The sequence below is a fragment of the Microbulbifer epialgicus genome (assembly GCF_041447265.1).
GTDB classification, from domain to species: Bacteria; Pseudomonadota; Gammaproteobacteria; order Pseudomonadales; family Cellvibrionaceae; genus Microbulbifer; species Microbulbifer epialgicus.
This window is the reverse complement of sequence record NZ_JBGMEK010000039.1, coordinates 1-47,370: the sequence shown is the minus strand read 5'-3', so window position 1 is coordinate 47,370 and position 47,370 is coordinate 1. Positions and strand designations below refer to the sequence as shown.

The window sequence follows — 47,370 nt, the reverse complement described above, 5'->3', positions numbered from 1 at the left end:
CTTGTGTTTGATGATGCGATCATTAGTATGGATCATGGGGTTTATCCTTGGTTTTGCTTTTAGATTTAGGCACCTTCATCAAAACTGGTAAACCCCTCTTTTTCAAGAGGATGTGTCAGATTTGGTCTGAACTAATCCATTTAAGAAACTTTAGCTGCTGCTATTGATTATTTTTCTGACTTGGAAAGAAAGCCGATGTCCTCCCTAATCCAGGCGTTAAACCTAAAGCACAGCAGAGATACCTTTATTGCTGCAACTATTGCCAGTGCCGCCGCCTTTACTTGCCTTGCAACAAATTTACCTCCGTGGGCAATGTTTGTCGGCTGGATTGTCTTTTTCACCAGGCCCACCTCTATATCCAACACATTAACCAGTAGTATTTGTGTCACTTTGGGAATTTTACTCGGCGTAATTGCTTCTGTAATAAACAGTGTGTTACTGCCTGTAATAGGTAAAGCTGCCTTCGTTGCGACAGTATTTATTGTAGCTTTTATCGTGGTTTCCCTCAGAGGAAAGCCAATTATCGGCAATATTGCCGCTTGGTTTCTGGGGTTAATTACCTTTTTTGCTGCACATGCCGAGACCACTTATATAGGAATAGCCTCACTGATCGCCCCTGTTCTCCTGGGAATATCCTCAGGCCATTTATGTACCTATCTACAATCCCTACCAGGAAAAAATAAAGCGGATTAATCTGCTTCCAATTCTCTTAGGCGCTGGCGAATAATTTCAACCAGCCTTCTTGCTCCTGGGCCTGTAGTCTCGCGATCGGCAAATATCAGGTACATAGACACCTGCCTTTCATTGCCACCGCGTAAGGGCAGTGGCTTTAAGGTGCCCTCTTCCAGCTCCTGTCTAATTTTCTCCTCCGGCAGCCAGGCAAAACCATAGCCACGGCAGGCCGCACCAATGGAGGTGGCCATATTGCTGACAGTCCAGCGTTGGGCCACATCTACCGTATGGGTCCGACTGGTTCTCTGTGAGCCTGTATCCCGCACCACCAGGTGGCGATGATTGCGTAAGTCTCGCAAGGTCAGCTCTCGCCCCAATTGGTGTAAAGGATGATCCGGGTGGGCAACGGGAATGATTCGTACCGGGCTGTAGAGCAGCTCACCATTGAAGCCTTTGGGAATATGTGGGCTGATAGCGAAGTCGATCTTGCCCTGCTGCAGTGCTTCAGGCCCACCGCCGATAACGGTTTCATAAACTTCAATACGGGTCTGCGGGCTTTCCTCGCCAAACTGGTCAAGGCACTCCAATAACAACCAAGTGGGAAAAAAGACCTCTATGCCGATAGCAATTTCTGACTCCCAGCCAGCAGAAGCCTTACAGGCTGCAGCCTCTAAAGATGCGGCATCCTCCAGCAGCTGCCGTGCATGGCGGTACAGCATATCGCCCGCTTTTGTCAGCACTGCTTTACGGCCACTGATAGTGAATGCGGCCACACCCAGCACAGACTCCAGTTTTTGCACCGCATAGCTTACGGAGGACTGGCTCTTATGCAGGCGTTCCGCCGCCTGGGCGTATCCTCCGCCCTCAACAACCGCTACCAAACACCGCCATTGCTCGAGCGTAATCTTCGGGTTTGAGGATGATCTGGCAAACTGATTAGTCATAAATCGGATATTTCGATAGATTTCAGTGAAATTTTCTAATTTTTAATCGAATTAACCAATGTTTCAATAGTGTTCAAGCTAATTGATTCACTAGGAACCAGTCATGACAAAGTTGCTCAATATCCAATCCAGCATGTTCCAAGCCGGAGGACAGACCTCCCAGCTGGCTGCAAAGTATATCGAGAGCTGGAAAACGAATAATCCGGATGGCGAACTAATTCAGCGTGATCTGGTGGCAGAGCCGGTGCCCCACCTGTCTCTGGAGCGCTTCCAGGCCTTCACTACCCCGGCTGAGCAGCGCACCGCAGATCAGCAAGCTATTGTTGATTTTTCGGACAAACTTATTGAAGAGATTACTTCGGCAGATGTGCTGGTACTGGGTGTACCTATGTACAATTTCACAATCCCCTCCACCCTGCACACCTACTTCGACCATATCGCCCGAGCCGGCGTCACCTTCCGCTACACAGCGAATGGTCCTGAAGGATTGCTAAAGAACAAGAAAGCAATCGTCTTTGTCGCTCGAGGTGGTTATCACGGTGACGATCATGCGCAGAGTGCCTTTCTACGTCAGTTCCTCGGCTTTGTAGGTATCACCAATGTTGAGCTTGTTTACACGGAGGGGCTTGCGACCGGTGAAGAGGCAAAAGAAAAAGCCGTCGTAGCTGCAAATAAACGCATTGCTGAGCTTGCTTAAACCTGCAATTGCTACAGCATTCATTGGAAACAAAAAAGCCAGGTCCTATTATCCGACCTGGCTTTTTCAGATATAAATTTATACAGCTTCTACAGCCTCAGTCTCATTGCGTTCAGGAGCATCAGCCTGAGATGACTCTTTATTATTAGCCTTTCTCCCAAACAGCCTCTGCACCACTACAAAGAACAAAGGAATAAAGAAGATTCCCAGCAGCGTGCCCACAACCATTCCCCCCAGTACCCCGGTTCCAATTGCGCGTTGCGCGCCGGAACCTGCACCAGTGGCTATCGCCAGTGGAAGAACTCCCAAACCAAAAGCCAAAGAAGTCATCAGGATAGGACGCAGGCGATCGCGTACTGCACGCATAGTTGCCTGCACCAGCTCCATACCATCCTCTAAGTTTTGCTTGGCAAACTCCACAATCAAAATGGCGTTCTTACTGGTCAAGCCCACAGTGGTCAACATGGCCACCTGGAAATAGATGTCCCTTTCCATACCCCGCAAGCTATTCGCCAGCACCGCGCCGAGAATACCTAAAGGCGCCATTAACAATACGGCTGTTGGTACTGTCCAGCTCTCGTAAAGTGCGGCAAGGCACAGGAAAACAATCAGTAATGACAGGGTATAAAGCAAAGGGGTTTGTGCTCCGGCGGCACGCTCCTGATAAGAAAGGCCACTCCACTCAATACCAACCCCCGACGGCAACTGAGCTACCAGCCTCTCCACTTCCTCCATGGCTTCTCCAGAGCTGACTCCCGGAGCTGCCTGGCCATTGATTTGCATGGATGGCACGCCGTTGTAGCGCTCCAGGCGAGGAGATCCGTACTCCCAGGAGAAGCTGGCAAATGAAGATAAAGGCACCATATCGCCTTTATCATTGCGCACAGACCAGAGCTGAAAGTCTTCCGGCACCATCCGGTATGGCGCATCCGCCTGCATATAAACCCGCTTCACCCGGCCGCGGTCGATAAAGTCATCGATGTACGAGCCCCCCCAAGCGGTACTTAATGCGCTGTTAATATCGGCAATAGACAAACCTAGGGCCGCAGCCTTGGCGTTGTCGATTTTCACCCGGAACTGCGGCGTATCCTCCTGGCCATTGGGTCGCACGTTGGACAGTAATTTGCTCTGTCCAGCCATCCCCAGGAACTGGTTGCGCGCAGCGGTAAGCGCTTCGTGCCCCAAGTTGCCATTATCCTTCAGGTAGAAGTTAAAGCCACCGGATGAGCCCAGCTCTGGTAGGGGCGGCGGTGCAAAGGCGAAAGCCATGGCATCTTTGATTTGCATCAGCGCACCCATTGCGCGCATGGCTACCGCTCCTGCACTTTGCGATTCCTCTTCCCGGTCGGACCAGTCTTCCATATTTACAAAGGCGATACCGGTATTCTGGCCACTGCCAGCAAAGCTAAAGCCCTGTACCGAAAATACTGACTTCACGATACCCTGCTCGTTGTCCAGAAATTGATCTTCCACTTTGCGGATAGATGCCATGGTGCGTTCCTGGGTCGCACCTACAGGTGCCTGCACCATGGAGAAGAGTACCCCTTGATCTTCATCCGGCAAAAAGGAACTGGGTAGGCGCAGAAACAGGAAGGCCATAACGGCCGAAAGGGCCACAAACAACAGCATAAAACGGCCGCTGCGTTTTAGGATGCCTTGCACTCCGCCTTGGTAACGCTGGCTGCCGCGCTCAAAGTTCCGATTGAACCAACCGGAGAAGCCTTTCTCTCCATGGCTTTCGCCTTCTGAAAGCGGCTTAAGCAACGTGGCACAAAGTGCAGGTGTCAGGATAATTGCCACTAGTACAGACAGCGTCATTGCAGCAACAATAGTGGCTGAGAACTGGCGATAAATTACACCGGTAGCGCCATCCATAAATGCCATAGGCACAAACACCGCTGACAGTACCACGCCGATACCTATCAGTGCCGCAGTAATCTGCTTCATGGATTTTTTTGTCGCTTCCTTTGGTGACAACCCCTCTTCGCGCATCACCCTCTCTACGTTCTCCACAACCACAATGGCATCATCCACTAGCAGGCCGATGGCCAATACCATGGCGAACATAGTGAGCATATTGACCGAGAACCCTAATGCCGCAAGAACTGCAAAGGTACCCAGCAACACTACCGGCACTGCAATCGTGGGAATCAAGGTCGCACGGAAATTCTGCAGGAACAGATACATCACCAGGAAGACCAGCACAATCGCCTCAATCAAAGTACTGATCACGCCTTTAATGGAGACCTCGACGAAGGGCGTGGTGTCAAAAGGAACGACTGACGTAAGCCCTCGCGGGAAGAAATGTTCCAACTCCTTGAGTTTCGCTTTAACTCCCTCAGCGGTATCTAGCGCGTTGGCACCGGTAGCCAGGTTAATGGCAATACCGGTCGCCGGTTGGCGGTTGTAGCGGGAGATAAACTCATAGTTCTCTGCCCCCAGTTCTACCCGGGCAATATCGCCAAGCCGCAGCAGGGAGCCATCATCATTGGCACGGACCACAATTTCCCGGAATTGCTCCGGGGTTTGCAGGCGTCCCTGCGAGGTAATGGAGGCATTGAGTTGCTGCCCCGGCACTGCTGGTGCACCGCCAAGACTGCCCACAGCTACTTGGGCATTCTGTGCCCGCACTGCCGTAGCGACATCGTTAGGTGTTAGGTCATAGGTGGTCAGCTTATTGGGATCGAGCCAAATACGCAGTGCGTACTTGGAACCGAACACCTGCACATTACCAACACCGGGCACCCGGCTAATCGGGTCTACAATGGCTGAATTAATATAATCGGCAATATCGTTGCGATTCATACTGCCGTCTTCAGATACAAAGCCCGCAACCATCAGGAAACCGCCACGGGACTTGCTGACGTTCACCCCTTGCAGCTGCACCTCTTGAGGTAACAGTGGCATTGCCAGCTGCACCTTGTTTTGTACCTGCACCTGCGCGGTATCCGGGTCGGTACCATTCTCAAATGTCAGAGAAATGGAAACACCGCCATTGGACTGACTGGTGGCGGACATATACAGCAGGCCATCCAGACCTTTCATATTCCGTTCCAGAATCTGCGTTACCGAGTCCTCTACCACCTTGGCAGAGGCGCCGGGGTAGTTCGCCTCAATATTGACAGAGGGTGGCGCAATATTCGGATAACGCTCCACCGCCAGCTTGCTGATGGACAAGGCACCCGCCAGCATAGTAATAATTGCCAGGACCCAGGCAAAGATGGGCCGATTGATAAAAAAGCTCGCCATAACCCCTACCCTCAGGAACCCTGCTCCGCCGTTGCTTTCTCATCGCCGGCTGTCGCAGGTGGCTGTTCATCCTCACTTTCACTGGGCTCCACTGGGGCGCCGGGGCGAATTTTTTGCAATCCAGCCACAACTACCCGGTCGCCAGGCTCCAGTCCCTCTTCCACCAGCCAGCGGTTGCCGACGGTGCGGCTTACCCGCACGGAACGCTGGGCAACAATATTCTCTTCATTGACCACCATGGCTGACGTATTGCCTTTCGGGTCCCGCGCAATACCTTGCTGAGGCACCAGAATGGCGTTATCGCGTAGGCCACTTCCCACTATTGCGCGCACGTACATGCCCGGCAGCAACATATTATCCGGGTTTGGTACTACAACCCGCAGTAAGACACTGCCGGTTGAGGGATCGACACTAGCTTCGGCAAATTCGAGTTTGCCCTGGTGTTCAAACTCACTGCCATCTTCCAGCAATATCTTAACCGGCAGATGAGTGGCATCTGCAAGTGTGCCGGCCTGCAGAGCCCGACGCAGGCTTACCAACTCTGCGGCCGACTGGGTGACATCGACATAGATCGGGTCCAGCTGTTGCACTGTGGCCAAAGTTCCGGCCTGATTGGCCGTCACTAAAGCACCCTGGGTCACCGAAGATTTGCCGATACGTCCCGTAATCGGAGAAGTAATCTGGGCGTAATCCAGCTGGATCTCGGCCTGATGCAGCTCCGCCTTGGCCTCAGCTACATCTGCACGAGCCTCCTGCAATTCCGCCTCTGCAGCATCATTTTCCTGCTTACTAACTGCGCCATTGCTTATCAGGCCTTTGGTTCGCACCGCCTTCAATCGCGCGATATTCATGGTTGCATTGGCGCGCTGTAACTTTGCGTGAGCACTATCCACATCCGCTCGATAAATGGCATCATCCAGCTGGTAGAGCGGCTGATTTGCATCGACACGGCCACCTTCACGGAACAATTGCTGTTTTATGATGCCATTAACTTGCGGGCGAACCTCCGCCACCTTGAAAGGCGAAGTGCGTCCCGGCAACTCCCTTGTGAGGGTCACAGGCTCAGAATTCAGCGTGACAACTGTTACCTGAGGCGCCATCATCGGCGGTGTAGCGGCCTTCTCGTCGCAGGCCACAAGAATAGAGGATGCGACCAGAAGACTGATTAGCGCTTTTTTATTGAACATGGTTACCTCGATAAGGGCTGACTACCTGGGTATTGCGGCTCAGTTACGGGGAAACATATAAAAAGAGACAGGAAAGTCTAGTTTCAATTACTTGGTATTTTATGTGCACGCATGAAATTCGATCAACTGTTCATCGGCACCTGATAATCGCCTAAGATGCACTTTCACCCAGTGTTTTCAAGGGCTTGCACGAACATCTCATTTAGCTCCCGTGCGACAAAATGTCGTGAATATGCGGTCAGATGAGGCGAAAATGGTTATAAAAGAAGCTTCAGCCCCTATGACGAAAAGCAGAAAAGAGCAAACAGCGGCAACTCGCGAGCGCATCCTGGACGCCGCGATGAATGTTTTTCATGAATTAGGAGTCTCCCATGCCTCCCTTGCTGAGGTAGCTGATCTAGCCGGGGTAACTCGGGGATCTATCTATGACCACTTTCGCAGTAAAGCTGGGCTGCTTAATGCCCTGACTGAACGTATGGAGCTACCCGGTGAGAAACTCTGCGAGGCCGCTGGTGATCAACTGAAAGACGATCCGCTGGGCACTCTACGCACCCGCTGGGTTTGGCTGTTCCATGAAATTGCCTGCAATGAACAGTGGCAACGGGTCCTGGAGATTATCTTCTTGCCATGTGAAGCTGTTAGTGAGGTTTGCGAATCAACTCGCCGTATTAAACAAGGCCGCACTGAGGGACTGGAGCGTATGGCACAATTGATGAATATGGCGGTTGCCGCTGGGCAATTACCTGCAGACCTGGATATAGATCTAGCCCAGCAAATGCTACACGGCGGTCTCTTTGGAGTACTGGAGGACTGGCTGCAATCCCCGCGAATTGAGGATTTAGGTGAGTTGGGCGAACGTTATATTGACGCTCTGCTGGATATGATTCGCTTCTCTCCCGCCATGCGTCTAGAAAGTTACCAGGTCCGCACCCTCCACTGAACCTGCACACTCTCCAATAATCTGTAGAAAGAACAATGCCGGTTGGCCTATTGGGACAAGTTGCTTTATAGCATTTGTCCCAATGAAAACGTAACAGTGGCGGCTATCCCAGTTTACTCTTCGAGTCCGTCATTTGGGTACCCTTTGAATCGCGCACCGCGTAATTAAAACCGGGGTGAATACAGTGGGCACCATAATTACCGGCTTTATCTAGAGCTAAAAAACCAACCTGGAACTTCTTGTAGTCTCCAAGCTTACGTGCAATACGCTCCACCGCCTCACGGCAAGCTTCCTCTGGTGTATAGCCATGACGCATCAACTCTACAACCTGGTGGCAACCGACAGTTTTAATCATCAGTTCACCCATGCCTGTGGCAGTGGCCGCACCCACTTCATTGTCAACGTAGAGCCCGGCACCAATAATGGGGGAATCCCCTACCCGTCCATGCATCTTAAAAGCAGCTCCGCTGGTAGTGCAGGCACCTGAAAGATTGCCATCCTGATCCAAGGCTAAAATGCCGATAGTATCGTGGTTCTCGATATTGATCACCGGCTGGTAGTGGGATTCTCGCTTCCACTCACGCCAGGCTGCTTCGGCTTTAGGCGTTAGCAGGTTTTCAATTTCAAAGCCCTGCTCCACCGCAAAACGCTGCGCTCCCTCACCCACCAACATCACATGCGGGGTTTCCTCCATCACCTTGCGCGCAACCGAAATGGGGTGCTTAATACCCTGTAAAAACGCTACTGAGCCACAATTTTGCTTTTCATCCATGATGCAGGCATCCAGTGTGACCACACCATCCCGATCAGGTAAACCGCCGTAGCCCACACTGGTCACTTGTGGGTCCGCCTCCGGTACCCGCGCACCGGCCTCAACCGCATCCAAGGCTCTGCCACCCTCCGCGAGAACCTGCCAAGCTGCCTCATTTGCGGGACCACCGTGATTCCAGGTTGAAACCACAATGGGCTTGTTTCCCCTCTTCGTATGATGTCTAGCCATGGCAGTCACTGGTGGCGCAGCCAAAGCGGTAGCGGTGCCCAGGAAAGAGTACTTCAGGAATTTTCTTTTACTGATCACGATAGGTTTTCTCTGAGTCTGGGACACGCAGATACATCAGTCTGTCCGCGTACAAGAGTTGCGGTGAGACAAGAACTGTAAGTCAGCCCCACATAAATACGGCGGCCTGAACAAGCAGTTGTCCAGACCCGCTTCTCCTCTCAGGCCAATAATGGAGCATTACCGGGGCAAGGGAATAAAACCTAATGTTTTACGTACTTCTGGCTCACTCATTTGTTACCTGACACGCCCCGTTCCCTGGGGCTTTTTAGTTAAGCTAATGAATCAGCTGTCCAACCCAAGGCGTTTCAGTACTTCTGGGGGGGGACCTGCGAAGCTGGCCATTGGTCGGTTGCCCACGTAGCCAATATCCGCCATTCCCTCTTCTGTGGTATAGAAAGCCGTAGAAGCGAGAACTCTGACCTTGGCAAAGAATCGCGCACCCGCCTGGAACTCCGGTTTTGCGGTACGAGTCCACTTAATATCTTCACAGATTGCAGTTTTCTGAGAGTTATTCAGTTCAACAAAAGAACCTTCAAATCTGCGCCTGGACTCGCTATCCAGCCAGACGACCCCTCCGCGAATCGTGACAAGATCCGCTTTATTATTGGAATAAGGCGCGCTGACATACTCATTGATGTAGTGATGAGCCCCCACCGAAGACGCACTCGGGGAAATTTCATCTGCGGGAATAATAACATCGCAAAGCGCTGCCAGTACTGCCAGTTCAGTCGCATCCAGTTGCATCTCCCAAGGCACGACTGGATTGAGTAGATCCGGGTCAGTGGGCGTGCCCCTGGCTAAAGTTTGTTTCGGAGCATCCAGGTTTTTAACTGCGGGTTTTACCGCAGGCTTGTCCTCCTTTACCACAACCTTTTCAGCGACTTTCTCTGAGCAGCCAATGACGGGGACTGCAGCGGCGGTGGTAGCAATCAAACGCAGGGCATTGCGGCGGCCCAGGTTGGTTTTTTCCTCGCTCATCAGATATTCCTCCTCTTGAACTGGTCCACGATATAGTCACAGGTACGCCAAGCCAGGGCCATGATGGTCAAGGTTGGGTTCTTATCGGCGTTGGAAACAAACGGAGCGCCGTCGGTAAGGAACAGATTGGGAACCTCCCAAGACTGGCAATAAGGGTTGAGCACAGAATCTTTAGGATTGGAACCCATACGCGCGGTGCCGACCTCGTGGATAATTGCACCACCATTAATAATTGCCTTGGCACCATCAGTCTGCACAGTAGAGGTCACATTGCCTCCCATACCTTCGATAATTTCGGCAAAGGTTTTGTGCATATGGGCAGCCTGATTCAGTTCCTGATCGCTCCACTTCCAGTGGAACTTCAGGACCGGGATACCCCACTGGTCAACTTGGTCCTTATCAATTTCACAGTAGCTATCCTCATTGGGGATCATTTCCCCGCGACCGTCGAACCATACAAAGGAGCCGTAGTAGCGACGGCAGGCCTCTTTCAAGTCCTTGCCATAGGCACCTTCGGTAAAGTTACCCATACCGCCGAAGGCACCGGCGCCCGGCATACTACGGCCACCACCGAATTCAATGTGGTAACCCCGCGCAAAATCCAAGTCTCCGCGCAACTGCTCTTTGTACAGCCACCAGGGCATATACATATGCATCGCAGATGCGCCGTCTTCGTTATGGGCGGGCATATTTTCCAGGGCTGGAATCTGGCCACCCACTCCGGCGCCAACGGTATCCATCAAGTATTTACCTACGACACCACTGCCATTAGCGAGGCCATCCGGGAATAAGGTACTTTTTGAATTGAGAAGAATACGCGAAGTCTCGGCGGCACTGGCTGCAACAACAACAGCGCGGGCACCGGCAAACTTTTCCTGACGGGTATTTTTATCGATGTAAATAACCCCGTTGGCATTGCCCTTCTTATCAACGGTGACTTCGCGCACCATGGCGTCAGTAACGATATCCAGGTTGCCTGTAGCCAATGCCGGTGGCAGCAGCACTGTGGTCGATTGGAAATTCGCCTTGATGGAGCAACCGCGCCCACAGGGTGTGGCCCAGAAACAAGCCGCACGAGACTTCATTGATTCCCGTGTCACGTCCTGGGCGAGTTTGTTATTCGGGAAAAGCTTCTGCGGTATATTCTCGTGATCCAGGCGTTCACTTAGAATGGCCAAGTGTGAAGGGATTACAGGGATGCCCAGCTCGTCACAAGCCTTTTTCGCCAACAATTCATAAGCGCGGGGCTTTGGTGGTGGCAACAGCACGCCATCGGATGAATCGGGAGTATTTTCCAGACCTTCGTTGGTCCCATAAACCCCGATTAACATCTCAGTTTTATCGTAATAAGGCGCTAGTTCTGCATAGCTGATGGGCCAGTCGAAGCCGAGTCCATCCCGCGAGTAAGGCTTAAAATCATACTCACCCATACGTAAGGAGATTCGCCCCCAGTGGTTGGTGCGGCCTCCAAGCATACGCGCCCGCCACCAGTCGAATTTTTGATTTGGTTTATTTGATGCCTGAGTGTAGGGTTCACCAGGCACCTGCCAACCGCCATCCACTGTGGCATCGTAAAAGCCAAACGGCTTTTCCGGAGTGCTGCCGCCGCGCAGTGGTGCATCTTTGGGCAGGTTGAACATGGGCGTTTCCTTGACAGGGTCATAGGAACGCCCTGCCTCCAGCAACAGCACCTTTAATCCAGCGGTCGCGAGCACGTAAGCCGCCATACCGCCGCCGGCTCCAGAGCCAACAATTAGTGCGTCATAAACTTTTTTCTCGAAGTCCTCATTCGGCATCGCCTCTCTCCTACTTCAATTATTTTTGTCTTGTTCGTTAAATTTCGACTTATTTTTAACAGAAAACTGTAACCGGTTACATTCTTCGTTAAATTTTTTTTGTTTTTTAACCAGGTGTAAAACTAAAAGTTTTTAATAGTTTCTCGGGTCTTGAGACTAAGAAAAAATTCATCATCTTTCACATGCCCCCCAAGAAAATAACCTTACATCTGTAACAGAAAATTTATTTAAAATTTAGCCTGTAGGCAGTTCCAGTTGCTGCGACAAACTAAGTAACAGCTTCTGAGTGGCCTTGATCCCCCAGTCCTCATCGCCTGAGCCCTCGTACTCAATACCGATATACCCTTTGTAGCCAGCATCTCGAATAATCCGTAGCATACGAGCAAAATCGGTATTTACTTCGTTACCCTTTTCGTCGAAAGAAAAGCTTTTTGCACTGATTCCTCGCGCAAAAGGCATCAACTGTTGCACGCCCAGATAACGGTCGTATTCACCAAAATTACCAAAATCAGGCAGGCTGCCACAGTTAGGCATATCCACCTCTCGCAGCAATTGGGATAACCAGAGCCCATTGGAGGAATAGCCACCGTGATTCTCTACCACGATATCAATATCAAAATCCTGCGCAAATTCTGCGAGAGCGCGTAACCCTACCGTACAGGCCTTGCGCACTTCATCGCTACTGCCCTGCCCGCCTGCATTGACTCTGATGGAGTGACAACCCAAATACTTGGCAGCTTCAACCCACTGAAAGTGATTTTCTACTGCTTGCCGCCTTTCGTTCTTGTCAAGGTTACCTAGGTCACCTTCGGCATCTACCATAATCAGCAAGCTCGTGACACCGTGATCCGTCGCCCGAGCTTTTAAATCTGCGAGAAATTTACGATCTCTGGCTTTATCGGAAAAAAACTGGTTCACATACTCCACTGCATCAATAGCAAAGGTATTTTTTGCCTTGATAGGGAAATCCAGCACCTTCAGGGCCCCGCTGCGCAGCTGTCTGTGCAGGGACCATTGAGCCAGGGAAATTTTGAAAAAACCGCTCTTCTGGATACCAGTGATTCGCTCACTGTCACCCAACAAGGGCGATGCGAAGGCAGCTGCGGCCAAGCCGGCGCTGCCCTGCAAAAACGTTCTGCGTTTCATTGCCGCTCCCCAGTCTGAATTAACCTTCCAGACAGATTCTCCTGAGAGTTGGCCTCAAAGCTTTCTCCCTCACTCTGCCGAAGTGACCGGCGGAAACCGCTAATAGCACCGCCAAGATCCTCCCCCAGGCGACGGATCTTGCCGCTACCAAAAAACAGTACCGCCAACATAAGGACAATCAGAATTTGCCAAATGCCGATTCCCGAAATTCCCATGGCTCACAGCTCCCGGATTCTGATGTTGCGATACCAGACTTTGTCACCGTGGTCTTGCAAGGCAATAAAGCCCCTCTCGCTACGGGCAAAACCCGGGTAAGCAGAAAATTTGCTTTTGGCGAGACGCTTATCCCAATCTTCAGACCACAGTTCATAGCTGACAACCATACTATCGTTCAGCCAGTGCTCGACCCGACCGTCCTCTACACGGATACGCGTTTTGTTAAACTCACCGGCAGGCTTGACTTCATCCTCACTGGGCGCATACATATCGAATACCGACCCTGCACTATGGCTGAGCTTTTCGAGATCTGGGAAGGCACTATTGTCCAGCACTTGGTATTCCATGCCCGTCATCCAGACTGGAGCCTTGCCTCCCGCAACTCGATACATAATGCCACTGTTACCGCCCTCGGATATTTTCCACTCTAGCTCCAGCTCAAAATCAGCAAACTGGTCAGCAGTGACTATATCTCCGGCTCCACCAGAAGTAAGTACCAGATTTCCGTCAATGACCTGCCACGCCTCGCCTACATGGGAGCCATTTGTACCGGTCCAGCCCTGCAGGGTCTCGCCATCAAATAAATATCGCCATTGGTGATCGGCTTGCATATCGACTTTATCAGGCACCTGCTCACAGCCCCCTATAGAGAGGAGCAGTGCTGCAGCTGCCAGCAAAGATGTGCTAGGGCTCGTCTCAGTGAAATTTTTCATCGTTGTTATCTCCACATGAATTGTTGGTTATCTATTCAGTTCATCTCTACAAGGCGTAACAGTAGAAGTTCGATCAATCTTGACAGCGGCCGGTACTACCACGCACTACCAGTTCAAAAGGCAAAATGGTTCGGCTGGATTTCATGGGCTTACCATCAATCATTTGACGCAGTGTCTCCATGGCGTAGCGGCCCAATTCCTCTGCAGGCTGGTCAATGGTTGTGAGTGGAGGGTCGGTAAATTGAGAGAACTCAATATTATCGAAACCCGTTACCGATACATCTTCAGGTACCCGCAATCTCATCTTCTTCGCCTGATGAATGGCGCCAATGGCCATCTCATCATTCATACAAAAAATGGCAGAGGGCGCACTAGTGGCGGAAAGCAACTTTTCGGCACCCACAGCACCGGATGACATGGTGAACTCGCCATTTACTACCAGTTGGGAGTTCAACGCGAGACCGTGTCTGTGTAACTCCTCGTCAAACCCGGCCAGTCGATCCCGTACAATCGGGCTCTTTAATGGCCCAGTAATCACTCCGATGCGGCTGTGCCCCAGCTCAACCAGATGGCGAGCCATAGCCTGTGCTGCGCCACAGTTATCCAATTCAACTACTGGGTAGCGATCATCATCAACGATGCGCTCGCAGGCATTCACCATAGGGATCGACGCCGCCACCGCTGCATCTTTTTCGGCGAATGGATAACGGCTGTCTAGTTGGATCAGTCCATCAGCCTGATTTGTGAGCGCCATTCCTGCATAAAACTGCTCATGAGCTGGCTCCCCCTTGGTATCCCCTAGCAACACAGAATACCCTTGGTCTTGTGCAGCTTTTTCTATTCCCCGGATCACCTTGGAGAAAAATGGGTTGGCGATGTTTGGAACCAATACCATCACTGCAAAGGACTTGCCGGAGCTAAAATTCCTCGCCAGGAGGTTTGGCCGATAACCAGTCTCCTCCACAGCTTTGAGCACCTTCTCCCTGGTTTGCGGAGAAACCATCTGCGGATCTTTCAGGGCCCGAGATACAGTCGCGACCGAAACACCGGAGCGACGTGCTACTTCGCGAATGTTTGACATATTTTTCCGTTAATTGCTTGTAACAGACGACTGATCTTCAGGTTGGTAGGCAAACATAATCTACTGGTTACCCACAGTAGTGCTCGCACTATTATCTAAACTACCTTCCTTTTTACTAGCTGCCTGCCTACGATCCCAAAGCCAGATGAAAGCAAATATCGGCAGTAAGATTAGGGGAACAACAGCCAACGATTGAAAAGACTCCACGGAAGCAGTTACCAATACAGCATCCAACTCATCCCCGCTAAGCTTTTCGAAAGCCTCAATGCCTCCGGCCGCCTCAATCTTGGCGCTATCGAAAATCGCACCGAGTTTTGGTAGGGCAAACTGAATTGCCATGCCCCCGGCAAAACCCAGCAATCCCAAAAACAGTGCCCCACCGCGTACAAAACGCTCGGAAACGGTGGCAAGCATGGTGGGCCACATATAACAGACACCAATACCCCAGACTGTTGCCGCAAGGAATGCGGTTAATGGGGTGCGGGCCATTCCCAAGCAATAGAGTCCTACTGCAGCGAGTAAGCTACTCAGCCATAGAAGCCCGACAGTAGATAGTTTTTTAGCCAGTTTTCCAGCGAAATGACGCATAACAAACATCAACATGCTCACATACACCAGAATCAGGATACCCTTCATACCTACAACACGTGAAAGTGTGAGGTCTACCCACTGGCCAGGTGCAAGTTCCGTTGCAGCCGTAAGCCACATGCACACCCACAGCACAATAAACATCGGCTGCTTAAACACCTCCTTAAACATCTCGCCATAGCTAATGCCGGAAGAGACCCGCTCAGTTACCGGGAACTCTGTCGTAGCAACAAGCCAAGCCATCACAACAGCCGGTAGCGCCAGAACAACCAGGTTTAATTGCCAGGGGAGATCAAGAGCGGAAATTGCTAATCCAAGCAGGCCACCCACCACGATACCGGCGGGCCACCAAGCGTGTAGCACATTCAAGCGGTGAGTCTTATTTTCCGGATCGACAGCGGCAACCATCGGGTTACTGGCTGCTTCAACTGCCCCCCAACCGAGTCCGGTAAGTAGCAGGCCGGCGAGAACCAGACTCTCTACTCCCTCTCCCGGACTAACCATGGAGGCAGCGATGATCAATAGGCTGCCTAACACATAACCAATGGAGGAGAGTAATAGCATTCTCTTGATGCCAACCAAGTCCACTAAGGCACTGCCAAATAAGAGAGTGAGTGCAAAGCCTGTAAACGTGAAGCCTAGTGCTTCGCCAACCATAGCGGTGGAGTTGGCAAGGTCGATATGATCGTAAATATCAGACTGCAAATTACCGGCGATAGCGGCCCTTACAGCAAACCCAAGACCGATCATAAAAATTGAGAGATTGCCCACCAGAAAAATATTTCTATTCAGGGCTTTTGTTGGTGTACTCATCAATCTGCTCTCCGCATGAATTATTGTTATTGGTTATGGACTGGCATTATTCTCGGCTTCACGAAACTAATTATCAGGGCTAGTCCAGGCCAAGAATCCGACGATTCCTGGCGCGATCCGTTTGCCCCCCAGCAAAATCATCAAATGCCTTTTCCGCAACTGTGATCAGGTGGTCCCGAATAAAGGGTGCCCCCTCGCTCGCTCCCTGTTGCTGATCCTTAATACAACACTCCCATTCCAGAACCGCCCAGCGGTCAAAGCCGTACTGAGTTAAGCGGCTAAAGATGCCTCGGAAGTCCACCTGGCCATCACCAAGGGAGCGGAAACGTCCGGGACGATCAATCCAGGAGGCATAGCCACCATACACGCCCGCCCGGCCGTTAGGGTGAAACTCTGCATCCTTTACATGAAACGCTTTGATGCGCTCATGGTAAATATCAATAAATGCTAGGTAGTCCATCCTCTGCAATAACAGGTGGCTGGGATCGTAGAGGATATTGGCCCTGGGGTGGCCTTCCACTTCATGAAGAAATCGCTCGAAGGTCAGTCCGTCGTGAAGGTCTTCACCTGGATGCAATTCGTAGCAAACATCAACGCCCGCTGTATCAAAAGCATCCAATATCGGTCGCCACAGTCGCCCTAACTCACTAAAGCCCTCTTCCACTAGCATTGCTGGGCGCTGAGGCCACGGGTAGAAGGTATGCCAAAGCAGAGCCCCTGAAAATGTCGCATGGGATTTCAGTTTCAGATTTGCGCTGGCACGAGCCGCCTGGATAAGCTGCCCCCTCGCCCAGGCTGCGCGCTCCTGCCCATTGCCTCGTAGCCCTTCTGGCGCAAAAACATCCAACATATCTTTATAAGCCGGATGGGCAGCAACCAGCTGGCCCTGCAAGTGAGTGGATAACTCGGTAATTTCCACTCCAGCGTTCTCACAAATTCCCATTAGGTCATCGCAATATGCTTGGCTGCTCGCTGCCAACTCCAGATCGAATATACGCTTGTCCCAAGTGGGCACCTGTATACCTTTATAACCGAGATTTGCCGCCCAATTGGCCATGGACTCAAACGAGACGGCCTCTTCGGCCGATGGCAGGAATTGAGCGAGAAATATTCCGGGCCCCTGAATTCTGGGTGCCTTCATTATTGTTATCCTTTTTTGCTGCTGTACTTAATTACCTAACAATCAAGTGGTCCTCCTAACCAGCTCGTTTGTATCTCTTGAAAATTTCTACCATTTCAAGATTTCCCCGGCACAAGGCCAGCAGCGGTACTTCCCATTACCGCATTATCCATCCAGCGCCTAGCCCACTGAAAGACTAAAACAAATTACTTTTTGCCCACTATTCCCAATAGGGAGTCAGTGACACCCAGGAAGAACCCTTGCGGCTGCTCTCCAAGGCTCCACGCACAAATGCCATACCGCGCACTCCAGCCTGGATATCTCCAACACAAGAGTCCTGCTCAGTTGATTGGCCATCCCAGCGACAGCGAACTGATTGGGCGAAATCGCGATAAATATTGGCAAAGGCCTCAATGTAGCCTTCCGGGTGCCCCTGCGGCGTACGGCAGCGGGAACGGACTTTATCTTCCAGGTAGTCACAATCTGCACCAGCACGATAAATATCTATTGGCTGTCCCCGGCGTTTAACCTGAAGCTCATTGGGAGATTCCTGCTCCCAAAACAATGAACCTTGTTCACAGTACACGCTGATATTCAGATTGTTGCCCTCCCCCCCACAGACTTGACTTGCGGTAAGAGTGCCTCGGGCACCATTTTCTAGCTTGAACAGTGCTGCACCATCATCATCCAATGCTCGTGCCTCAACTATGGATCCGAGATCGGCACAAACATCCGTAATTCGCTGGCCAGTTACGTATTCAACCAAATGGTGCGCGTGGGTACCAATATCCGCAAAACACCCACTCTCTCCCGAACGCGCTGGGTCCGTTCTCCAACTGGCCTGCTTGCTACCCGCGGAATCTCCGGATAATGCCAACCACCCTTGGGGGTAAGCAACGGTTACTCGCCTGACTGGACCAAGGTCACCGCGATTCAACATCTCCCGCGCTTGCAAAACCATCGGGTAAGCGGCATATGTGTGGGTCAGGCCATAAATTTTTCCAGACCTGAAAACTTCACGTTGCAGTTCAATAACTTCCTCAAGCGTTCCAGCCGCCGGTTTGTCTGAAAGCACATGAAAACCACCTTCAAGGGCCGCGATGGAAACTGGCAGATGCAGGTCATTGGGGGTCACCACAACCACGAACTCCATCCTCTTCTCAGGGCTGAGAACGGATTCCTCTATGATCATTTGTTGATAGCTTGGGTAAATTCTGTCTGCAGCCAACCCCAGCTTCTCACCACTGGTTCGCCCCCGCTCTGGATTACTGCTAAAACATCCTGCGACAAGTTCAATTTCACCGTCGAGGGCGGCTGCCATCCGGTGGATAGCTCCGATGAAGGCCCCATCTCCACCACCGACCATGCCCATTCTTATTTTTCTACTCATACAAACTTCTCAAGAATCCGCCCCAGTTTATTTTCCCGGAATAGCGGCCAGGTTCTTATTCGTTTTCTTTCAGTGGCAATTATCTGCGCCCCTGATCTGTAACAGTATTAACCGGTTACCCCTAATGTAACCGGTTACATTAGGGGTAACCATACAGAAATTACGCCTAGATACAACCTATTTATTGTTGGTTTGACGTATTTTTCATCTTCTATGCAGGAAAGTCAGGTGGGGCTGAGTATTTATCTGCAAGTTGAATTGTTCACAATTGACCTTCAACTACTAATTTCGATAGCCCATTTGTTGGGCGAAATCCTCCCAGGGTTGCCAGCTTAAGTCCTCAGACTGCCATTTATTCTGGAGCATATGGCCCTTGCCCGCATGTGGAAACAGGTCACTTTCTCCTCCAGGCTGCGGGTGTTTGCTTTTTAACCTTGCTCGAACCCACTTCCCTGTATCATTGGCCGCATCCACTGCCAAACCCCAGTGATTAGGCCAAACCGCTAAAAAATTTTGCCAGCCGAAATCCTCCAAGTGATATGGAGTAGGATAATCCAGTTGAATAAGGGGGGGGCCTTCAGGGCCTGGGGCGTCGGTTTTCCAGCCCGCATAGACACTCCAGTCGCAATCTTCCGCCCAACGCTCAAAATCACCCATCACACTGGACAGTCGATCAAATGATGCGCAAACCAAATCCTTTTCTATTTCAGGTGGGATACGCACGTCGACAATCCCCGCCCTGATTTTTGGAGTTTCCGGATTCAAGGTGAGAATCCAGAGCCCCTCCCCAGTTTCCAGAGGGTGGTACATCACTATAAGGTCCATCAGGAAAGCGGATACAGGTGGGACCTCCATTCCGCGGGCAAGGAGCATATGCAACGGCCTCACCAGCTGGGTATTCTGTACTAGCGCTGCATCTACTCCCAACTGCTCTAGTACTGTGGTATTGCCTGCACCACAGGCGGATATCACCAACTCAGGTACTATTTCACAGGCTTGTCCATTCACGTCCAGGGTCGTACGTTCTATTACTGAGTCGCCGCACTGGAATGACGCTACTCGTCCACGGTAAATTTGCTGGCGTAGAGGGTCTGCGACACTGCGGTAAGCCTCCGCCCCATCAAATACAATATCATCGGCGAACCTAAAACTGCGGTGGCTGGGTAGACCCCCGGCGTCAAAGGGCTGCGGCAGGGGAACCTCTTCAAATGGGATACCGGCTCCACGCCAATTGCCTTCGATAGAGCTGAGAAACTCTAGGGGTAGCGCGGCATGAAAGTCAGTGGTTCGACTGTTGACCCTCATATTAGCCAAGTCCTGGTGCCAGCGCTGCGCAGCAATCCGGTAGATCTCAGCAGCGCGGGGATTGGCCGCATTCCACCCCGAGGAAAAGTAACCGTGGAAATGCAGGGATTCCGCATTGCTGAGGTCATCATCTACCAGTATTACCGAATATTCTGGTATCAACTCCCGCATCAGGGTTACACCCTGAATGCCGCCACCAAGAATCAGCACATCTATCGGAGTTGTTTTTGACATGAGCGTATCCATGCGAATTGAGAGGGGCTCGTCAGAGAAGCTTACAGCCGGTAAATAGTAGTCAGACTAACTCTTGTCAATCTGATTGAGCCATGACAGAAGCGCAACAAAATATTGGTCAACTCAAACCTATTATAAGAGCGCGCTTAAAACTCAAGATTGTCATAACTAAGCATCTACTCATCTAAACTGCTTTTTTACGCCTGGGAACACTCCCTCACGCACAGCCAGTAGCTAACAATTTACTTTAACTCCAAATATATATAAGTATCAATAACTTATAAAAATTTATTAAAGTACAGTCTAGATAAATGTAGATGGAGCTTTACAGGGGCTAGACTGATTGCACCTATGCCGCATCGTGCCGGAGCTGAACTTATGCCCTTGCAACAAACTGAATCACTCCCCAAGTTGAGCGCCAATCAGTTAGGGCTAATTCAGCACCTGGTACGAATTGCTCATCAGCTACCCGGTGACTGGAGTTTTATGGGGGCATTGGAGCCAGGTCAGGAGGGAGGTGACAGCTATCGCTATCAGTTGAACGCGATAGTCTGTGCTCTTGCCAGCGCCCAATACCATTGGACACCGGCATACCGGGAGCTATACCAGAAAGCCATTCAGCAATTGATTCAGAAGATGCTCCGCTTTGATGTGTGGGGCTATTGGGAGTTGACCAGTAGAGGAGGCATTTTATGTGATCCGGAACAAGAGGAATTGAGTAATGGTTGGGTAGACCCGGTGATCCATAAAAATGTGATGTACAGCGGTCCCCTACTCAATATGCTGTATCTGTACGAAATGCTCTATCGAGATGGAAAATACCACGACCAAAAGGCAATTTGTTTCGAATATCATCCTCTGTTTCGTGGTATGGGCTCCCAGGATTTCAACTACAGCCAGGAGCAAATCCTCGACGCAGCCCTAAAAGACTTAAAGTGCAACGATTTTCTGGGGTGCGAAAGCGAACCCAACCTAATATCCCCTTTCTGCAATCAGTACCTGTTACTGGCACTGATGCTACACGATAAAATCCATGGCACTTTGATATCACCAGAAATCATGAAACGCCATAAAAGTGCCTGGGTACACAAGACCGGACTGTACAAAAAAAGCGCAGATGACCTGAAGCTGCTGCCGCTTATGTATATGGTGCGACAGGAGCTTCCAGTAATTGATAGCTCCTCGGCCAGCGCCCTGGCGGTTACCATGCACCCCTGGAATCGCGAGTATGCGGAATACCTTTATATGGAGATCGTGGAATCTACGGTAAAGGACTTTACAGACAAAAGTAAGAGGGTGGATGTTAAAGTGGAGCTAGACTTGCTGCAAAACCAGTCCGGTTATCCAGACCCTGCGCGAATGGGCATCAGCATCTTTGGCTTTACCTTGTTGGCAGTCAGTGAGATGGGAGATAAAGATACCCTGGGAGGATTGCTGCAATTTGTTGAAGAGCACTTTTCCCCTACACGAGAACATGGCCACCTATATTATCGCCGGTGTGACGACCTTAGCTCAGCATCCTACGCGACCCGCCTATCCACAAATGGACTAATTCCCTGGGCCCAACTAAACCCCCGGGATGGCCTGTGGCAGATATATAATCGGCCATGGGATCAGGAACAACTCGCAGCTCCTGAAGTGACCGGCATTAATTATCCTTCCGTTCTGGTCACTCAGGCTCGCTATGACTCAGTGGCCAAGTGCATAAAACTGGCCTTTCAGCCGGGCGAAACCCCGCCGCCCCGTGTTGAATTTACTATTCAAAGGTGGCCATCCAGGGTTGCACTGCTTTCTCTTGCTGGAGAGAACTCACCCATCAGGCTAGACAACAATATCGACCATCAAACCAAATCACTCCATGTAGATTTGCCGTTCACAGGCCCTCTAGAAATGACTATTGATACCAGAGCAGATACAGTGATGCCTGGGAATTAAGTCACTTGGATCAATGGTTTCGGTTAGCTGCCCTACCGTATGCACATTGAGCTGACTATTTGGTCAAGCTTTTCATCCCGAGCCCGTATGGGCATGGCGCCGGACAGTTCCTGATGATGACTATACATATCTGCTGTCCCGAATTGAGAAAAAATACCCTATTCAACAATAAAAAAGGAAATCCATTTTGCTAAATATGGCGGATTAGGGAAGGATCTATCTCTGATTGGAGGTATTTCATGCCCTTCGGAGCTTTCAGCCTTTATACTTGTCCTAAGCTATAGGTCGCCGAGCCATAACGGTCGGCCTCCTATGAAGTAGGACGTATAAAGAGACTCCCTATGCTTACCAATCGGATCGCCGCACTATTTTCCGGCTTCTTGGTCATTGGCCTGCTTTCCACAACCGCTCTGGCAGATGCCGAGCGCCTGGCCCCAGAAAAGGACCAGGGCAGCACTGCCAGAGAGATAGTCAGCAAACTCGAAATGCTGCACTACAACAAAATCAAGGTCGGAGACGAAATGTCAGAAGACCTTTGGAACGAATATATTGATGCTCTAGACCCCACCAAGAGCTACTTCCTGGCCTCAGATATCAATGAGTTCCGAGAGTGGCAAACCAGGATGGACGACCAGCTACGCGCTGGCGAGGTGAAGGCGGGCTTTGAGATATACAACCGCTTCCGCCTGCGCATGGGTGACCGTCTAAATAACATCCTCTCCCAGTTGGAGAAAGGGCTGCCCAATTTTGACTTCACCCGCGATGAATCCCTGGAACTCGACCGCGAGAAAAGTGCGTGGCCGACTTCCATTAGCGCTGCCGACGACCTGTGGCGCAAACGCCTGAAAAGCAGCGTCCTAAACCTACGCCTCACCGGCAAGACCGATGAGGAGATCCGCGACCTTCTGGAGCGCCGTTACAAAGGCCAAAAGAAACGCTTGGAGCAGCAAAATAGTGACGATGTGTTTGAGCTCTATATGAACTCTTTGACACGCCTCTATGATCCGCATAGTAACTACCTGTCACCGCGCTCACTGGAAAACTTCAATATGAGTATGTCCCTATCCCTGGAGGGGATCGGCGCAGTTCTGCAAGGAGATGAGGAATACACTAAAGTCGCCCGCCTGGTTGCTGGTGGCCCCGCTGATCGCACTGGCAAGCTAAAGCCCAACGATAAGATCGTGGGTGTTGGCCAGGACAAAGAAGGTGAAATGGTCGACGTTGTGGGCTGGCGCCTTGACGATGTGGTAGACCTGATTCGTGGCAAGGCCGGTACCTATGTGCGCCTTGAAACTATCCCTACCGGCGGTGACGGTACCCACAAGACCATTCTGATTAAACGCAGTAAAGTGAAGCTGGAGGATCAGGCTGCCAAGAAAGCGGTATTCGAGTTCTCCGATGGCAAAAAGAACTATAAGATCGGCGTGATTAATCTGCCGACCTTTTATATAGACTTCGATGCCTATCGCCGTCGCGACCCCAACTACAAAAGTACTACCCGTGACGTAGCCAAGTTGTTGAGCGAGTTGAAAGAAGAGAATGTCGACGGCATTATCCTGGACCTACGCAATAACGGCGGTGGCTCCCTGCAAGAGGCCACGATGCTCACTGACCTCTTTATCGACCAAGGCCCGGTAGTACAGATTCGTCATGCCAACGAGCAGATTTCACGGCACAACCGCTCGCGCTCGCGCGCAATGTATCGCGGTCCACTGATGGTATTGATCAACCGCCTGTCAGCCTCTGCTTCTGAGATTTTTGCTGGCGCCATCCAGGACTACAACCGTGGCTTGGTAGTGGGTAACCAGACTTTCGGTAAAGGTACTGTACAGACTATGGCGCCACTTAAGGAAGGCCAACTGAAGATCACCCAATCCAAGTTCTACCGAGTATCCGGTGACAGCACCCAGCACGCTGGCGTGAAACCAGATATCCCCATGCCGCAGCTGATTGACGCGGAGAGTGTTGGTGAAAGTGCCTACGATACCGCCCTGCCTTGGGACCGTATTCATGCCGTGCCCCACGCCAAGTACTTTAACTTGAAGACGCTGATTCCGAACCTGATTACCAAGCATAACAAGCGCACTGCATCCGACCCGGATTTCATCTTCCTGCGCGACCAGTTTCAGTTTGAGAGCGAGCGCGCCGACAAGAAGTACCTTTCTCTCAATGAAGTGATGCGCGAGCAGGAGCGTGAAAACGTGAACCAGAGACTGCTCTCCATGGAAAACCGCCGCCGCAATGCCAAAGGTCTAGAACCCTATAAAGACTTCGAGGCCTATGAAGAGAGTGAATCTGAAGATGTTGCCACTATCGGCGGCCCAGTAGAAATCAAACTGGAAAAAGATCCAATCTTGAACGAAGCCGGCTATATAATGGCGGACTTTATAGGACTGGCTGAAAAGGCCAGCAAGGCCCCGCCACAAGTCGCGAATTTTTAAAATTTGACGGATTCTGGGGCGCTACACGCACCCAGACCGCGAACCAACACTTAGGTCGGGCAAGCCCGACCTTTTTTATTTTGGGGGAAGAAATGAAAGTCGTTTCCTTTAACGTCAACAGTATTCGTACTCGCCTGCACCAAATGCAGGCCCTGGTAGATAATCACAAACCCGACATTATCGGCCTGCAGGAAACCAAAGTAACCGATGAGGACTTTCCAGTAGATGCCATTCGAGACCTGGGCTACGAGCTTATCTATTTTGGCCAGAAAACCCACTACGGTGTCGCCCTACTCTCGCGCCTGCCATTTATCGATCGCGAGTACGGCTTTCCTACCGATGACGACAGCGCCCAGCGACGTATGGTGATGGGCAGGTTCGATATTGGCGGCCCGGCGCCTCTCACGGTGATCAACGGCTATTTTCCACAAGGTGAGAACCGTGAGCACCCGGTAAAGTTTCCCGCCAAGAAGAAATACTATGCAGACTTGGACACATACCTCCGGACCACCTGCAAACCGGAGGCACCTGTGTTGGTGATTGGAGATATGAATATCTCCCCGAGTGATCTCGATATCGGTATTGGCGAACCCAATCGCAAGCGCTGGTTGAGAGATGGAAAATGCAGCTTCCTGCCCGAAGAGCGTGAATGGCTGCAGAAAATCGAGGGTTGGGGTTTGATGGACACTTTCCGCACCCTCAACCCAGAAACTGACGATGTATTTAGCTGGTTCGACTATCGCAGCCGTGGATTTGACCGCGATCCCAAACGCGGCCTACGTATTGACCTGATCATGGCCAGTGGCCCGCTGATGGAAAAGTGTATCGGTACCGGAGTGGACTACGAAATACGCGCTATGGAACGACCTTCCGACCACGCGCCAGTCTGGGCGGAGTTCAAGCTTTAATCACTCTATATAACCGGGATCAGCACCCGGTTTTTGCCCCCTTTGAATATATGATTTTCCATATATAATAAAAAGAGGTGTAAAGCCGGCTGGAGCACCGCAGTGAAAAAGCGCGTACTGTTTGTCTGTACTGGGAATTCAGCCCGCTCGATTATCGCGGAAGCCCTACTTCGCTACCACGGGGGTAACTTGTTTGAAGTAGCCAGCGCGGGGACAAGCCCGGAGCCACTAGATATTCGGGCTATGAGGGCGCTACGGCGCTTTGGTATCCCAATCAAGGGGCTCTATTCCAAGAGCTTGAACGAGGTCTCCGACCGGTACTTTGACTTGGTGATTACACTGTGCGACAAAAGCCATAAGGAATATGTGCCCTCACCGGGTCACGGTAAGGTAATCGCATGGGACTTTGAAGACCCGGCCAAACGCCATTGTTTCAGGCCCTTTTACACAACAGTCATGGAATTAGCCACTCGCATTAAACTGTTTGTTCTCGTGCAGAAAAAAGCCGCTAAAGCGGCATAGAGATTTTGGGGGAGCCTTGAACCCAGTAAAATTTTACAAGTGCCTGGCCGATGATACCCGCCTGCGCACTCTTTTATTGATCGCTCACGAAGGTGAACTTTGCGTGTGTGAACTGACTGCCGCACTAAACTTCAGTCAACCAAAAATCTCCCGGCACCTGTCCTTGCTGCGCAGTGCAGATCTTCTACAAGATCGGCGTCAAGGACAATGGGTTTTCTATCGCATTAACCCCAGACTGGACGACTGGGCAAAAACTATTCTTCACAACACCCTGCAGGCGAATCACCATTTTATCGCAAAGGATCTGCACAACCTGATCCAGATGGGCGGAAGGCCTGAGCGCGCAAGCTTGTGTTGTTGATGTCCAGAATAGTAATCATTTAGCTGTAAAACTTTCCCTGTATATATGTGTTTTTCCATATATACAGGGATACCAGGAGAAAAAAGATGACTATAAAAGTCGGAATCAATGGGTTTGGTCGTATCGGGCGCCTTGTATTACGTGCAGCCTGGGATTGGCCAGAAATCGAGTTTATCCAGATTAACGATCCCGCAGGTGATGCCCACACTTTGGCTCACCTCCTAAATTTTGACTCAGTCCATGGGCGCTGGCACCACAATGCCGAATCTAAAGGTCAATTTATAGACATCGAGGATCAGCAGGTCGCATATAGTGGCAATACCGCAATCTCCGATACCGATTGGAGTCACTGTGATCTCGTTATCGAAGCCTCAGGAAAAATGAAATCCACTGCACTCCTGCAAGCGTACCTCGAACAAGGCGTTAAACGAGTTCTTGTCTCTGCTCCAGTGAAAGAAGCTGGCGTTCCCAATATTGTATTGGGGGTGAACCAGCATATCTACGATCCGGACAAGCATTCGATCGCCACCGCCGCCTCCTGCACTACTAACTGTCTTGCCCCTGTTGTAAAAGTGATTCATGAAAATCTGGGTATCAAGCATGGTTCTATCACGACCATTCACGACATCACCAACACCCAGACTATCCTCGATGCCCCCCATACCGACTTGCGTCGCGCTAGAGCCTGCGGGACCAGCCTGATTCCCACTACAACGGGGTCGACCACGGCAATTGCAGCGATTTTCCCTGAACTGACCGGCAAGTTAAACGGCCACGCCGTGCGGGTACCCATCGCCAACGCCTCCTTAACAGACTGTGTTTTTGAAGTTGAACGCCACACCACCGCCGAAGAGGTCAACCAATTACTAAAAACAGCTGCCGAAGGAGAATTGAAAGACATTTTAGGTTATGAAGATCGCCCGCTGGTATCAGTGGATTACAAGACTGATCCGCGCTCCAGCATTGTCGATGCGCTCTCCACCATGGTGATCAATGGCACTCAGGTCAAAATTTATACCTGGTATGACAATGAGTGGGGCTATGCCAATCGCACAGCGGAACTGGCACGTATCATCGGTACCATGGATCAGGAAAAGGTATCGCGTTGAAAACCAACTTTTGACTCGGTAGTAAAGAATAATTTCGATGCAGTTTTTCCCCAGGCTTCCCTCACCGATCCGCCAGTATCTTTTGATAACTGGAAATTATTGGTCCTTCACCCTGACTGATGGTGCACTGCGAATGCTGGTGCTGATGCACTTTCATACCCTGGGTTACACTCCAATGGAAATTGCCGGGCTTTTTCTCTTTTATGAGTTTTTTGGAGTTATCACCAATCTACTGGGTGGCTGGCTCGGAGCCCGCCTTGGACTCAATCGCACTATGAACGCTGGCTTGGCGCTACAAATCATCGCACTAGTGATGCTACTTCTCCCTTTGAGCCTAACGGTGCCCTGGGTAATGGGGGCGCAGGCACTTTCCGGTATCGCCAAGGACCTGAATAAGATGAGCGCTAAAAGTGCTATCAAATTACTTCTGCCAGCCCATGCACAAGGCACTTTATATCGCTGGGTCGCTCTACTCACTGGCTCCAAAAATGCCCTAAAAGGACTTGGGTTTTTCCTGGGCGGTATCCTGTTGGCATTATTGGAATTTCGCGGAGCAATACTATTGATGGCGACAGCTTTGGCAGTGATCTGGCTACTGAGTAGTATGTTTCTACGACAAGACCTAGGCAAAGCCAAAACAAAGAGCCACTTTCGGGACATTTTCTCCAAGAGCCGTGCTGTCAATGTGTTGGCAGCAGCACGGTTGTTTTTATTTGCCTCCCGCGATGTATGGTTTGTTATCGCTCTACCCATATTCCTGGCAAGCCAGTTTGGCTGGGATTACTGGCAAGTGGGGGCCTTTTTGGCAATCTGGGTAATCGGCTATGGTGTCGTGCAAGCCTTAGCTCCGAAGATTACCGCCAGTATATCCGCAGCAATACCAGATGGCAGGACAGCTCTTTTCTGGGCTACTTCATTGGCGCTAATCCCAGCCCTGATCGCCGTAGCCTTACAATCAGGAATCTCCCCCTTGCTCGCCACACTAATGGGGTTATTGGTGTTTGCGGTTGTATTCGCAATCAACTCCTCAATACACAGTTACCTGATTGTCTTTTATGCACGTGAGGATGGTGCTTCAATGGATGTGGGCTTCTACTACATGGCAAATGCCATGGGGCGCCTTTTGGGAACCTTGCTATCTGGCTGGGTATACCAAGCAGCGGGAATGGCAGCTTGCCTACTAATATCTTCTATTTTCCTATTTGCGACGGCATTGATATCTCTGGCACTACCAAAACAAGTGGCAGGAAGCAGCCCCGAAATAAACACAGTTAACGCCAAATTCCCAAAATAAACAACTGACACTTGCCCACCAAGAACTCTAGCGAGCCCAATAATTTAACACTTACTAAAAAGGGGGAAGGCAAGAATACACTGCGCTCGGGACCCTATGAGGCATGGATGCCGATTACGAGCTTACGGGGATGTATTCACAGCGGGTCTCGAGTGCGGTGTATTCTTTCCTTCTGACCCAGTAGCATCTTTGTTGGGTATTTATTTGGAATACTATTTTATCAACTGACTGTTCAACAAGTTGCCGACTGTCATTCCCATTAAAAAATATACCTCAGAAGCCTACTATTGCTTTTGTTTAGCCCTAGTTCCCAGAAATGATAAGTGTTGGCCAATTAAACATTGCACTTCGAATTGTGTGCTGTTGACCCATGACCCACAAGATTCCCACCGTTATCGAAAGCAATTGTTCAGCAATCCTGCGGGCAGAATAATCTCATATATCAAAGGCCTCCTGCAGTTTAGAAAAAATGTATAATCAAACAAGGTAGCGAATTGCGAGAAGCCCATTTAGACAGGTCATTATAAAGTCAGTAACAAATATAAACCTAATAACACCTTTAACCTGCCAGGCGCCCCCACCACTACGATTCTGAATTACTACAGGAACATTAAAAAAGAACTGAGAACCATGAGCAACAGCAAACACGAATAACAATATAGCTCTCTGGCTATCAGTGGCGAAAGCAGACAGGTTAAACAAAAGCAACAAGTTAAACAGTGAAAATGCGAGATTAAAACCCCCTAGAAATTTGCCAGATTCAGCCAGAATATCAAATACCGGAGTATCCCTCTGATCTCTTGGCACTAGGAGTTTCGCAAAGATTTTACTGCGCAACGAGAACACATTGAATCCCATTGCGAACCAAATCATATTAAGTATTAGCACTACCTCAAACATCAAATTACTACTCCCTCTTATTTTTATTGTAAATATTTTTAAAACAATTATTGGTTATTCGCTACCTACCTTCAATAAAGGTGAATTTCCCTCCGTCTATCCACTGCCAGATATAATTAGTTTCTATACGTACCCAGCAGCCCCAGTTAGGAATTCCTCAATACCGGCCACTTATCTACTATTTCACCCTGGTCATATACCGCTATATCGCCAAACTGGAGAAATACAGATTCACTTTGGGTCGGCCTCAAAAATATCCAATCATCCTCACTCAGGGCAACGTCTCTCGAAGCGTTCAACATCTCCTGATTAGTAGAGCGACCGTAAATAGGATTGATCGACAGGCCTTCAGGTGATTCTGGCGTTGCCTTCCAATAACCGCCAGAGATAAAGAAAGCTTGGGCTCGATTAGGGTTTAGCCAGCGCATGGCCCCAGTCAGGCCCTCAATACCGGGGATCTGGGTTTGAGACAGCTTCTTTAACACTGGGCTGGCAATAAATGCAGCCGCAGTGTGATCCACCAGTGTCGGAATATCAAAATCTTTGGGTTTTACCAAACAAGAGCCTGCAGCCAATTCTGTGCAAGGGGCACTATCTACGTGGGATTTGTATAGCTGGTAGGTCGGACTTCCGGCAGCATTCAATATGGGACTCCTTGGAAACTCATTGCCTAATTGCTGCTTGGCTTGCTCCAACCGCCGGGAATAAATCGCCAACCCACTCTCTATGGCCTTCTCAGGTCCTCCGAGAATAGCGGGCATTTTCGCTGCATGAGCGTCATAGCCCATAAAACCAGCCAGTTCCAGTTTGGGCTCATGCTGTATGATTGTGAGCATTTTGGCGAGCGTCTGGCTGTCAGTAACACCACCACGGTGTAACCCCACATCCAGCTCAATATTAATGCGCAATGTTGTCCCTAGACTATTTGCCAGGTCAGCGTACTGTTGTAACCTACGCGGGTTGTCAATCAGCCACTGGAGCTGCTTAGTGGGATCAAAGCCTCTATAGGAAAGGTTTCCGTAAAAACTTTTGCAGGCAGCTACCGGTAGGGGCTTTCCGAGCAGGATATCAGCTATAGGCCGAGCTTCAACCAACTGCTGTAGAAACGGCAGATGGAATACCATTATCTTTTCGGTGCCAGTTTGTTTGGCTATAGTGTCTAACAATCCCAACGCCGGCAGGGACTTGGCAACGATACGGTAATCGTAGTTACCCCGCAGATGCCCAGAAAGGACATCGGCATTGGCTTTTAAGCGTGCGAGATCCACCACCATGGTCGGACCTGAAAAACCCGCATTATGGAGTGCTTTGGAAAGCCCCTGGAAATACTCGCTATGGCCGCCCTGCCCCAGAGCCCGTGGCCGCAATAATGGTAATGTGGCTACGGCCCCCAAGGCTACCCCACCCAGCAGCAATTTTCGGCGCTTGCTATCCATAGTATCTTTCTTCTCTGTAGACAACATCGAACAAACTTAATCGCTCAATGCAAATGGCGCTAATCCTTGACTCTACTTTTGCAAGGAATGGTAAGTGGCATTGCAGAGAGTGTTGTTACTTAACCAACCAGTCTTTTAAGGTAGCTGTTAAGAAATTTGCCCTTGGGGTCCAAATCCCGACGCACTTCAATAAAGTCTTGCCAATGAGGATAGAGGCTTACAAAGTCCTCCCTACCCAGGGTATTGAGTTTGCCCCAATGTGGCCGACCACCATACTTGCGCATAATGGGCTCCAGTGCCCGAAACAGAGGTTCGTGATCCTCTTCAAAGTAGCGATGAACTGCAATTGATACAGAGTCCTGTTTAAAAAATGGACTCAACCAAATATCGTCCCCTTTAACAAAGCGCACCTCGATCGGGAAGAATACATCGAGATTATTTTCTTCTATAGTATGGCGAATCTCGGCAAATGCGGCCAAGCCAGCCTCTCTGGGCAGATGGTACTCCATCTCATTGAAGCGAACATTGCGCTCACTAGCGTAGTTACGCCAGGATGACTCCACTACCACTTCCTTCTCAATATCCTTCATTGCCGATTGCAGGGCAAACTCGCGCAATTTCGGTGACCACCCCAACCAATCCTTTACCCTTTTAAGCGTCATTACTGCTTCATTGGTATCTTCCCGCTCAGTGGAAAAAATTTCCTCATCCGTTAGCTGGTGGGTATCCGCCATGCACATGCCGGAGAAAGGGATATAGTAGAACTCAAAGTTGCGATTGGTATTTGCCAATGCCTCTGCCTGCTCCTGAATCTCTTCCACCGGGGCCACCCAGGATTCCCTACGCAGACGATAGCTTGGTTGATTTTGCATTCGCACTTTGGTGATCAAGCCCAAGCTACCCAGAGAGACTTTTGCTGCTGAAAACACTGCTGTATTTTGCTGGGCGTCACACCAAATGGTATCCCCTTTTGCTGTTACCAATTCCAATCCGGTAACGTTACTGGACATGCACCCCAATCCAGCCCCGGTTCCATGGGTTGCTGTTGCCAGGCAGCCCCCCAGTGTCTGCTCGTCAATATCTGGCTGATTGATCAAAGCCTGCCCTACTTCTTCGAGAGGCTGGCCAAGGTCGGCTATACGAGTACCGGCAAAGACTGTAGCCTGGTGACTATTAGCATCATGATCAGCAATGCCGTTAATTCGACCGAGTGAAATAATCGTGTCATCAGTAGGCACCAGCGCTGTAAAAGAATGAGCAGCGCCTACTGCGCGTACGGTGCCGGTTGCCTCAGCCACGACCTGCTGCAACTCAGTAACATCCTTCGGGGCGAGGCGCTTGCTGGGTAAACACTGCTGGGAACCAGACCAATTTCGCCATGGAACCACTCTATGCTTATTTTGGCCTGCGGCCTGCATCATGGTTCGTGCAATGGTTGAAATCGGAGCTGCCGCGAGCGCGGCTGACCCTGCTGCTACAGTAGTGATAAAGCGACGACGAGAGTGAACCATGCTCGCTACTCCGCTGTAGCCATAAAGGCAATCAATTGCTCAAACTGGTCAGGAGAACACTCAAAACATAGCCCCAGGGGCGGCATTCCCTGAAAGCCGTTTATTACATTCTCCACCAGCACATTCATCCCCTTATCAAGGCGTGGCTCCCAGCTCGCCAGATCTCCCGTAAGCGGTGCAGCACTAACACCGGTGCCGTGACAGCTGCGACAAGTGCGGCTATAAATTTCAGCGATATCAGGATCTGAAGGGGCCAGCGTAAGCGCCCGCTGGCTCAGTTCAGCACGACTTACAGGGCTATTATCCCGTTCCTTAGAGCAGCCACTCGCCAGGAGAATTAATACAAGAAAAGCACCGACCAACGAAAGGCCTCGGCGCAGGGTTACCAGCTCCATGTGTACACCTACTACATTATTGTTAATATCTCTCGGACTCCGGGACCGAGGTGGACTTGTGCACGTAAACAGTAGCTATTGTTAATCAGGCTGTCTACCAAAACAACAGGCGAAACCGTACAGTCTAATCGGTAAAATATTTCGGAATATTTTTGCATACCACATTGGGAACTATTCAAATATTGACACAGATTAATGGCGAGACTCCACTTTATAAGTAGGCTAGAAAACCTCTGAGCAATTCAGATTAAGCCTGCTGATATTCACTTATCAGTCAAGGCTACGATAAAATATATACCAATTCACCTTTACCACAGCAGAATACCGCCTCTAGCGCCGTAAAAATCGCCGGGAGAAGTTTCTTTCTGAGAAACATGCCCCCTCCCATTGCATAAGTTGAAAACCCGTATAACACATTATTACTGCTGGGTCGGTAGGAAAGAATACCCTGCGCACGGGACCGTATGAGGCATGGATGCCGATTACGAGCTTACAGGGATGTATTCACAGCGAGTCACGAGCGCAGGGTATTCTTTCCTTGCCCCTTTTTAGTATCTACAGGATAAGCGCGGCCAACAGCCATATCCGCTAAGCATCATGTAACGTATTCATTGTGCACAGCTTTTCTACAACCTCAGCGATCTAGCCATGGAAGATGCACTTTACTGAATCGAATCCATGCGTAATTTTCCCATCAGTAAGTTTGTAATAGGTGCTGTGTGTTTTTGGTCAAGATATGGCCAGTTTTTACTGGATTAAAGCAGGATATCAATAATCAACTGTATTCTTCAGAGATTCCTTAAATATCAAACACTTTCTCTGCTAACAACTTTAATGTAACGGATATTTAATTTCCTTGGCCATCCCCCACATCTTATAGCCTGTAGGCATTCTTGAAAGATAGTTTAGTGTACGATAGATGAGGCTTTTCTCCATTTGATCTACTCCTAAAGACTTACTCCACCCCTCCGCTGCCAACCGGTAACTCATAACAATCAAAAGAAACTTTTGCTCATTGGATAACCCGCTGCCATGCCCATTAATAAGCAAATGCATTGATACAAGATCATAATCCAGGTCAAACTTGGATTCATTGACTTGGATATTTATCTGTGCAGAGCGTCCGGATACAGAGGTCCCACGAGCAATTATCTGCATCTCATCAAGAAAAAATGATACATAAGCACTATCGGCATCTGAATTGTTTACGTAGCGCCCTCTTAGGGCTAGTTCCCGGATTTGCCTCCTGGATATTTCCCCTTTCAGCCAGAGGTCAGTCATTTTTGAGAGAGGGCCATAGTGTTTTGGCTCAATGATGAGGTCTTCTGATAAGGCAGGCAGAGAAATGAGAAGCGCGATAAGATATATATAGAATCTTCTTACAGGCATTGCTATTACCACTTAAAGTCAAGGCTTTGCCACACAGTCGATATAACTGGATATTGCTATTGAAAAGTAGAGTCAAGAATTTTTATACGAACATTGTTTGGGGGGACATCGACATTCATTTATCGCTTTATCAACGGGGGGCTTAAATTCCATATTGACTTTAGCATTTTCGGCCTTCCTTCTTTCTTTGCGTCTCAGTAAAGACTCTCTCACTGATGCACTCAGCTCACCAGAGAGGAAGTACCCAACAAATGCATCAACCTCCTGATCTTGATTATAAGTGCCTTTTCCCATTCCAACCCCAGAGGAAACTCTAGATAAACTGTAAGTCAGTAAAATCTCCTGACCCTCCTTATCAAACAGGTTAAATAGATCTATCGCCCAATCCGTCTCTACTATATGTTTTGCTAAATTGATTTCATGGGTAAGTTCGATGTAAATATCGGTGAAGTCCTCACCTCCCTGAAGGAATCTACTTACGTAGGAGTTCCCTTCATTCTGTAAAAAATCCAACTTTGCCTGGATTCTCATTTCAGCTACACCATAGGCAAGAACATAGCGGCCCAATTTTTGAACTTCAGCCACACTCACGCCCAGTTGATAAAGCTCAGTCTGGTTTTTCTCCAACAGGCGGCTATAGGAGAGATGCCCAAGTAGGTTGATTGATGTCATCCACTCGGGATGCTCTCTTAAATTAACCTCATACGAAGACGGCCCGCGCTTCTCAAGGCCATATTTTTCCAGAAAAGATAAGTCTTCGCCGGTGGCAATCGCTTGCCGTACAGCTTTCATTCTTTTCCAGGAAGCCAAGTCTCGCTCCCTACTCAGCACCCAGCCACTGTCTATTTCCGCATTCAGATCATAGGTCGCAGCAAACAACGCCTCTAATGATTCCCGTGAAGAGTCTGCAAAAGTGGGAGCAGCAAATAAAAGGAGGAACAGCAAGCCGACTTTGGCGTGGAATCTCATAAGGGCACCTTGTGGAACTTTGGGTAACTCTATTTGACGCAAGGATTTCTACCTTAACTATCGCCAAAAACCCCGCCGTGGAGAGAAAATCGGTGTCGGAATTTCCAGATAGAGACCAGCAAACTTTTGTTGCTTGGGAGAGCTGGAGAGGATCATTCGGTCAAGCTGTGAAGGCAAACTTTGTCTGTCAGCCAATCTCTGGTGTATGATTTATCGGTAATGAAGAGCTACCCATCCACATTCCGCGCCAAGCTAGTTGCAATGGCGGCCCTGCTCCTGCTGATGTTCCAGGTGCAGACTGTGCTCGCTTGCGAAATGATGGATAGCCCGGAGCCGGCAGCAGAATGCTGTTGTGACCACTTGGCCAAAGGCTCTCAAGCAGATGAAGATTGCTGCGAGTATGATGCCCAGGTCTCCCTCAAGACCTCATTAGATGACCATGAAGTCGCTCTCACAGCCGCCTTCCTGAACCTTGAGTTACCCCAGTTAGCACCTCCGCCATCCTATCGGTGGCCCCAAATTTTGGCTCCGCCAGCGGAATCACCTGACTTCGAACCCGTTTCTTCTCATGCCTCTCCAGGTAATCGTACCTGGCTAGAAACTCTGCGCTTGCGTATCTGATCACTCCCTCTCTCTGATGTGCGAAATATCCCGCAGCCTCATTGTTGCTGACGGGCTTCAGAAAGATTGTTCCAGGAGTGAACCCTTTGATTTCCCAACAAGCCATTGCTACCCCCGTTAGCAAAGAAATGGCCGGTGCCTTTGGCGCCCAAATACTCATCACTTCCTTTTCTGGAGGTGTGTTATGAGCCGCTCAAAAATGCTGGGCTTAGTTGCTTTCGCTGTATTTCTGGCGGTCGGTACCGCTTTCTATTGGAAGAAAACAGCCGGATTGGTTGTATCCGACAGTGTGGAGTTTATTCCTGCTGGCCCTTTCCAGATTGCGGTATCCGTGGACCCACTGCAGCCTCGCGCTGGCAAGAACCAGATTCGTATTGAAGTGAGAGATATGGAGAACCGGCCAGTTACAGGCGCTGAAGTCCGCGCAGTGGCTGAGATGCCTGCCATGGGCGCCATGCCGGCAATGCGTGCTCAAGCCGAAGTCTATGAAACCAGCCCCGGAGTATTCTCAGGGGAGATAGAGCTTGCCATGGTAGGCTCTTGGCCCATGGTGGTTGATGTGGCAACTGGCCACGATCGCCATGTAGACCTGGCCTTTGACATGAGTACCAATCGCAAAGGGTTGCGCTTAAAGTCAGCACCGGAGGCCTCCGATACCGCTTACTACACATGTGCCATGCATCCTTCTGTGCGAGCTGCAGAGCCCGGTACCTGCCCCATCTGCGGTATGGACCTGCAGCCAGTTAGCCACGATGAACTCGAAAGTGGCAGCATTGTGGTAGATAGCGGTCGGCGCCAAGCTATTGGCATCAAAACCGGTATCGTCGAACGGCAGCCTTTCACCCTACCCATTCACCTGCACGGCCAGGTTACCTATGACGAAACCCGTTTGCGGGATATCAGCCTGCGCTTCGACGGCTGGATTGGTGAGTTGGATGCGGATTTTGAAGGCAAGCAAGTTGAGCGTGGCGAAGTACTGTTCTCTGTTTACAGCCCGGAGCTACTCGCCGTCCAGGATGAATATCTGAAAGCGCGCCGCCGTGGCGATGCCTTGGAGAAAGCGGCGCGAAGGCGCCTGCTTCTGTGGGGACTATCAGAAGAGCAAATCGACTGGCTGGTTGAACAGCAAAAAGCTCAGGACTATATCCCGATCTTTGCACCTGCCGGTGGTGTCATTATTGAGAGGAACATCGTTGCGGGTTCTGCATTCAAAAAGGGGGACAACCTCCTTCGTATTGCCGACCTCAGCCAGGTTTGGATCGAAGCCCACGCCTACGAAGATCAACTGCCGCTGATAGAAAAAGGTATGCCGGCCAAGGTGCGTCTAACCAACGTCTACCATGAAGAAATCCCAGCCACTCTCACCCAGATTGACCCTTTCCTGAATCACAGCAACCGCAGTGCACGGTTACGTGTGACCCTGCCCAATACCAACGGTGAACTTCGGCCAGGGCTGTTTGCGGACATCATGTTGAGTGCCGAGCTGGGAAATCTCCTGGTGGTACCCAGGGATTCAGTGCTGATTTCCGGTAAGAAGCGTATCGTCTTTCGGGACCTGGGCCAGGGCCGTCTGGAGCCCGTACAGGTACGCACTGGTTATGGTGACAGCGAACGAATTGTGATTCGTTCTGGCCTCCAGGCTGGGGATAAAATTGTCACCTCTGGAGTATTCCTGATCGCGGCAGAAAGCCGCCTCAAATCAGGGGTACAACAATGGTAAATTCCGAACCCAATGGGCTGATTGCCCGAATTATTGGGGCCTGTGCCGGTAAGCCCGGGATCACTCTGATTCTTGTTGCTATCGCCGCCCTGGCCGGATATCGGGCGCTAACCAGTGTTCCCCTGGATGCTATTCCGGACCTGTCTGACGCCCAGGTGATTGTGATGACAGACTGGCCAGGTCGCAGCCCGGATCTGGTGGAGGATCAAATCACCTACCCGCTTTCCACTGCAATGCTAGGGCTGCCCAAGGTCAAATATGTGCGGGGCCAGAGCTTTTTCGGTCTCAGTTTTGTCTATGCCATCTTTGAAGATGGCACGGATATTTACTGGGCCCGTTCACGGGTTCTGGAGTACCTCAACCAGGTAGCCGACCAACTCCCTGAAGATGTTCAACCTACTCTAGGCCCCGATGCCACTGGAGTCGGCTGGGTGTTCCAGTACGCACTGGTTGATCGAAGCGGTAACAACGACCTGCAAGAGCTGCGCGCGCTGCAGGATTTCAAATTGCGCTATTGGCTCACTTCTGTCGAGGGCGTTGCCGAGGTCGCCTCCATTGGCGGCTACGAAAAGGAGTACCAGGTCCAAATCGACCCCCATCGCTTGCAGATGTTCAAGGTCCCACTTGGCAAAGTGGTCGAGGCTATTCGCCGCAGTAACAACGATACCGGAGGGCGGGTACTGGAGATCGCAGGCCACGAACACATGGTGCGAGGGCGCGGCTATATCCGCAGCATCGATGATCTCAAAGAGGTAGTGATCGGGGTCAATGCGGCAAAGATTCCGGTAACCTTGGATCAGGTAGCGGATATTACCCTGGGGCCCGCAATGCAGCGCGGCATTGCCGAACTGGACGGCGAGGGCCAGACCGTAGGTGGCATCGTAGTGATGCGCTACGGTGAAAATGCCCTAAAGGTTATTGAGAGAGTTAAAGAGCGTATCGAGCAAATCCGTGCAGGCCTACCGGAAGGCGTTGAGCTGGTAGTGACCTACGATCGCTCACAATTGATTAATAGCGCGATCGACAATCTCAAAAACACCTTGATTGAAGAGATGCTAGTGGTCGCCGCCGTGATCGCTATTTTCCTGCTCCACGCCCGCTCCGCATTGGTAGCTGTAATCACTCTACCGATTGCTGTTTTACTGGCCTTTATTCCACTGTCCCTACAAGGGCTTACCGCCAACATTATGTCACTGGGAGGTATTGCCGTAGCCATCGGTGCCATGGTGGATGCGGCAGTGGTAATGGTGGATAACATCCACAAAAAGCTGGCAGCCGATGGCGATAAGGAGTTGTCTCCGGGCGAGAAAAGAACGCTAATCGTTCGGGCAATGCAGGAAGTCGGACCGAGTATTTTCTTCTCCCTGATTATTATTACGGTTTCTTTCCTGCCGGTATTCGCACTGGAAGCTACCGAGGGCCGATTATTCAAACCCCTCGCCTATACCAAAACCTACAGCATGGCTTTCGCCGCCCTATTGGCAATCACCTTGATTCCAGCCCTCGCTGTACTGCTAATGCGCGGGAAAATTCGCACCAGGGAAAACCCAATTTCCCGCGCCCTAGTTCATACACTGCAGCCAGCGATTCACTTCTGCGTACGGCAACGCAAAGTTGTAGCCACTCTCGCAGTATTAGCTCTGGTTTCCGTGACCTACCCCATCAGCAAGTTGAGCGGTGAATTTATGCCACCGCTCAATGAAGGCAGTATCCTGTATATGCCTACCGCGCTACCCGGAATGTCCGTTACCGAAGCGGGAAAAGTTTTGCAGCAAATGGATGAAGAACTGAAAACCTTTCCGGAAGTCGAGCGTGTCTTTGGCAAAATTGGCCGCTCCAATAGTGCTACTGACTCTGCACCACTATCCATGGTGGAGACAGTGATTACCCTAAAACCCAAGAATGAATGGCGCCCCGGTATGACCTGGGACCAGCTGCTGGCGGAAATGGATGAAAAGCTGCGCTACCCCGGTATGCCCAATATTTGGTGGATGCCAATCCAAACCCGTACTGAAATGCTCGCCACAGGGATTCGCAGCCAGCTGGGGATTAAAGTCTTTGGAGATAACCTGGAGGAAATTGAGCAGACTGCTTTGGCCATCGAAGAGGCTTTACGCAGCGACCAGCGCACTGCGGAACAAACCCGTAGTGTTTTCGCCGAGCGCCTAACCGGCGGATACTTCCTGGACTTTGATATTGATCGCGCGCGGGCGTCCCGCCACGGCCTAAATGTGCAGGATATCGAGGATGTGATTGCCGCAGCAGCGGGCGGCCTGGCCGCAACCCAAACCATTGAAGGCCGCGAACGTTACGATGTACTGGTGCGCTATGCCCGCGACTATCGGGATACTCCCGAACAGCTGGAACAAATCCTGGTCCCCGCCTCTGATGGCTCCCAGATGCCCCTGAACCAGCTGGCTGATCTGGACTTCCGCACCGGCCCACCCATGATTCGCAATGAGGATGGGCAACTAGTTGGCTTGGTTTTTGTCGACCTGAAAAGCGATGTCGGCGTCGCAGATTATGTCAATCGCGCAAAACAGGTAGTCGCCGATCAGGTTCATCTTGTCCCCGGTCAGCGCATCGCCTGGGCCGGCCAATACCAATACCTGGAGCGCGCCAAGTCCCGCCTGCAATGGTTGGTACCCCTGACTTTGTTGGCTGTATGCTTCCTTTTATACTTGCATCGCGGCCGGCTGTCCGACACCCTGTTTGTGCTCACTGCCATGCCAATGGCACTGATCGGCGCATTCTGGCTGCTGTACCTGCTCGACTACAAGCTGAGCGTTGCTGTATGGGTCGGCATGATTGCCATGGCTGGCCTCGCCGCAGAAATGGGGCTATTGATGCTGCACTACTTATCTGCCGCCGGAAATAACTCGGAGCGCGGCAATACTGCGACTGTTGCCCAAGCAGCAGCCGGACGTATTCGCCCGATGCTAATGACCAGCCTGACACTGTTAATTTCATTGATACCAGTGATGGTTTCCGATGGCACCGGCGCAGACGTTATGAAACGGATTGCAGCGCCCATGGTGGGCGGCACCATAACCACACTGCTATTTGTGCTGTTAGTAATGCCCGGAGTGTTCTACCAATGGAAGGCTCGCGAAGGTAAGCAAAGCCGACGCTAGTAAATTGGGGGACCGGGTTTATGCGGTGCCCCAATACTCCTCTCGTAGGAAGGTAATCTGGATGGGAGTTCCTTAGGCTGGAAAAAGGTGATTCATAGGTTTCCCCAGGGTTAACTGTTAAAATTCCTTACAAAATTTGTATTGCCCAGACTGTAAAATTGCAGCGACAACAAATGCTAAGAAAGTGAAATTCACTTTACCGGCTGCTTGTGTAATGCGCCTATTTGACATTTAACGACTCCAGGATTTACCTTGACCACACCTTTTTCCGACCTCCCCCTAAACCCCGCCCTGCTGAAAAACCTGGCGTCACTCAACTACAAATCCATGACCGAGGTTCAGGCCAAGACGCTCCCGATCATGCTGGATGGCAAAGATGTTATCGCCCAGGCAAAAACCGGTTCCGGAAAAACTGCGGCTTTCGGTTTGGGGGTGCTGCAACGGCTCAATGTCGGCCGGTTTCGGGTTCAATCGCTGATTCTGTGTCCGACACGTGAGCTGGCAGACCAGGTTGCCCATGAACTGCGCCGACTGGCGAGGGCAATTCACAACATTAAGATTCTCACTCTCTGCGGCGGCATGCCTTTCGGCCCACAGATTGGCTCCCTGGCACATGGTGCCCATATCATCGTTGGTACTCCGGGGCGTATCGAAGAACACTTACGCAAGGGAACACTCTCCTTAGAGCATGTCGATACGCTGGTCTTTGACGAGGCTGACCGGATGCTCGATATGGGATTTCAGGAAGTTATCGATACTATTCTGGCGCAAGTGCCTACTGGACGGCAGTCGTTACTATTCAGCGCTACCTACCCCGATGAAATTGAAAAGCTCAGCGCCCGAGTGATGCAAAAACCGGTGATGGTTAAAATTGACTCTGCGCACAGTGATGAGGTAATCGAGCAACGTTTTTACCGAACTGAGAGTTTCGACGATCGGCTGGAGATGACCCGCCGCATTCTACTGAATGATCGGCCGATCAATACTCTGGTTTTCTGTAATACCAAGCGTGAAACCGATGAGGTGGCCGATAACCTGAAACAGGCAGGTTTTAATGTCCTTGCCCTGCATGGTGATATGGAACAGCGCCAACGTAACGAAACGCTGATTCGTTTCGCCAATGGCAGCGCCTCAATTCTGGTAGCTACCGATGTGGCGGCACGCGGCCTTGATATCGACAAGCTGGATGCGGTTATCAACTTTCATATCGCCAAAGATCCGGAAGTTCATACCCATCGTATAGGGCGGACAGGCCGCGCCGGTGAGCGCGGTTGCGCTTACTCCTTTTTTGCCGAGAAGGAAGGCCACAAACTACTGCGCATGGATCTGACACAGGATCCGCTATCCGACCCAGATACACCACCACCAGCCAGCATATTGAGTGAACCTCCTTTCCAGGCACCTATGGCTACCCTGCAGATCGATGGCGGCAAGAAACAGAAAGTTCGCCCCGGCGATATCCTGGGTGCACTGACCGGCGGCGATCGTCCGATTAACGGTAAAGATGTTGGCAAGATAAACGTGCTGGATCAAACGGCTTATATTGCGATTAAACGCAATGTGGCAGCACAAGCACTAAAGAAAATTGAAAACGGAAAGCTGAAGGGGCGTAAATTCCGGGTACGGCGTATTCGAGGATAATTCATTTAATATAATTGAATGATGCTTTTATAGGCCGGCGGCACGTTACTAGTCAACATAAGTAGAAGAACGCACTGCTACACCGATGGTAGGAGGCACTAAAGCCACGGTTATTAGTGCTGCCGGACATACCCCGGGTATTTTGTCAATGGATATCTCGCGAAGGAAAATATGATTCACTTCCACGGTGGATCTTTTTACCAGCCACTGAATTCAACCACCTGGAGCGATCCTAATCGTAGGGTACTGCGAGAACACAAGCACCCACAAAGGCCTGGACTTAAAGCCTGCCCCTCTACTACCCTAGTGGCGCAGGAGTTGTAAGAGAGGAATGACTTTGATTGGCGACGAGGTCCATTGCCAAGTTTTCAGATGACTTATCCGGGAACTTTGTCTATGAGCTTTCTTATTCAGTGTATTCACTGGTTGGCACTCTTGGGGTGCTTCTATCTCAGTCTGCGCTTGTTTCGCGACCTCGCGGATCTAAGCCAGTGGATTGTGCAAACTCCACGTAAAGTTACAATGTGGACCTTCTATAGACGACATAAAATTGCTATTGCCGCTGGGATATTATGGTTGATATCAGCACTTACGCTATGGTTTTCTGGCGCTGGCTCTGTTGTCATTTTCTGGATTATCAGTGCCCTGTCTGCATTCACCTTCTACTCCGGATATATCAATCCAACTATTATGATGCGCGCACAACAACACAATGCGCGCTATTTCTCCATAGATGAAGCCCGAGAGAGCCTATCCCCTGATACTAGCCTGATAGTAATTGACGCCCACGGTGAAGCCAGAGGTCATCCCGATGATCAAATACTTCGGCCACACGTTGCCGGTACGAAAGAGGGTCTGGCCGGAGAGAACGTAGTAATGACATATTGTGGTCTGACCAATATGGGGATTGCCTACACTCCCGAGATTGATGGTGAAACCCTGGATTTAGGTGTTATGACCCAGATCGAGAATAATTTGGTAATGTGGGATAAAAAAACCGGGCAGCCAATTCAGCAGTTTTGGGGTACCCGTGAAGATGCAGGCCCCAGAGGACCGAGGATGCCTGAGTGGCCCAGCTATCGGATGCCATTGTGGGCTTTTGAGAAAGCGTTTCCCAATGGGAAAATATTTCTGAACCCAATACCAAATTTTACCGACAACCCATTTTTAGCTATCTACGATCGCCTAATACATATAATCTTCACTCACGCAATCTCAGATCAAGCTAAAAAAGAGGAACCCACGTTCCCTACCATTAAAAAGTTCGACAAGCGGCTGCCGAATAAAACCAAAATTTACGGTGTTAACATCGGCGATGACTATGTAGCTTATACGGAAGATTTTATTAAGGATCACGATGGACTATTAAACATACAAATTGGTGGGCGAGATATTGTCGCCGCTTACCACTCAGACCTCGATAGTGTTGGCATTTATTATAATGACAGCGGCAGGCAAATCAACAACGTACAGTTCGGCGGAGAGAGCAATGTTGGGAAGTTAGCCCGCGTTGAGACGATGAAACCTGAAGCTTACTGGGTCGTCTGGCAGAATTTCTTCCCTGAAACAGATGTAAATCGTCCCCCCTTGACTTGAAGCGCTTTTCTAGCATGGGTTAATCCCAAGCTTTGAATCTTATTATTTTCCAAGCTTATTAATAAGGAATTTAGCACGATCCACTGTTTCAACTAATTTTCGGGGTACAGCATTGTCTTCCCAGTCCTGCATAAAGACCACTGACATTCCACTATTCAGATCACTAAACCCATACTGCCCATAGGAACCCGCAGTGTAGATGACATTGTATTCTGGTAAGTACCAGGCTTGAGACCCGTATGCCACAGGAGTACCCAGTGCATTAGCAAGGGACTTGCCACTTTCTGATTTTCCAAGAAGGTCTTTGTCAAGATTCTTTACAGAATCATAGAAGCTCTTTGGAGCCTTTCCCTGGGCGATCCACTGATGAAAAAGTGCATAGTCGCGCAGGGTGGTACTGATACCATAGGAAGGACTAGCAGTTCCATCAACCGTTAAGGCAATGGAGCCGGAACTATTTGCTCCAAAGTCATTAAAGAGATCCGAAAGAAGCTTGTTGAATGGGTGCCCCGAAACTTCCTCTGCTAGTATGGCCAGTAGGTCGGTATTTTTATCATTGTAAGTATATACTTCACCCGGTTTATTTTGGACCTTAGCATTCTTAATAGCATTACGATGTCCCGTTGGTTTGCCTGGCTTTAATCCTTGTTCAATCTCAAATAAGTAGGCTTCACCTCCGGGCACATGATAATCCGTAGCGGGCAACAAACCGGAGGTCATATCAAGTACTTCTTGGACTTTGGCTTTGCCAATTTTTGAACCGACAAAATCAGGTAGATAGTTTTCAATCGCCTGATTAGGGTCGATCTTACCTTCATCAATCAGCTTTGAAATAATGACCCCTGCGTAAGTTTTAGAAGAAGACTGCAAAAGCTGAGTTTGATTGTGATCAAGCCCATTATCATAAAACTCTCCAATAATTTGGTTACCCTTCATAACCAGGAAACCTTTGGTTTGCGTCGCAGTTAGTGACTCAACGAAAGGCCATCCCTTACGAATATCCAAACTTATATTAAAGGGCTTTTTAACGACCTCCAGCTTGGCTGGTTTTTCTGCCTCCATGATATGTACTGTACCGAAAATACCATACTCATCCCAATGCATGGACGTATATCTATAGTAAGGCCAACTTTGCATATTATTCTGATTAATTTCAGAAAGATCGAACGGACGATAAAAATCATTAAGTGTTACCTCGGTTTTTGCAAATGAGGGAGAAACATTACCGACTACCAAGATCAAAGCTGCACTCCAGGCCATAAAATATATTCCACCGCGCCTTCTTGATTTTAGATTTTTTGACATAGAGATATTTCCAATTTTGTTTAAGTAAATACAGTTTCGAGAACTACAGCTACTGCAATTACTGTGAATTTCCTATATGTTTCTTCAAATACAATAAAAATGTTCTGTATAGGGTGCAGGCCAAAGAAATAATCAAATCGATCAAAGAGTCTTTTAGTCATGAATAGACAAACACACTCAATAGCAACGTATTTATCGAAGCATAAAGGCACTCAGGGAATGTTTTTACAACGAGAAACCCAGTTATATACAATCTTCAAAATTCAGAATCGCAAAGTTAATAGGTTTGAGCCCTCTTAAGGCGTTCGCACCACCATCAAGCGCTCTTCTGTCATATCGGCGATTGCCCAACGCACCCCCTCACGGCCGAGGCCCGAGTCCTTTACCCCGCCATAAGGCATATTGTCCACACGCCAGCTGGGTACGTCACCAATAATAACGCCCCCTACTTCCAAGGTATCCCAGGCCTTCTGTGCTCGATATAAGTCTTTGGTGAAGATCCCCGCCTGCAAACCAAAGGCACTATCGTTGACTCGCTCAAGGACCTCATCGAAATCATCAAAGGGTTCCAGTACTGCTACAGGGCCAAAGGCTTCCTGTTGAACAACTGAGCATTCGTGAGGCACACTTTCCAATAGAGTTGGATCTAGCATGGCGCCATCACGGCTACCGCCACACAGAAGTGTGGCTCCGTCATTAATTGCTTCTTCAACCCATCCGTGCAGTCTCTTTGCCTCTCCTTCGGAGATCATCGGGCCAATAAAAGTCCCTTCGTCTTTCGGATCCCCCTTTTTAAGCTTTTGCGTCTTCTCCACTAAGCGCTGTTTCAGATCTTCATACAGGCTTTTATGTCCATAGATACGCTGTACGCCAATACAACTCTGCCCAGATTGATAGAAGGCACCAAAAATCAGACGCTGCAAAGCGTCATCTAAGTCTGTATTTTCATCGATAACACAAGCGGCATTACCGCCCAGTTCCAATACCACCTTCTTACGCCCTGCCCTGGCCTTTAGGTCCCAGCCAACAGCGGGTGAGCCCGTAAAGCTGAGCAGCTTGAAGCGGTCATCCACGGTAAAGAGGTCTGCACCTTCTCGATGACAGGGCAACACAGAAAATGCGCCCTTGGGCAGGTCTGTTTCGGCCAATACTTCTGCGATTATGAGTGCGCCTATCGGTGTTCGGCTTGCAGGCTTCAATACAAAGGGGCAACCCGAGGCTATGGCCGGTGCAACTTTATGAGCAGCCAGATTTAAAGGAAAGTTGAAAGGTGAAATAAAGGAACATGCGCCCACAGGTACCCGCTTTACAAATCCCCGGTAGCCCCTGGTGTTCTTGGAAATCTCCAGATTGATAATCTCGCCATTGATACGTACGGTTTCTTCGGCGGCAACACGAAAAGTATCGATCAAGCGGGTAACTTCTCCGCGGGAATCATGAATTGGCTTGCCAGCCTCAATACATAGTGACTGCGCCAGCTCTTCAAAGCGCTCATGAAAGCGCTGAACACAGTGATTAAGAACCTCCTGGCGGCGATAAGGAGGCAGCTTTGCCATAGGCTTCTCAGCTAGAAGCGCCCAATCGATCGCGCTGTCAATAGTTCTCGTATCCGCCATAGCTACGCGGGTTGCCACCTCACCTGAATACTTATCGGTGACCTCTAGATCCTCATTGGCGAATACGGCTTCATTAGCTAGATAGTAAGGGTATGCCTTTTGCAGCACGATTATTTCCTTTTAAGCGGTGGCTTTGGATTAGCAGGCATACTGAGTGCCGACGATAAGCTTCCCGAGTGTATAGGTTACGGCCGACCATTAATCAACCAAGATATTCTTATCAGTGAGATAGCAAGTTAAGATTAGAAGCGACAAAAGAAAGGCAATTGCAGGGGGACTAATGAGAAGTAAATATCAATGAATCACCACTCTCCTTAAGAGTGGTGATTCTGGAAAGAAGCTTTAGATAGCTAGAGTTTAGAGCGAGCCAGACCACCAGCAGCTTCTTTTTTGCCGCTGGAGCCCTAGCCCGATTACAACCAATTGTTTAAAAACTCC

At 50.1% G+C, this 47,370-nt stretch carries 37 protein-coding genes and 1 pseudogene; 16 read left to right on the top strand and 22 right to left on the bottom strand.

The features are described 5' to 3' along the window. Positions 1 to 195 precede the first annotated feature (195 nt). Positions 196 to 693, top strand: coding sequence for a DUF1097 domain-containing protein (locus ACCI49_RS15850; protein ID WP_371840053.1), 498 nt, complete (start codon positions 196 to 198; stop codon positions 691 to 693). Here ACCI49_RS15850 and ACCI49_RS15845 read toward each other — a convergent pair. Beyond that, entirely contained in the window at positions 690 to 1,616 is a 927-nt protein-coding gene (locus tag ACCI49_RS15845; protein WP_371840052.1) for a LysR family transcriptional regulator, read from the bottom strand. The genes ACCI49_RS15850 and ACCI49_RS15845 overlap by 4 nt on opposite strands. Before the next feature lie 103 nt (positions 1,617 to 1,719). Here ACCI49_RS15845 and ACCI49_RS15840 point away from each other — a divergent pair, with 103 nt between their 5' ends. Continuing rightward, positions 1,720 to 2,313 carry an FMN-dependent NADH-azoreductase gene (locus ACCI49_RS15840; protein WP_371840051.1) on the top strand — a complete coding sequence of 198 codons (594 nt, stop codon included), beginning with the start codon at positions 1,720 to 1,722 and terminating at the stop codon, positions 2,311 to 2,313. A gap of 78 nt (positions 2,314 to 2,391) precedes the next feature. Here ACCI49_RS15840 and ACCI49_RS15835 read toward each other — a convergent pair whose 3' ends face one another. Then, positions 2,392 to 5,562 carry an efflux RND transporter permease subunit gene (locus ACCI49_RS15835; RefSeq protein WP_371840050.1) on the bottom strand — a complete coding sequence of 1,057 codons (3,171 nt, stop codon included), beginning with the start codon at positions 5,560 to 5,562 and terminating at the stop codon, positions 2,392 to 2,394. Positions 5,563 to 5,573: 11 nt separating this feature from the next. Next, the gene (locus ACCI49_RS15830; RefSeq protein ID WP_371840049.1) at positions 5,574 to 6,749 is read right to left on the bottom strand and encodes an efflux RND transporter periplasmic adaptor subunit; all 1,176 of its coding nucleotides are present in this window, start codon (positions 6,747 to 6,749) and stop codon (positions 5,574 to 5,576) included. A 280-nt stretch (positions 6,750 to 7,029) separates the two neighbouring features. Between ACCI49_RS15830 and ACCI49_RS15825 the strand changes: the two genes are divergently transcribed. Next, positions 7,030 to 7,689, top strand: a complete 660-nt coding sequence (locus tag ACCI49_RS15825) for a TetR family transcriptional regulator (protein ID WP_371840048.1) — start codon at positions 7,030 to 7,032, stop codon at positions 7,687 to 7,689. Positions 7,690 to 7,792: 103 nt separating this feature from the next. Here the strand turns inward: ACCI49_RS15825 and ACCI49_RS15820 are convergent, their stop codons facing one another. The 11 genes from ACCI49_RS15820 to ACCI49_RS15770 form a co-directional block, all read right to left on the bottom strand. Then, positions 7,793 to 8,767: an isoaspartyl peptidase/L-asparaginase family protein gene (locus ACCI49_RS15820; protein WP_371840047.1), complete on the bottom strand. Its 975-nt coding sequence runs from the start codon at positions 8,765 to 8,767 to the stop codon at positions 7,793 to 7,795. A 264-nt stretch (positions 8,768 to 9,031) separates the two neighbouring features. Then, a complete protein-coding gene (locus tag ACCI49_RS15815; RefSeq protein ID WP_371840046.1) occupies positions 9,032 to 9,727 on the bottom strand; it encodes a gluconate 2-dehydrogenase subunit 3 family protein in 696 nt (231 codons plus the stop codon). Further along, entirely contained in the window at positions 9,727 to 11,523 is a 1,797-nt protein-coding gene (locus tag ACCI49_RS15810) for a GMC oxidoreductase (protein ID WP_371840045.1), read from the bottom strand. The genes ACCI49_RS15815 and ACCI49_RS15810 overlap by 1 nt, the downstream gene beginning before the upstream one ends. 234 nt (positions 11,524 to 11,757) lie before the next feature. Continuing rightward, complete coding sequence (locus ACCI49_RS15805) at positions 11,758 to 12,669, bottom strand: sugar phosphate isomerase/epimerase family protein (protein ID WP_371840044.1); 912 nt, start codon at positions 12,667 to 12,669, stop codon at positions 11,758 to 11,760. Next, positions 12,666 to 12,884, bottom strand: coding sequence for a twin-arginine translocase TatA/TatE family subunit (locus tag ACCI49_RS15800; protein ID WP_371840043.1), 219 nt, complete (start codon positions 12,882 to 12,884; stop codon positions 12,666 to 12,668). The genes ACCI49_RS15805 and ACCI49_RS15800 overlap by 4 nt, the downstream gene beginning before the upstream one ends. Before the next feature lie 3 nt (positions 12,885 to 12,887). Beyond that, the gene (locus ACCI49_RS15795; protein ID WP_371840042.1) at positions 12,888 to 13,598 is read right to left on the bottom strand and encodes a 3-keto-disaccharide hydrolase; all 711 of its coding nucleotides are present in this window, start codon (positions 13,596 to 13,598) and stop codon (positions 12,888 to 12,890) included. A 73-nt stretch (positions 13,599 to 13,671) separates the two neighbouring features. Next, complete coding sequence (locus ACCI49_RS15790) at positions 13,672 to 14,679, bottom strand: LacI family DNA-binding transcriptional regulator (protein WP_371840041.1); 1,008 nt, start codon at positions 14,677 to 14,679, stop codon at positions 13,672 to 13,674. A 60-nt stretch (positions 14,680 to 14,739) separates the two neighbouring features. Beyond that, positions 14,740 to 16,080, bottom strand: coding sequence for an MFS transporter (locus tag ACCI49_RS15785; RefSeq protein WP_371840040.1), 1,341 nt, complete (start codon positions 16,078 to 16,080; stop codon positions 14,740 to 14,742). A 79-nt stretch (positions 16,081 to 16,159) separates the two neighbouring features. After that, a complete protein-coding gene (locus ACCI49_RS15780; protein WP_371840039.1) occupies positions 16,160 to 17,221 on the bottom strand; it encodes a sugar phosphate isomerase/epimerase family protein in 1,062 nt (353 codons plus the stop codon). Between the two features lie 199 nt (positions 17,222 to 17,420). Further along, the gene (locus ACCI49_RS15775) at positions 17,421 to 18,590 is read right to left on the bottom strand and encodes a Gfo/Idh/MocA family protein (RefSeq protein ID WP_371840038.1); all 1,170 of its coding nucleotides are present in this window, start codon (positions 18,588 to 18,590) and stop codon (positions 17,421 to 17,423) included. 282 nt (positions 18,591 to 18,872) lie between these two features. Beyond that, on the bottom strand, positions 18,873 to 20,129 hold the full coding sequence (locus ACCI49_RS15770) for an FAD-dependent oxidoreductase (protein WP_371840037.1): 1,257 nt from the start codon (positions 20,127 to 20,129) through the stop codon (positions 18,873 to 18,875). A gap of 378 nt (positions 20,130 to 20,507) precedes the next feature. Here ACCI49_RS15770 and ACCI49_RS15765 point away from each other — a divergent pair, with 378 nt between their 5' ends. The 7 genes from ACCI49_RS15765 (at position 20,508) to arsJ (ending at position 28,699) form a co-directional block, all read left to right on the top strand. Continuing rightward, complete coding sequence (locus ACCI49_RS15765; RefSeq protein ID WP_371840036.1) at positions 20,508 to 22,064, top strand: linalool dehydratase/isomerase domain-containing protein; 1,557 nt, start codon at positions 20,508 to 20,510, stop codon at positions 22,062 to 22,064. A 341-nt stretch (positions 22,065 to 22,405) separates the two neighbouring features. Continuing rightward, positions 22,406 to 24,505 (top strand): carboxy terminal-processing peptidase, encoded by a 2,100-nt coding sequence (locus ACCI49_RS15760; protein WP_371840035.1) that lies wholly within the window; start codon positions 22,406 to 22,408, stop codon positions 24,503 to 24,505. 92 nt (positions 24,506 to 24,597) lie between these two features. Further along, entirely contained in the window at positions 24,598 to 25,413 is an 816-nt protein-coding gene (xthA, locus tag ACCI49_RS15755; RefSeq protein WP_371840034.1) for an exodeoxyribonuclease III, read from the top strand. A gap of 102 nt (positions 25,414 to 25,515) precedes the next feature. After that, positions 25,516 to 25,935, top strand: a complete 420-nt coding sequence (locus tag ACCI49_RS15750) for an arsenate reductase ArsC (RefSeq protein ID WP_371840033.1) — start codon at positions 25,516 to 25,518, stop codon at positions 25,933 to 25,935. Between the two features lie 16 nt (positions 25,936 to 25,951). Then, positions 25,952 to 26,296 (top strand): metalloregulator ArsR/SmtB family transcription factor, encoded by a 345-nt coding sequence (locus tag ACCI49_RS15745; protein ID WP_371840032.1) that lies wholly within the window; start codon positions 25,952 to 25,954, stop codon positions 26,294 to 26,296. 86 nt (positions 26,297 to 26,382) lie between these two features. After that, a complete protein-coding gene (locus ACCI49_RS15740; protein ID WP_371840031.1) occupies positions 26,383 to 27,405 on the top strand; it encodes an ArsJ-associated glyceraldehyde-3-phosphate dehydrogenase in 1,023 nt (340 codons plus the stop codon). A 37-nt stretch (positions 27,406 to 27,442) separates the two neighbouring features. After that, positions 27,443 to 28,699: an organoarsenical effux MFS transporter ArsJ gene (gene arsJ / locus ACCI49_RS15735; protein WP_371840030.1), complete on the top strand. Its 1,257-nt coding sequence runs from the start codon at positions 27,443 to 27,445 to the stop codon at positions 28,697 to 28,699. Between the two features lie 477 nt (positions 28,700 to 29,176). Here arsJ and ACCI49_RS15730 read toward each other — a convergent pair whose 3' ends face one another. From ACCI49_RS15730 to ACCI49_RS15715, 4 genes are all read right to left on the bottom strand, one after another. After that, the gene (locus ACCI49_RS15730) at positions 29,177 to 29,599 is read right to left on the bottom strand and encodes a hypothetical protein (protein WP_371840029.1); all 423 of its coding nucleotides are present in this window, start codon (positions 29,597 to 29,599) and stop codon (positions 29,177 to 29,179) included. A gap of 146 nt (positions 29,600 to 29,745) precedes the next feature. Then, entirely contained in the window at positions 29,746 to 31,035 is a 1,290-nt protein-coding gene (locus ACCI49_RS15725) for a DSD1 family PLP-dependent enzyme (protein ID WP_371840028.1), read from the bottom strand. Positions 31,036 to 31,154: 119 nt separating this feature from the next. Beyond that, complete coding sequence (locus ACCI49_RS15720; RefSeq protein WP_371840027.1) at positions 31,155 to 32,546, bottom strand: D-arabinono-1,4-lactone oxidase; 1,392 nt, start codon at positions 32,544 to 32,546, stop codon at positions 31,155 to 31,157. Between the two features lie 5 nt (positions 32,547 to 32,551). Continuing rightward, a complete protein-coding gene (locus ACCI49_RS15715; RefSeq protein WP_371840026.1) occupies positions 32,552 to 32,941 on the bottom strand; it encodes a c-type cytochrome in 390 nt (129 codons plus the stop codon). Positions 32,942 to 33,511: 570 nt separating this feature from the next. Between ACCI49_RS15715 and ACCI49_RS15710 the strand changes: the two are divergent. Beyond that, positions 33,512 to 33,607, top strand: a pseudogene (locus ACCI49_RS15710) (transposase); the annotation flags it as partial. Between the two features lie 165 nt (positions 33,608 to 33,772). Here the strand turns inward: ACCI49_RS15710 and ACCI49_RS15705 are convergent. Both ACCI49_RS15705 and ACCI49_RS15700 read right to left on the bottom strand, forming a co-directional pair. After that, complete coding sequence (locus tag ACCI49_RS15705; RefSeq protein WP_371840025.1) at positions 33,773 to 34,330, bottom strand: hypothetical protein; 558 nt, start codon at positions 34,328 to 34,330, stop codon at positions 33,773 to 33,775. A gap of 72 nt (positions 34,331 to 34,402) precedes the next feature. After that, positions 34,403 to 35,299, bottom strand: a complete 897-nt coding sequence (locus ACCI49_RS15700; RefSeq protein ID WP_371840024.1) for a hypothetical protein — start codon at positions 35,297 to 35,299, stop codon at positions 34,403 to 34,405. A 219-nt stretch (positions 35,300 to 35,518) separates the two neighbouring features. Between ACCI49_RS15700 and ACCI49_RS15695 the strand changes: the two genes are divergently transcribed. The 5 genes from ACCI49_RS15695 (at position 35,519) to ACCI49_RS15675 (ending at position 44,011) form a co-directional block, all read left to right on the top strand. Further along, positions 35,519 to 35,920 (top strand): hypothetical protein, encoded by a 402-nt coding sequence (locus tag ACCI49_RS15695; protein WP_371840023.1) that lies wholly within the window; start codon positions 35,519 to 35,521, stop codon positions 35,918 to 35,920. A gap of 184 nt (positions 35,921 to 36,104) precedes the next feature. Further along, positions 36,105 to 37,640 carry an efflux RND transporter periplasmic adaptor subunit gene (locus ACCI49_RS15690; RefSeq protein ID WP_371840022.1) on the top strand — a complete coding sequence of 512 codons (1,536 nt, stop codon included), beginning with the start codon at positions 36,105 to 36,107 and terminating at the stop codon, positions 37,638 to 37,640. Further along, positions 37,634 to 40,774 carry an efflux RND transporter permease subunit gene (locus ACCI49_RS15685; RefSeq protein WP_371840021.1) on the top strand — a complete coding sequence of 1,047 codons (3,141 nt, stop codon included), beginning with the start codon at positions 37,634 to 37,636 and terminating at the stop codon, positions 40,772 to 40,774. Before ACCI49_RS15690 ends, ACCI49_RS15685 begins: the two co-directional genes overlap by 7 nt. Before the next feature lie 252 nt (positions 40,775 to 41,026). Then, a complete protein-coding gene (dbpA, locus tag ACCI49_RS15680) occupies positions 41,027 to 42,415 on the top strand; it encodes an ATP-dependent RNA helicase DbpA (RefSeq protein ID WP_371840020.1) in 1,389 nt (462 codons plus the stop codon). 396 nt (positions 42,416 to 42,811) lie between these two features. Beyond that, positions 42,812 to 44,011 carry a DUF3179 domain-containing (seleno)protein gene (locus ACCI49_RS15675; protein WP_371840019.1) on the top strand — a complete coding sequence of 400 codons (1,200 nt, stop codon included), beginning with the start codon at positions 42,812 to 42,814 and terminating at the stop codon, positions 44,009 to 44,011. Between the two features lie 42 nt (positions 44,012 to 44,053). Here the strand turns inward: ACCI49_RS15675 and ACCI49_RS15670 are convergent, their stop codons facing one another. Next, positions 44,054 to 45,316 carry a serine hydrolase domain-containing protein gene (locus ACCI49_RS15670; protein ID WP_371840018.1) on the bottom strand — a complete coding sequence of 421 codons (1,263 nt, stop codon included), beginning with the start codon at positions 45,314 to 45,316 and terminating at the stop codon, positions 44,054 to 44,056. Between the two features lie 296 nt (positions 45,317 to 45,612). Beyond that, the gene (locus tag ACCI49_RS15665) at positions 45,613 to 47,040 is read right to left on the bottom strand and encodes an aldehyde dehydrogenase family protein (RefSeq protein WP_371840017.1); all 1,428 of its coding nucleotides are present in this window, start codon (positions 47,038 to 47,040) and stop codon (positions 45,613 to 45,615) included. Between the last annotated feature and the right edge of the window lie 330 nt (positions 47,041 to 47,370).

Bases quoted from the DNA above. Each gene is read 5' to 3' on its own strand.
- ACCI49_RS15850 (WP_371840053.1), top strand. From the start codon at position 196: ATGTCCTCCCTAATCCAGGCGTTAAACCTAAAGCACAGCAGAGATACC.
- ACCI49_RS15845 (WP_371840052.1), bottom strand. From the start codon at position 1,616: ATGACTAATCAGTTTGCCAGATCATCCTCAAACCCGAAGATTACGCTC.
- ACCI49_RS15840 (WP_371840051.1), top strand. From the start codon at position 1,720: ATGACAAAGTTGCTCAATATCCAATCCAGCATGTTCCAAGCCGGAGGA.
- ACCI49_RS15835 (WP_371840050.1), bottom strand. From the start codon at position 5,562: ATGGCGAGCTTTTTTATCAATCGGCCCATCTTTGCCTGGGTCCTGGCA.
- ACCI49_RS15830 (WP_371840049.1), bottom strand. From the start codon at position 6,749: ATGTTCAATAAAAAAGCGCTAATCAGTCTTCTGGTCGCATCCTCTATT.
- ACCI49_RS15825 (WP_371840048.1), top strand. From the start codon at position 7,030: ATGACGAAAAGCAGAAAAGAGCAAACAGCGGCAACTCGCGAGCGCATC.
- ACCI49_RS15815 (WP_371840046.1), bottom strand. From the start codon at position 9,727: ATGAGCGAGGAAAAAACCAACCTGGGCCGCCGCAATGCCCTGCGTTTG.
- ACCI49_RS15810 (WP_371840045.1), bottom strand. From the start codon at position 11,523: ATGCCGAATGAGGACTTCGAGAAAAAAGTTTATGACGCACTAATTGTT.
- ACCI49_RS15805 (WP_371840044.1), bottom strand. From the start codon at position 12,669: ATGAAACGCAGAACGTTTTTGCAGGGCAGCGCCGGCTTGGCCGCAGCT.
- ACCI49_RS15800 (WP_371840043.1), bottom strand. From the start codon at position 12,884: ATGGGAATTTCGGGAATCGGCATTTGGCAAATTCTGATTGTCCTTATG.
- ACCI49_RS15795 (WP_371840042.1), bottom strand. From the start codon at position 13,598: ATGAAAAATTTCACTGAGACGAGCCCTAGCACATCTTTGCTGGCAGCT.
- ACCI49_RS15790 (WP_371840041.1), bottom strand. From the start codon at position 14,679: ATGTCAAACATTCGCGAAGTAGCACGTCGCTCCGGTGTTTCGGTCGCG.
- ACCI49_RS15785 (WP_371840040.1), bottom strand. From the start codon at position 16,080: ATGAGTACACCAACAAAAGCCCTGAATAGAAATATTTTTCTGGTGGGC.
- ACCI49_RS15780 (WP_371840039.1), bottom strand. From the start codon at position 17,221: ATGAAGGCACCCAGAATTCAGGGGCCCGGAATATTTCTCGCTCAATTC.
- ACCI49_RS15775 (WP_371840038.1), bottom strand. From the start codon at position 18,590: ATGAGTAGAAAAATAAGAATGGGCATGGTCGGTGGTGGAGATGGGGCC.
- ACCI49_RS15770 (WP_371840037.1), bottom strand. From the start codon at position 20,129: ATGTCAAAAACAACTCCGATAGATGTGCTGATTCTTGGTGGCGGCATT.
- ACCI49_RS15765 (WP_371840036.1), top strand. From the start codon at position 20,508: ATGCCCTTGCAACAAACTGAATCACTCCCCAAGTTGAGCGCCAATCAG.
- ACCI49_RS15760 (WP_371840035.1), top strand. From the start codon at position 22,406: ATGCTTACCAATCGGATCGCCGCACTATTTTCCGGCTTCTTGGTCATT.
- xthA (WP_371840034.1), top strand. From the start codon at position 24,598: ATGAAAGTCGTTTCCTTTAACGTCAACAGTATTCGTACTCGCCTGCAC.
- ACCI49_RS15740 (WP_371840031.1), top strand. From the start codon at position 26,383: ATGACTATAAAAGTCGGAATCAATGGGTTTGGTCGTATCGGGCGCCTT.
- arsJ (WP_371840030.1), top strand. From the start codon at position 27,443: ATGCAGTTTTTCCCCAGGCTTCCCTCACCGATCCGCCAGTATCTTTTG.
- ACCI49_RS15730 (WP_371840029.1), bottom strand. From the start codon at position 29,599: ATGTTTGAGGTAGTGCTAATACTTAATATGATTTGGTTCGCAATGGGA.
- ACCI49_RS15725 (WP_371840028.1), bottom strand. From the start codon at position 31,035: ATGGATAGCAAGCGCCGAAAATTGCTGCTGGGTGGGGTAGCCTTGGGG.
- ACCI49_RS15720 (WP_371840027.1), bottom strand. From the start codon at position 32,546: ATGGTTCACTCTCGTCGTCGCTTTATCACTACTGTAGCAGCAGGGTCA.
- ACCI49_RS15715 (WP_371840026.1), bottom strand. From the start codon at position 32,941: ATGGAGCTGGTAACCCTGCGCCGAGGCCTTTCGTTGGTCGGTGCTTTT.
- ACCI49_RS15705 (WP_371840025.1), bottom strand. From the start codon at position 34,330: ATGCCTGTAAGAAGATTCTATATATATCTTATCGCGCTTCTCATTTCT.
- ACCI49_RS15700 (WP_371840024.1), bottom strand. From the start codon at position 35,299: ATGAGATTCCACGCCAAAGTCGGCTTGCTGTTCCTCCTTTTATTTGCT.
- ACCI49_RS15695 (WP_371840023.1), top strand. From the start codon at position 35,519: ATGAAGAGCTACCCATCCACATTCCGCGCCAAGCTAGTTGCAATGGCG.
- ACCI49_RS15690 (WP_371840022.1), top strand. From the start codon at position 36,105: ATGAGCCGCTCAAAAATGCTGGGCTTAGTTGCTTTCGCTGTATTTCTG.
- ACCI49_RS15685 (WP_371840021.1), top strand. From the start codon at position 37,634: ATGGTAAATTCCGAACCCAATGGGCTGATTGCCCGAATTATTGGGGCC.
- ACCI49_RS15675 (WP_371840019.1), top strand. From the start codon at position 42,812: ATGAGCTTTCTTATTCAGTGTATTCACTGGTTGGCACTCTTGGGGTGC.
- ACCI49_RS15670 (WP_371840018.1), bottom strand. From the start codon at position 45,316: ATGTCAAAAAATCTAAAATCAAGAAGGCGCGGTGGAATATATTTTATG.